Origin of the sequence: Morococcus cerebrosus (assembly GCF_022749515.1) — a bacterium.
In the GTDB taxonomy this organism is placed as follows: Bacteria; Pseudomonadota; Gammaproteobacteria; order Burkholderiales; family Neisseriaceae; genus Neisseria; species Neisseria cerebrosa.
Map to the genome: position 1 here is coordinate 1,958,775 of NZ_CP094242.1, position 57,671 is coordinate 2,016,445.

Genomic DNA, 57,671 nt, shown 5'->3' on the forward strand with positions numbered 1-57,671 from the left:
GGGTTTCTTTTGCCAGCGGCGGCAGGATTTCCGGATTCGGGTTTGCCATGGCGAACACGATAGGCTTGGCGTTCATGGTGTTCAGCATTTCAGGCGTCAGCAGGTTCGCGCCGGAGAGGCCCAAGAAGATGTCTTTGCCTTTGACGGCATCGGCAAGCACACGTTGACCGTTGTCTTCAATGGCGTAGAACTGTTTGGACTCGTCCATACGGTCTTTGTCTTCGCGGGTTTTGTAAATCACGCCTTTGGAGTCGCAAACGGTAACGTTTTCGCGTTTCAAACCCAAATCGAGCAGTTGGTTCAAGCAGGCAATCGCAGCCGCACCCGCGCCGGAGCAAACCAAGGTCGCTTCTTCGATTTTACGGCCGGTATAGCGCAGGGCATTCAATACGGCAGCAGCGGTGATGATGGCGGTACCGTGTTGGTCGTCGTGGAATACCGGGATTTTGCAGCGTTTGCGCAATTCGCGTTCGATGTAGAAGCATTCAGGCGCTTTAATGTCTTCGAGGTTGATGCCGCCGAAAGTCGGTTCCAACGCGGCGATGATGTCCACCAGTTTTTGCGGGTCTTTTTCATCGATTTCGATGTCGAATACGTCCACACCAGCGAATTTTTTAAACAATACGCCTTTGCCTTCCATCACAGGTTTGCCCGCCAACGCGCCGATGTTTCCCAAGCCCAAAACGGCGGTACCGTTGGAAATCACGGCAACCAAGTTGCCTTTGGCGGTATATTTGTACGCATTTTGCGGATCGGCATGGATTTCCATACAAGGAGCCGCAACGCCCGGCGAGTACGCCAAAGCCAAGTCTTTGGACGTGGCCAGCGATTTGGTGGGGGTAACGGAGACTTTACCCGGCACGGGGAATTCGTGAAATTTCAGTGCGGCTTCTTTTAATGAGTTTTCCATTTTTCGATCCTGTTGCGAGAGAGATGTTGAGACGAGGTCGTCTGAAACGTTGGTTTCGGGACGTTTGGCATTACAAAGCGGCTTATTTATTAACAAATAAACCTATTTTGTAATAGCGTGTAATTTTACCATGTTCCCAATGCGGCGCATACCGCTATTTTCATCTGAAACAAACAACCTCAAAGCAAAAACGTATGCTTTCAGACGACCTTCATTCGGTTTTAAACATCCATACCGAAACTGCGCGCCAGCGCATGTTCGATATCCGCCCTCACCTCCTCCAAACTCCGGTTGCCGTCGATAAGCGCGTAGCGTTCGGGATGCGCGGCGGCGCGTTCGAGATAAACAGCACGCACGCGGGTGAAAAAATCCGCCTGCTCCTGCTCGAAACGGTCCTTCTCGCGCGTCTGTCCGATACGCGCCATCGACACTTCCAGCGGCACGTCCAGCAGCAAAGTCAAATCAGGACCAAACCCGCCCTGCACCCAATTCTCCAGCATTTCAATATCTTGAAGAGGCACGCCGCGCCCGCCGCCCTGATACGCAAAAGTCGCATCGGTAAAACGGTCGGAAACGACATGAATGCCGTCTGCCAGCGCAGGCAGGATAACGTCTTCAAGATGCTGCTGCCGCGCCGCAAACATCATCAACGTCTCCGCGCGCAATCCCGCCTTGGTTTCAGGGTTCAACAAAATTTCGCGCAAAGCCTCGCCGACAGGCGTACCGCCCGGCTCGCGGGTAAACAATACAGGAAGATTATGGGATTCGAACCATTGGCGGATAACGGCAAGATTGGTAGATTTACCCGCGCCGTCTATGCCGTCCAGAGTGATGAATTTGGGTTTCATAAGGTCAATTTGATTGAGAGAACGGATGTTCAAAAGGTCGTCTGAAAGCGGGATTATAAATGCTTTCAGACGACCTTGCCTTTCGATGCGGCGTTTCCCGCATACAATTCTGACATTTCCAGGTTTTCAAATCAATGTGATTTGAAAACCCCGCAAACCTTGAATACCGCCTTCAGACGACCTTTTATCCTTTTAATCAACCGATTAAGCCTTTCACTTTGCAAAAAAAACAACAAAAATAATACAAAAATTTACAAAAAACACAGGAACTTATAAATAAAAAACAATAACGATTGCAACAATAAATGCAAATCATAATAATGTCATATATACCGTTCAAGCACAAAAGCCTGACGTATAAGCGTTACACAGAAAGAGACCTTTGCAAAATTCCCCAAAATCCCCTAAATTCACACCAAGACATTTAGGGGATTTTCCATGAGCACCTTCTTCCGGCAAACCGCACAAGCCATGATCGCCAAACACATCGACCGCTTCCCATTATTGAAGTTGGATCAGGTGATTGATTGGCAACCGATCGAACAATACCTGAATCGTCAAAGAGCCCGTTACCTTCGAGACCACCGCGGCCGTCCCGCCTATCCACTGTTGTCCATGTTCAAAGCCGTCCTGCTCGGACAATGGCACAGCCTCTCCGATCCCGAACTCGAACACAGTCTCATCACCCGCATCGATTTCAACCTATTTTGCCGTTTTGACGAACTGAGCATCCCCGATTACAGCACCTTATGCCGCTACCGCAACTGGCTGGCGCAAGACGACACCCTGTCCGAATTGCTGGAACTGATTAACCGCCAACTGACCGAAAAAAACCTAAAAGTAGAGAAAGCATCCGCCGCCGTCATTGACGCCACCATTATTCAGACCGCCGGCAGCAAACAGCGTCAGGCCATAGAAGTCGATGAAGAAGGACAAGTCAGCGGCCAAACCACACCGAGTAAAGACAAAGATGCCCGCTGGACAAAGAAAAACGGTCTCTACAAACTCGGTTACAAACAACATACCCGTACCGATGAGGAAGGCTATATCGAGAAACTGCACATCACCCCCGCCAATACCCATGAGTGCAACCACCTGTCGCCTTTGCTGGAAGGCATTGCCGAAGGTACGACCGTCTATGCCGATAAAGGCTACGACAGTGCGGAAAACCGGCAACATCTGAAAGAACATCGGTTGCTGGACGGCATTATGCGCAAAGCCCACCGCAACCGTCCGCTGACGGAAGCGCAAACCAAACGCAACCGATATTTGTCGAAGACCCGTTATGTGGTCGAGCAAAGCTTTGGTACGCTGCACCGTAAATTCCGCTACGCCCGGGCAGCCTATTTTGGTCTGCTCAAAGTGAGTGCGCAAAGCCATCTGAAGGCGATGTGTTTAAACCTGTTGAAAGCGGCTAACAGGCTAAGTGTGCCTGTTGCCGCCTAAAAGGCGGCCCGGATGCCTGATTATCGGGTATTCGGGGAGGATTAAGGGGATATTTGGGTAAAATCAGGAGCAATTAGGGGCGGAAATAGACGAAAACCTGTGTTTGGGTTTCGGCTGTCGGGGGGAAGGGCTTTTTTGCAAAGGTCTCAGAAAATATTACGGAGACTGTGTCAATACACATCTAAACTCACATACTAAGAACGTGTTCATTGTCTCAGCCTCTGCTGTAAACTATCGGCATGAACAGAAAAACCTACCCAAGCGATATCAGTCGCGAGCAATTTGCGCCTCTCCTTCCCCTGCTGGAAAGTGCCCGTAAACGCACAGCGCCACGCCAGGTGGACTTGTACGATGTCTTTTGTGCCATTCTCTACCTGCAACGCACTGGCTGCTCCTGGCGCGCTTTGCCGGGCGACTTCCCCAAATGGCGCACCGTGCATTCCTACTTCCAGAGATGGACCGAACCACGCGAGAGTGGCATCAGCATCCTTGAGGAAGCATTAAAAAAATCAGGTAGTTGCGGAGCACCGCAAGCAGGGGCGCCATGAAGCAACTACTTTCCTGATTATTGATGCGCAGAGTGTGAAGAACACGGATACCGCCATGGAAAAAGGCTACGATGCGGGCAAGAAGGTTAGCGGTATCAAGCGACATATAGCGGTTGACACGCAAGGTTTGCCGCATGCCCTTGCGGTAACGACGGCGGATGTTACGGATAGAAAAGGCTGCCTGGTGGCATTGGAACGTGGGCGGGATAATCTTGGTGCGATACAAAAAATCCTTGCTGACGGTGGTTACACGGGTAAGGCATTTGCTTCGTCGGTACAGGAGTTGATTGGTGCGGAGGTAGAGATTGCCAAACGAAACGAATTGCACCGTTTTGCAGTATTGCCGAAGCGATGGGTAGTAGAGCGCAGCTTTTCCTGGTTGGAAAAGAACAGGCGGCTTTGGAAAAACTGCGAGCGTAAGTTGAGTACCAGTCTGCAAATGGTAGCTTTGGCTTTCTTGGGAGTCCTGCTACGAAGACTATGAACACGCTCTAAGGATAAATCCGATGAAAACACGTTTTACTTTAACTTCTCTGGCTTTGGCTTCCCTCATGATGATGGGCAATGCTGCAATGGCCGAAACTAAAGAAGGCCATTTCAACGTACACCTGAAATTGACCGGCACTTGCGAAGTTCTAACAACAAACAGCGCATTGAACAGTACAAAAATTACTACTGAAAGTCCAAGTCTAGCTGGGGCAGACATTGATTTTAGCACACATGTCGCATCATCAAACTCAACTGCTATTACCGAAAAAAACATTGGCGGTATAGCTACTGGTCTGAATATCCGTTGCAGTAAAAACACACTTTTCACAGTAGGTTTGGGACCTCAAAACGTACCAAGCAACAATGGTGAAGGCACAATGTGGGGCATCTCTCGTACATCAAAACAAAATAATGACACCGTTAACTATCAACTTCAAAAACCTGTCGTAAGCGGCTCAGGCATAAATGAAACAGTCCAAGAAACCAACAGCAACAATCCTTGGGGCAATTCAGGTGCCGACCTTCTTTCATTGACAGGACAGGGTTTAAGTGATGCCCAAGCAGTCAAACTCCCTGTATTTGCAACTGTCAAAGCAGGTGAATTAAACAAATTTATCGATACCTACCAAGACCAAGTCAAAGTAACCCGGTCCTACTAATCTAGGTTACTCCCTCAAAACAAAACAACTAAAAAATTCTCATGCAAAAAGCAATCAGCACACTGGTCGGTATGCTGACGGCGGTAGCGGTTTTACCAAGCCATGCCGCCGGCTTGCAAGTCAGTCCGACATCGCTTTCCCTGCCCGCCAAACAGCGGGCGGGTATTTTTACTTTGGGAAACAAGGGCGCAGAGCCGTTGACGGCACAAGTGCGCGTATTCCGTTGGACGCAGGACGCAAACGGCGGTGAAGTGCTCGAACCTACCGATGCCGTCATTGCCAGCCCGCCCATGGTCAAACTGGAAGCGGGTGCGCAGCAGCAGTTCCGCGTGATGCGCGTCAAACCGTCTGACAAACAGGCTGAAGAAGCCTACCGCCTGATTGTGGACGAGCTGCCCGCTCCCGATGCGAAACCACGAAAAGGCATTCAGTTGGTGATGCGCTATTCGCTGCCGCTGTTTGTCAACGTTCAAAACAATGCCGAACCGAAACTGCAATGGCGCGCGGAAAAAACCGCGAACGGCAAAGCGGTTTTGGTTGCCGAAAACACGGGCAATGCCCATGCACAACTGAGCAATATTACTTTTCAGACGACCTCCGCCAAAGACCCATTGACGCTGGCAAGCGGTCTGGCGGGCTACGTCCTGCCGGGCAACACTTGGAAACGCGAATTGGAAGTTTCCCCCGCCTCTCTGAACCAAGGTCGTCTGAATGCCACGGTAAACGGTATGCCGATCCAAACGGAGGTACGGTTTGCCGCCCCATGACCTAAGGACACGGCTCACCCGGCTGAGTGCCGCGTTGATGCTGTGTTTCTACGCCCTGCCCTCCCCTGCTCAAGACATCCTGACGCAGGCGGCGCCTGCTGCCTACGAGCAGGCATGGCTGACCGTTTACCCTCAGGTCAAAGTCAACGGCAGCATACGCGACGGTATCGAACCCTTCATGTCGCGTAACGGCGTGCTGTATGCGCGTCCCGAATCTCTGCGCGCCTACGGCATTGCCCTGCCCGACGCAGAAGCTGCCGAGGCGGGTAAAAACGGCATTGTGCCTGAAATTCAGGACGGCGCATCCACACCTGGCGCAGGCGTATGGTTCGAACTCTCCGCCATCCCCGGCTTGCAGGCGAAATACGATGCCTCCGCGCAAACCCTTGACCTCACCGCCCCCCTCGAATGGCAGCCCGACCTGAAAACCGCCCGAATCGGCGCACCGCAGGAAAACCGCTACGCCATCGCCAAACCCGGCTTTGCCGCCGTTCTGAACTATGACGCCAATATCTCGCGCAACCGCTCCGGCAACGGCACACAGGGCGTTTTCGGCGAAATACGCCTGAGTACGCCTTGGGGCTATCTGAACCACACCCAATTTGCCAACCGTAGCCGCAACAAAGAAAGCGGCGCCCACGGCAACACCGCCCGCCTGGATACCTACTGGCGCACCGTCTGGCCCGAACAAGGCATATCGCTGACCGTCGGCGACACCCTGACCGGACAAATCGGCTCATGGGGCGGCACACGCATCGGCGGTATCAAAATCTCCCGCACTTACAACACCCGCCCGTGGAAACAAACCGCCCCACTGCGCTCCTACCTCGGTAAAAGCACCCTGCCCGGCACGGTCGACCTCTACCTCGACGGCGTCAAACAAATGAGCCGCGACATCGAAGCGGGCGAATACGAACTCATCCTGCCGCCGTCCATCAGCGGCCGCAGCAACGCCCAAGTCGTCGCCACCGACGTACTGGGACGCACCGTCGTCGTCGATATGCCGCTTTACGGCGGCAGCGGACTTTTGGCAAAAGGCTTGAACGAATGGTCGTTTGAAGCAGGCTACGTCCGCCGCGATTACGGCATCCGTTCCGCCAAATACCAATCCGACCCCGCCGCCTCCGGCACGCTGCGTTACGGCGTCAGCAATACCCTGACCGCCCAAATCCACGGCGAAGCCGCGCGCGGCTACCGTCAGGCGGGCATTGCCGCCGATACCGTATTAGGTTCGCTCGGACAACTCAATCTTACCTATGCCGAAAGCCGCTTTGCGGGCAAAACAGGACGGCGCGGCAGCGCGTTTTTCAGCACCCAATGGGACAGGCTCTCCTTCAGCGCGGGCGCAAGCCGTACCAACGGGCAATTTGCCGAACTGGGCGACACTGCATACGGCGCAGACTTTTTCAAAGCCACCCGCCACCCCGCCACATCCGCCTCCGCATCCGCAGGCTGGAGCAGCGACAAACTCGGCTCATTCAGCCTATCCTACGTCCATTCCCACACCGAAGGCAGCCCCGCCGACGGCGTAGGCTCGTTCGGCTGGAGCCGCAGCTTCAAAAACCGTACTTCGCTCTACGCCGGCGCCAATAAAAACTTCCGCAACAGGCGCGAACTGAGTTTCCACGCGGGCCTCTCCGTCAGCCTCGACAACGGCTATTCAACCTCCGCAGGCATCAGCAGAAACAAACACAACAACAGCTATCAGGCAACCCTGAACAAAACCAGCAGCGGCATGGGCAGCACCAGCTGGGGCATAGGCTGGCAGCAAAACGACAATGCAAACGGCAGCCGCAGCAATACCTTCAACGGTAACATCCGCCATCAAAACACCTACGGCGACGGCTGGGCAAACGTTTACAGCCAAAGCGGCAACAGCAACTGGAACGCAGGCTGGAGGGGCGGCCTCGTCCTCATGGGCGGCAGCCTCTTCACCACCCGCCAAGTCAACGACAGTTTCGCCGTCGTCAGCACCGGCGATATGGCGGACGTCCCCATCCGCGCAGGCGGTATGCCCGTAGGCAAAACCAACCGCGAAGGGCTGGCACTGATCCCCAGCCTCTCCGCCTACCAAAAAAACACCGTCAGCGTCGATATTGCCGAATTGCCGCTGGACGTCCAGCTCGAACACACCGTTGCCGAAATCGCCCCGCCCGAACGCTCGGGTATGCGCGTCGAATTCAAAATCCAGCGCACCCGCGCCGCCACCATGACGCTGAAAGACGCACAAAACCAATTACTCCCGAGCGGCGGCAGCATTACTGCCGAAGACGGCACACCTGCCGCTGTAACCGGCTTCGACGGCAAAACATATATTGAAAACATGAAAGAAGGTAGAAACCGCTTCACCGTCATCCTCCCCGAAAACGGCGGCACTTGCACCTTCGAAGCGGACTACCCTGAAACACACAATCCGGATTCCATCCCGGAACTGGGAGACATCATATGCAGATAATCCACGCTCATTCAGCAAAAGGTCGTCTGAAAATAAACACGGCAGATTTCATTCAACCTTTGCGACTACTCCCGAAAACCATATTCGCCGCAGCCTTGTGGCTGATGTTTTCGCCTGCCCAAGCATGGGCGCACAATGGCATAGTGGGCGACTATATGAAATGTACCGCCTCTGTCAGCAGCATCTCAGGCGCAGGTGGCAACGTCTTGTCCTTTGGTACTCCTACCCAAGGCATCAATCTGCTCGAAGGACAGATTCCTGAAGTCCAAGCTACCATTACCTATGAATGCCTCAACCTTAGAGCGTGTTCATAGTCTTCGTAGCAGGACTCCCAAGAAAGCCAAAGCTACCATTTGCAGACTGGTACTCAACTTACGCTCGCAGTTTTTCCAAAGCCGCCTGTTCTTTTCCAACCAGGAAAAGCTGCGCTCTACTACCCATCGCTTCGGCAATACTGCAAAACGGTGCAATTCGTTTCGTTTGGCAATCTCTACCTCCGCACCAATCAACTCCTGTACCGACGAAGCAAATGCCTTACCCGTGTAACCACCGTCAGCAAGGATTTTTTGTATCGCACCAAGATTATCCCGCCCACGTTCCAATGCCACCAGGCAGCCTTTTCTATCCGTAACATCCGCCGTCGTTACCGCAAGGGCATGCGGCAAACCTTGCGTGTCAACCGCTATATGTCGCTTGATACCGCTAACCTTCTTGCCCGCATCGTAGCCTTTTTCCATGGCGGTATCCGTGTTCTTCACACTCTGCGCATCAATAATCAGGAAAGTAGTTGCTTCATGGCGCCCCTGCTTGCGGTGCTCCGCAACTACCTGATTTTTTTAATGCTTCCTCAAGGATGCTGATGCCACTCTCGCGTGGTTCGGTCCATCTCTGGAAGTAGGAATGCACGGTGCGCCATTTGGGGAAGTCGCCCGGCAAAGCGCGCCAGGAGCAGCCAGTGCGTTGCAGGTAGAGAATGGCACAAAAGACATCGTACAAGTCCACCTGGCGTGGCGCTGTGCGTTTACGGGCACTTTCCAGCAGGGGAAGGAGAGGCGCAAATTGCTCGCGACTGATATCGCTTGGGTAGGTTTTTCTGTTCATGCCGATAGTTTACAGCAGAGGCTGAGACAATGAACACGTTCTTAGACCCTATACTACCTACACACGCCTGTGCTTCAACATCGACGGAAGCAATCGTTCCCCATCTCAAAACAACCCTAGATTGCTTGCGCATCCGAAACGTCCCACCAATACCTTACAATTCCAGCTCTACAAACCCGACGGCACCGTCTGGGGCAGTAACGCGCCCAACAGCAACGCCAAGCCCTATATGACCGAGATGTTGGTTATCGGCCCAAACAGTACTAAATCAGGGCAAGTTACTCTCACTGCGAAGCTTCTCAACCATCAGGAAACCGCCGCACCTTACGCTGACGGAAGCCCGTATGAAGCTATCTTTAATGGTATATCTGCCTCACTCAACTGGAACTCAACTTTTTGGCAAGACCGTCCTACCAACTGCGGTACATATTACTCATCCAACGACAGTTTCCCCTTTACGGTACAGGCACACGCCAGCCCCGTCTGCGAATTCATCTCCGCCGACGACATCGACTTCGGCACACACACCGCAGGCAGTACCAACCTGAGACAGTCAGGCAACCTCACCATCCGCTGCACCAACGGTACGCCCTACACCGTCGGTCTGATTCCTTCCAACGGTAATCAGGAAGGCAAGGGCGAGATGAAATCCGCCAATCCCGCCAACACCGACAAAGTCCCCTACGTTCTCAAAAAAGGGAACAGTTCAGAGCTCTGGGGCAACCAATCTTCGGGCTCAGGCAGCGCGCAAAGATTTACCGGCGACAGCAGTAATCAGACGCACACCATTTCGGCAGAAGTCCAAAACACCGACTATACGCCGGGCGAGTATAAAGATAAGGTAACCGTCGATATCCGATACTGATCCGAAAGGTCGTCTGAAAAGAAAAAACAGCATAGTTATAGAAAACACCAATCCGCCGCTATTCCTGTTTGCAAAGGAATAACGGCGGATGTTCTCATTTGGACTTCGCCAAAAAGCGGTCTGAAAACCTTCAAAACTTTTCAGACGACCGCCAAACCGATATGATGGCAAATCAAACCAACAAAGGAGCAAACACCATGTCAAACAATGAATACACTCAAATCGGCTGGATCGGCCTGGGGCAGATGGGCAACCCGATGGTAACGCGCCTGCTCGATGCGGGCATCGAAGTCGGCGTTTACAACCGCTCGCCCGATAAAACCGCCGACCTGCAAACCAAAGGCGCGAAAGTTTACCCCAGCCGCGCCGAACTTATCCGCGCGTATCCCGTTATTTTCCTGATGGTTTCCGACTACGCCGCCATCCTCGACATCCTCGACGAAGAAACCCGCAAAGAGCTTGACGGCAAAATCATCGTCAACATGAGCACCATCGCCCCGTCCGAAAACCTCGCCGTCAAAGCCATCGTCGAGGCAGCGGGCGGACAGTTCGCTGAAGCCCCCGTCTCCGGCTCGGTTGTCCCCGCCACCAACGGCACGCTGCTGATTCTCTTCGGCGGCGAAGAAAATGTTTTAAATCCGCTGCAAAAAGTGTTTGGCATCCTCGGCAAAAAAACCTTCCACTTCGGTAACGTCGGCAAAGGCTCCGGCGCGAAACTCGTGCTCAATTCGCTCTTGGGCATTTTCGGCGAGGCATACAGCGAAGCCATGCTGATGGCGCGTCAATTCGGCATCGATACCGACACCATCATCGAAGCCGTCGGCGGCTCTGCCATGGATTCGCCCATGTTCCAAACCAAAAAATCCCTGTGGGCAAACCGCGAATTCCCGCCCGCCTTCGCCCTCAAACACGCCTCAAAAGACCTCAACCTCGCCGTCAACGAATTGAAACAGGCGGGCAATTCGCTGCCTGCCGTTGAAACCGTTGCCGAGAGCTACCGTCAAGCCGTCGCAGCAGGTTACGGCGAACAAGACGTTGCCGGCGTTTACCTGAAACTGGCGGAACATCAGAAATAGAGTGGTCGAATCCGACAGATAAAGGTCGTCTGAAAACTCATATCCCTTTTCAGACGACCTTGCTTGTCGGCTTGGCGTATTGCAACCATTCAAAGATAGTGGATTAACAAAAATCAGGACAAGGCAACGAAGCCGCAGACAGTACAGATAGTACGGAACCGATTCACTTGGTGCTTCAGCACCTTAGAGAATCGTTCTCTTTGAGCTAAGGCGAGGCAACGCCGTACTGGTTTAAAGTTAATCCACTATACATTGCACATCATCCCGTTGCCCGCATCTTTCAGAGGAAATTTCATGCGCCCATTCCTTTCCCTCCTTGCCGCAGGCTTTACCCTCCTTACCCTGACCGCCTGCCAACCCGAGGCAGAACATACTGCTTCCGATGAAAAAATCAAAACCGCCTCCGCTCCGTCTATCGACTGGTCGGTACCGCAACTGTCCAGCAACGTTTGGAAAATCAGTAAGGCAGGTCAGCCCGACTCTTACCTTGCCGGCACCATCCACATCGGCAAGAAAGAAGCCGTCCTATCGAAAGAAGCCGAAAACCTGCTTGCCTCCGTCGAACAACTGACCACGGAAACCGACGTATTACCGGAAGAAAATCCGGAGACGCAACAACAATACCAACAGTTTTTCAGCCAAGCCGCCGACACCAAATCCCTAAAAACCAAGCTCGGCGATAAAGCTTTCCAAGCCTTGCAAGAAGCCTTCCGTCAAAATCCCGAGACCGCGCCTATGGCGGATGCCGCCGACGGTATGAAACCTTGGGCAGCATTTCTATTTATCCAAAGCGTTTATCCTGCCGAATACAGCTCGATGACCGGAGTCGATATGTTACTTTCCAAGTCAGCCCAAAAAACAGGCAAAGCTCGCCGCTTCCTCGAAACCATGCCCGAAATGGCGGCATTTTTTTCAAACCTGCCTGAAGACACCCTCGTCCGCATCTTGAAAATCTCAGACGACAAAAAAGCCTTTTCAGAACAAATTAATGAAATGTACCACCTTTACGAAGTAGGCAACTTTGAAGGCTTCGCCGACATCCAGCAAAAATACGACAGGGACACCCTGAAAAAATACCCTGAACTTGCCCCTTTTATGTTGAACTGGCTTGAGAAAGACATGCTAGTCGGCCGCAATTTGAAATGGCTGCCTGAAATCAAAGCCCAATCCGCCGAAAAAAGCACGCTGTTCGCCGTCGGCATCATGCACCTGATGTCCGAACAAGGCTTGATCGAATTGCTGCGCAAAGACGGTTACGAAGTAACGCCCATGCCCAAAATATTGATGTGGTAACACAAACCACACAACAAAAGGTCGTCTAAAACCCGAATCCCCAGTTTTCAGACGACGTCTTGCAGGCAACACATATTCCCATACCCAAACACCCCCCAAGGAAACCTCCCATGCAAAAACCCGACATCATCCAAATCGCAGGCCCCGCAGGGCTGCTCGAAACCATCTATCTTCCAGCCGCGCAAACACCTGCACGCGGCGTGGCAGTCATCAACCATCCCAACCCGCTGCAAGGCGGCACGAACACCAACAAAGTCATCCAAACCGCCGCCAAAGCCTTATCGCAACTCGGCTTCCACTGCTACCTGCCGAACCTGCGCGGCGTAGGCAACAGCGAAGGTGTTCACGACTACGGGCGTGGCGAAACGCAAGACTGTATCGCCGTCATCGACTATGCCCGCGCACAACACCCCGAAGCCGAACTGTTCGCATTGGCAGGTTTCTCCTTCGGCGGCTATGTCGCCACCTTCGCCGCCCAAGAGCGCAAACCGGATTTGCTGCTGCTCATCGGCGCGGCAGTACACCACTACACTGACCGTCCTGAGCCTGCCTCCGTCCCCGATGTATCCAAAACCCTGATGATTCATGGCGCGGAGGACGAAGTTGTCGAAATCAATAAAGCCCTGACTTGGGCGGAACCGCAAGGTTTGCCCGTCATCACCATTGCCGGCTCATCCCACTTCTTCCACGGCAAACTCATCGTCCTGCGCGATACCATCGCCCGATTCGTGCCGTCGGTTTTGGGTTAAGCAGATAATATAAAAAGGTCGTCTGAAAACCTAAATCCGTTTTCAGACGACCTTTTTATTCAACTTTTTTGCTGCCACACCACATCCCTCACGTTTTGCACCATGAAACTCTATGTTGTCGGTCATATTCATATATAATACCGACCTTCAAAAATAATTCCCTCAATAATTACATTACGGAAATAACAAATGGAAAATACCCAAACTCCCTCCCGTTGGCGTTTTGCCCTCAAAAACGCGGGCTGGCATCTTGTCGTCAGCCTGATTCTTGCAGGCCTCGCGGCACTTTTGGTCTTCGCTGTCTGGTATCCCTACCCCTATTCAGAACTGACGGGCGGATTGAATTTGTACACTCTCGTCGTCTCGGTCGATATTGTCTGCGGCCCCCTTCTAACACTGATTCTCGCCAGCCCTAAGAAAAAACTGCGCGAACGCATTACTGATTTTTCTTTGGTCGGTATCATCCAGCTCGCCGCGCTGGTTTACGGCTTGCACAGCGTTTCCTTAGCGCGCCCCGTCGTTGCAGCCTTTGAAAAAGACCGCATCAACATTGTTACCGCCGCTGAAATCGACGAAGCGGATTTAGCCAAAGCTCCTGAAGAAATGCATCAACTGCCGTGGTTCGGCATCGAACGCGTCGCCCTGCGCGATCCTGCAACCGTCGAAGAAGCCAACGAAAGCCTCAGCCTTTCCCTCAAAGGCATAGAACCGAGTATGCGCCCGAATTGGTGGCAGCCCGACAGTCCTGCCGAACGTGCGAAAATCCGCAGTGCGATGAAACCTTTGGCAGAACTTGCCATCGCCCGAAACATGAGCGAAGCGGACATCCTCAAAGCCACCTCCGTCAAACAAGCCGACAAACCTCTATTTTTCCTGCCGCTTACCAGCGGGAAAATCAAAAACTGGATTGTCGTCATGGATGAAAACGCCGACTTCCTCGGCTATGCGCCGATTGACGGCTTTATCGACAAAAAGCCAGAATTTAAAGAAAAAGTTATCTGATAGACAATTAGGTCGTCTGAAAATAGATTCCGCCCAATACCGCCGATAAAATTTCAGATAATCTCTCACCGTCAAAATGGCCGAACCCGAAGTCAGGGATTCGGCCTTTTCCGTTTAAAGCAATCCTATCCGGTGGTATGATGGGAAACATTCGCATCATCGGATGGATATAATATGGGGACGTCAAATAGTATCTCTCCCATCCCCCATAAGATCGGATTTTGATTCAGAAAGGAAAAACATGAGCGGCAACGCATGGCTTTTTTGGGCATTGGCTTCCGCAGGTTTCGCTTCGTTGACGGCGATTTTCGCCAAAATGGGTTTGCAGGGCATCGATTCAGATTTTGCCACTTTCATCCGCACGCTGGTCATCCTTGCCGCGCTGGTCTTGTTCCTGACCTATACCGGCAAATGGCAGGGTGTGAACGGGTTTACAGGAAGAAATTGGACTTTCCTGATTCTCTCCGGCCTCGCCACCGGCGCATCTTGGCTCGCCTACTTCAAAGCCCTACAACTGGGCAACGCTTCGCAAGTCGCCCCCGTCGATAAATTCAGCTTGGTATTGGTTGCGCTGATGGCGGTGGTCTTTTTGGATGAACGCCCCAGCACTCAGGAATGGATTGGGCTGGGGCTGGTTACGGCGGGCGTATTGACATTGGCTTTGAAACGCTAGAAATATAGTGGCTTAACTTTAAACCAGTACGGCGTTGCCTCGCCTTGCCGTACTATCTGTACTGTCTGCGGCTTCGTCGCCTTGTCCTGATTTAAATTTAATCCACTATATTTTTCCAATGAGAAAGGTCGTCTGAAAACCAAAATTCAGGTTTTCAGACGACCTTTTTACTTCCTTAACAACTTTACCTGACGCGTTTTACCTGCCCGACTGTGCCCACACGTTTTGCAGGTAGGCGTAGGTCAGCTCGGCGGTGCCGGACACCAGCGCGATGTCGCTGCCCAAGTCTTCGGCTTTGCCCACGCCGATGGGCAAGGCGCCGGAAGCTTTGATGGCGGCGACACCTGCGGCGGCGTCTTCGATGCCGATGCAGTGGCGGATGTCCGCGCCCACGCCCTCGGCGGCGGCGAGGAAGATGTCGGGGGCGGGTTTGGAATGCGCGACGGCGGCAGGGTCGGCGACGGCGTCGAAGAAGTGGGTCAGCCCCATGCGTTCCAGCAGGAACGGACCGTTTTTACTGGCGGACGCAAGGGCGATTTTTTTGCCGTTTGCCCTCAATGCTTCCAGCAGGGGCAAAATGCCGGGATACACGTCTTCGGGTTTGACCGCCTGAATCATTTCGACGTAGTTGTCGTTTTTGCGGCGGGTCAGTTCGGCGAACTCGGCTTCGCTGACGGTTTTGCCGCCGTGCGCGAGGATGCGTTTGAGCGAATCGTCGCGCGACACGCCTTTGAGCTGCTCGTTAAACTTGCGGTCGATGCTGATGCCCAGTTCTTCGGCAAGCTTTTTCCATGCGCGGTAGTGGTATTCGGCGGTATCGGTGATGACGCCGTCGAGGTCAAAGAGGACTGCGGTAAAAGTCATTTTGCGCCCTCCTTATTTTTCCAACGCGACGGTGTGGCTGCCGTTGAGCGTGATGTCTTTGCCGTACACCTGCAATTCGAGCGGTTCGCCTTTGAGCAGGGTGAAGACCACGTTTTCTTTACCGACGGCGACTTTAATCAGACGGCCTCGGTAGTTGATGTGGAAGGCGTAGCCTGTCCACGCACTCGGCAGGAACGGGGCGAAGCTGAGTTTGCCGCCCCAAGTTTTCATTTGGGCGAAACCTTGGACGATGGCGAGCCACGAGCCGGTCATGGAAGTAATGTGCAGGCCGTCTTCGGTGTCGTTGTTGTAGTTGTCCAAGTCCAGGCGGGCGGTGCGCTGGTACATTTCCACGGCTTTTTCTTCTTTGCCCAGTTCGGCGGCAAGGATGGCGTGGATACAAGGCGACAGCGAGCTTTCATGCACGGTCATCGGTTCGTAGAAGTCGAAGTTGCGGCGTTTTTCGTCGATATTGAAACGGTCGCCGAAGAAATAGATGCCTTGCAATACGTCCGCCTGTTTGATGAAGGGCGAACGCAGGATTTTGTCCCACGACCATTTCTGGTTGAGCGGCAAATCGTCGGGCGAAAGCGCGGACACGGGGCGGATGTCTTTGTCGAGGAAGCCGTCGTGCTGCACGAATACGCCGAGTTCTCCGTCATGCGGACGGTACATATTCGCACTGATGTCCGCCCATTTTTCCAGCTCGGCGGCACTCACGTTCAAATCCGGACGCGGGTATTTCGCCAAGGCTTCGCGGGTGTAGTCCAATACCCATGCGGCGAGGGTGTTGGTGTACCAGTTGTTGTTGATGTTGTTTTCGTATTCGTTCGGGCCGGTTACGCCGTGAATCATGTATTTGCCGTTGCGTTTGGAGAAGTGGACGCGGTCCGCCCAGAAGCGGGACACTTCGACCAAGACTTCCAAACCTTCTTTGGCAAGATAGCTTTCGTCGCCGGTGTAGTTGGTGTAGTTGTAGATGGCGTAAGGAATCGCACCGTTGCGGTGGATTTCCTCGAAGGTGATTTCCCATTCGTTGTGGCACTCGATGCCCGTAAACGTTACCATCGGATAGAGTGCACCCGCCAAGCCCTGTTCGCGCGCGTTGTGCTGCGCCTGCGGCAGTTGGTTGCGGCGGTATTGCAGCAGGTTGCGGGTAACTTCCGGTTCCGCCAGTGCGAGGTAGAGCGGCACGGCGTAGGCTTCGGTGTCCCAATAGGTCGCGCCGCCGTATTTTTCGCCGGTAAAGCCTTTGGGGCCGATGTTCAGGCGTGCGTCTTCGCCGTAGTAGGTGGAGAACAGTTGGAACAGGTTGAAGCGGATGCCTTGTTGCGCTTCGTCGCTGCCTTCGATGACCACGTCGGCGATTTCCCAACGGTGCAGCCAGCCTGCTTTGTGCGCCTCCAGCAAGGTTTCAAACGCAACGCCTGCGATTTTTTCCGACAAGGCGCGGCCTGCGGCTTTCACCGCTTCCAAGCCCTGATAATCGCGACTGGTGGTAACAATCACGCGTTTTTCAAAGGTTTCGGGCGTACTGCCGACTTCGGCTTCGAAAGAGTTGGAGACCTGCCAGTCGGTTTGGCTGCCGCCGAGGGCTTTGAAGCTGCCGGCGAAGGTTTGCTCGGCGTTGACGATGAATTGTTCCACGCCGAAGGGATTGGCGACGGTTTGGGTGGCAATGTAGGAGCGGTCGTCTGAAACGCCTTTGTCCAATACCTGCCAGAATTTTTCTTCGTAGTTGGAATCTTCGTTTTTCACATCGGCGTCGATGATGGAATCAATGCGGACTTGGTGGGTTTTGCCGTCAACGGACACAGCTTCCCAGCGGATAACCGCCAGCTCTTTTTGCGCGACGGACAGGAATTTGCACACATCGAAACGCACGCCGAATACGGTGAACGAGCGGCGCAACACGCCGTGCTGCATATCGAGTTCGACGGAGAAGCCGGCAACGTCGTTTTTCGCCAAATCCACTTCCTGCCCGTCGACAAAGATTTTGACTTTGCTGAAATTGAGCGCGTTGATGGCTTTGCCGAAATATTTGGGGTAGCCGTTTTTCCACCAGCCGACGCGGGTTTTGTCGGGGAACCACACGCCGGCGATGTAGGTGCCCAAGTGGCTGTCGGCAGAATAGGTTTCCTCAAAGCTGCCGCGCATACCCATATAGCCGTTGCCCAAGCTGGTCAGGCTCTCTTGCAGCCGTTTGTGTTCTTTTTCCAGTTTTGCCGAACGCAGCGTCCAAGGGCTGACTTCCATGATTCTTGTATACATCGTAAAGCTCCTGTTTTGATGGTTTTATGGCAAACCGTTTTGAAATACGGTTCGTCTTACTTAAATCAAATAAAGCGTCGGCAGAAGTTTCAGACGACCCTCCTGCCGATAAATGAAGAAAATTATGCGCCGCCGTGTGTTTCTTTAATCAGGAACACGGAAAACGCGCCCAGCAGCAGGACGACGCCCCCTACCAAGAACATATTGGCCTGCAAACCGCCCATCATCGGGAACAACATGAAGCTCAACAGCGAAGCAACAATCTGAGGCATACAGATGGAGCCATTGAACAAGCCCAAATAAGTGCCCATATGCTTGCCCGACAAGGCGTTGGTTACAATCGTCAGCGGATAAGTGATGATGCCCGCCCAAGCAATACCGATTAAGATGTAAGACAACACCAGCGCGTATTGGTTGCTGATGAAGAATACGGAGAAAAAGCCGAGCGCGCCCAAAGCCAGGCAGCTGAAATAACCCGCCTTAAGGTATCGATTGGGGATTTTCGCCAATACAAACGAACAAATCACCGCCGCAACCGACTGCACCGCCGCCAATACACCGTACCAGTTGCCCGCTTCCTGATAGCCTACGGAAGACGCATCGGTCGTGTGCCAGACGTTTTCCGCAATCGCGCCAGCGGAATAAGTCCACATATATTGGAAAGCGAACCAGCAGAAAAACTGCACCAGAGTGACCGTCCAAAACGCTTTAGGCGCGGTTTTCAAGAGTTCGAACCAGTTGGCTTTTTCCTGATTTGCCGCCACATCGATGCCGTGATAGCGGGCGTAGGTTTCCGGGTCGTATTCCTTCACTTTGAAAATCGTGAACGCGCTGGTAATCACCAACAACGCCGCGCCCACATAAAACGCCACGACCACGGTCTGCGGTACGACGCCTTTCTCGGCAGTATTCGCCAAACCGATATACGCAAACACAAACGGCAGAATCGCCGCCACAACCGCGCCCGTATTCGCCAAGAAGCTCTGAATCCCGTAGGCGTAGCTTTTTTGCTCCTCATTGACCATGTCGCCGACCATCATTTTAAACGGCTGCATCGCCATATTCGACGACACGTCCAACAGCGCAATCATCAGCGCGCCGAACGACAAAGCCGCCAGCGACGCATAACCGAAACCGAAGCTGCCCGAGTTCGGCATCAGAATCATCACAATGACCGCAATCAGCGTGCCGTAAAGCAGATACGGTAGACGGCGGCCGCCCAAGCGCGGGTTCCATGTGCGGTCGGAGTAATAACCGACAATCGGCTGCACCAGCATCCCCGCCAACGGCGGCAGGATAAAGAACCAGCCGAGGCTGTGCGGGTCGGCGCCGAGCGTCTGGAAGATGCGGCTCATCTGCGAGCTTTGCAGGGTAAAGGCCGTCTGAACGCCGAGAAAACCGAAACTGAGCATCCAAATCGTGCTTTTCGGCAGCGAGGGCAAGCCCTGCCGCGTAGGTTGCGTATTGTCCGACATGAGGTAGTCCTTTCGTTTTTTTTGTAAAGAAAGCAATAAAACCATTTAAGCATTGACCCAAACCAGCCCTATTCGTTCATTTATCTTTACAATCGGGCGTTCGAAAAATTAAGGAAGGGGTCGTCTGAAAGCGTAGTTCTGATAAGCACGGGAAAGCGTCATGTTGCCCGTACGCAAAATTTCCCCATTCTATCCACGACGGCGGCAAACAGACAACCGTTGCACGTCCCAAACCTGTCTTACATCAAACATAACAGCAAACTTTCTTTTCCCCTATTTACAGAATACATTCCCTGCCTTTTGCCCGAAAAAGAGAAAAATCCCCACAGACAGTTTTCAGACGACCTTTTTCAATTCACCGTTTAAAATAGTAAACCGCCCTAAAACAGGGTAAAATACGCTCCGTTTCCAACACGACGCCTGAATCAGCAGGCTTTTATTATGGACCTTCCCAGTTCGTTTTTACTGAACTTCCCTTCCGGTTTATCCCGAAATACACGATAACCATCCCGCCGAAATGCCCTCCCGCATCCGGCGGGCGGAGCATTTATGAGCATCGAACAAACCCCTCCGAACCTTGAAAACGACGGTATCGAAAGCGACGTAGAGCGCGTTTCCGCCGATTTCGACCGTATCCACGCGCTGTGCGAAATCCTCTCGCCCGCCTTCCCGCAGATTGAGGAAGGCGTGCCGATTGAGGACGAGGCGTTGCGCGACAAATTTACCGAGCTGACCGTCCTTTTGAACGAGCTGCACCCTGCCGACGTGGCGGCGGTGTTGGAATCGTTGCCGCCGCGCGAGCGTAATATCGTCTGGCTTCTGGTTACGCCTGAAGACGACGGCGAAGTGTTGCTGGAAGTCTCCGACGCGGTGCGCGAAACGCTGATCGAGTCGATGGACAAAGACGAGCTGTTGGCGGCAGTCGATGACTTGGACGCGGACGAACTGGCGGAGCTGGCGGGCGATTTGCCGCACCAAGTGGTCTATGAAGCCTTGCAGACGCGCGATGAGGAAGAGCGCGCCCAAGTCAAGGCGGCGATGTCGTATGAAGACAACCAAGTCGGTGCGATTATGGACTTCGAGTTGGTCAGTATCCGCGCCGACGTTGCCTGCGAAGTGGTGCTGCGTTACCTGCGCCGCTTCGAGAGCCTGCCCGATCATACCGACAAGATTTTCGTGGTCGATGAGAACGACATCCTGCAAGGCGTGTTGCCCATTCGTAAACTTTTGGTTGCCGATCCTGAAGACTTGGTGGCGGATGTGATGGCGACCGAAGTCGTGCGCTTCCGTCCTGAAGACGACGTGGAAGAGGCGGCGCAGGCGTTCGAACGTTATGACTTGGTTACCGCGCCCGTGGTCGATGAAAACAAAAAGCTCATCGGCAGGATTACCATCGACGAGATGGTGGACGTTATCCGTGAAGAATCGGAAGCGGACATGTTGAATATGGCGGGTTTGCAGGAAGAGGAAGATTTGTTTGCGCCTGTGTGGGATTCGGTGAAAAACCGCTGGATGTGGCTTGCCGTCAACCTCTGCACCGCCTTTCTCGCCAGCCGCGTTATCGGCGCGTTTGAAGGCAGTATCGAGAAAATCGTCGCACTCGCCGCGCTGATGCCCATCGTCGCCGGTATCGGCGGCAACTCCGGCAACCAAACCATCACCATGATTGTCCGCGCGATGGCGATGGGGCAGTTGACGGGAATGCAGGCGGGACGCTTGTTGAAAAAAGAAGTCGGCGTCGCTCTGGTCAACGGCATCATCTGGGGAACGGTCATGGGCGTGGTGTCATGGCTGCTGTACGGCAGCATCGGCATCGGCTTGGTGATGGTCGCCGCGATGACACTGAACCTCTTGCTCGCCGCCTCGGTCGGCGTACTCATCCCAGTCATCATGGATAAATTCGGACGCGACCCTGCCTTGGGCAGCTCGGTACTGATTACGGCGGTAACGGATTCCGGCGGTTTTCTGATTTTCTTGGGGCTGGCAACGATGTTTTTGCTGTGAGGTCGTCTGAAAAGCGGACGGGAAAGATAAAAGGTCGTCTGAAACCCATGTGATTACGGGTTTCAGACGACCTTTTTAACTTTTATGGTGGATGAGCGTGAATTGAAAATAAACAAAAAACTTCCCCATTAATACAAAAAACTTCCTTGACAGGTAAATTCGGCGGGGTGGCGGGTAGAGCACTGCGATACCTGCCGCGGATCGTAGCGTGGGCTTTGCCCATGAAATCGATGGCTTGGTTTCCGAGTCGGGCGATAAATAGTATTGTTTTTTTCGTGGGCGAAGCCCACGCTACGGCTGGGTGTGGATAGGTCGTCTGAAACCCTATCTTTAAGTATTTCAGACGACCTTTTATAGTGTATGAACCTAAAAATCACCCATTCCGTTATTGCCGTGCAGGCACGGTTCGAATCCTTCTGCCTTCATGAAATATTCAAAGACGGCCTTCATTTTAATACCGCCCTCGCTTTATCTGCCGTACATTTCCCACAAGCTTTCTTGCAGGCTGAATGCGGGTTCGCCGTTTTCGGGGCGGGCGCGGAGGTAGCTGCCGTCGGGCTGCATCAGCCAGGCGCGGGTGTTGTCTTGCAGCGCCATTTCGATGCCTTCGTGGATGACGCGGGCTTTGAGTTCGGGTGTGAAAATCGGGGTGGCGACTTCGATGCGGCGGAAGAAGTTGCGCCCCATCCAGTCGGCGCTGGAGATGAAGGTGTCGTCCGCGCCGTTGTTGTGGAAGCAGTACACGCGCGAGTGTTCGAGCTGTCTGCCGATGATGGAGCGGACGCGGATGTTTTCGGACAGGCCTTTGACACCGGGGCGCAGGGTACACATGCCGCGCACGATGAGGTCGATTTGCACGCCTGCGCTGCTGGCGCGGTAGAGGGCGTCGATGACGCTCGGCTCGATCAATGAATTCATTTTGGCTCGGATGCGGGCGGGTTTGCCTGCTTTGGCGTGTTGGATTTCGCGCTCGATGCGGTCGATGACCATTTTGTGCAGGGTGAACGGGCTTTGGTAGAGCTTGTTCAGACGACCCGGTTTGCCCAAGCCTGTAATTTCCATAAAGAGGGTGTTCACGTCGGCGGTGATTTGGTCGTCGGCGGTGATGATGCCGAAGTCGGTGTAAATCCGCGAGGTGCCTTGGTGGTAGTTGCCGGTGCCGAGGTGGGCGTAGCGTTTAAGCGCACCGTTTTCGCGGCGGATGACGAGTGCCATTTTGGCGTGGATTTTGTAGCCGAATACGCCGTAAACGACGTGTGCGCCTGCGTTTTCAAGCTGTTGCGCCCAGTTGACGTTGTTGGCTTCGTCAAAACGCGCCATGAGTTCGACGACGACGGTTACTTGTTTGCCGGCAAGGGCGGCTTTCATCAGGGCGCGGACGAGTTCGGAATTGCTGCCGGTGCGGTAAATGGTCATTTTGACGGCGAGGACGGCGGGGTCGGCGGCGGCTTCGCGTATCATGTGGACGACGGGGTCGAAGGACTGATACGGATGGTGCAGCAGGATGGGCGATTGTTTCGCCAGTTTGAAAATAGAGCCGTTCTTGCGCAATGCTTTCAGACGACCTGCTCCGCGCGCGGGAAACTTGAGGTCGGGACGGTCAACCAAATCGGGAACGGCATTAAGGCGCACGAGGTTGACCGGGCCTTTGACTTGGTAAAGCTCGGCGGGGGTGAGTTTGAACTGGGCGAGCAGGAAGTCGTGGATGTGGGGCGGGCAGGTGTCGGCGACTTCGAGGCGCACGCCGTCGCCGTATTCGCGGTCGTGCAATTCGTTTTGAATGGCGGCGCGCAGGTTTTTGAGGTCTTCTTCATCGACGGTCAGGTCGCTGTCGCGGGTGAGGCGGAACTGGTGGCAGTCTTTGACGGTCATGCCGGGGAAGAGTTTGCCGACGTGGGCGTGCAGGATGGAGGAGAGGAAGACGAAGCCGCTGCCGCCTTCGCACAATTCTACGGGTAAGGGGACGACGCGCGGCAGGATGCGCGGGGCTTGTACAATCGCCATGCCGGAGGGGCGGCCGAATGCGTCCGTACCTTCAAGCTCGACAGCGAAGTTGAGCGATTTGTTTAAGGGGCGCGGGAAGGGGTGCGACGGGTCGAGTCCGATGGGGGTGAGGATGGGCAACAGTTCGGCGTCAAAATACTGCTCGATCCATTTTTGCTGTCCTTCCGTCCAGTTGCGGCGGCGGTAGAAGTGGATGCCTTGTTTGCTCAATTCGGGCTGCAAAACTTCGTTGAACAGGCGATATTGTTCCTGTATCAATGCTTGTGCCTCGGCGGAGACGGCGGCAATGGTTTCAGACGGCGTGGTGCCGTTGTCTAGACGCTCGTGCGGATTCATTTTTTGCGCGCGTTTGAGCCACGCCATGCGTACCTCGAAAAATTCGTCGAGGTTGGAAGATACTATACACAAAAACCGCAGACGTTCCAAAAGCGGCACGTTTTCATCCTGCGCCTGCGCCAAAACGCGGCGATTGAAAGCGAGCAGGCTCAGTTCGCGGCAAAGGATGCGGTTTTGTTCGGGCATGGTGTTCTCCTGAAGCGGGTTGGGCGGATAGTTAATTTGGGAGTATAGCGCGTTTCGGACGGGTGGGGCAGTAGTGCGGGATGGGCGGGCGGTTGGTAGGGCGGGAGGTCGTCTGAAAAGGTAGATTCACTATAAAAACAAACGCATTTATAGTGGATTAAATTTAAACCAGTACGGCGTTGTCTCGCCTTGCCGTACTATTTGTACTGTCTGCGGCTTCGTCGCCTTGTCCTGATTTAAATTTAATCCACTATACAAAAGCAGGGCTAAGATGAAAACCATAAAAAGAGTCGTCTGAAAACGAATGTGCGAGTTTGCTTTATTGTTTCAGACGACCTTTCCATCAGAGAGATTCGCGGGCGAAGCCCACGCTACGGGTTTGTCGCGGTTGAGTTTAAACCGCTTCAAAATAATATAAGGTCGTCTGAAAACCGTTTTCAGACGACCTTTTCGCTGTTTTATTTCACTGTCGATTCAAATCAGAACAAGCCGTGAATCACGCCGTCTGCGTCCACGTCGATTTTCTCGGCGGCGGGGACTTTGGGCAGGCCGGGCATTTTCATCATGTTGCCGCACAGGGCGACGATGAAGCCTGCGCCGGCGGAGACGGTGATGCCGCGCACGGTGATGCGGAAGCCTTCGGGGCAGCCCAAGAGTTTGGCGTTGTCGCTGAGGGAATATTGGGTTTTCGCCATGCAGACGGGCATTTTGTCCAAGCCCAGTTTTTCCAGCGAGGCGATTTCGGCGGCGGCTTCCGCGCTGAAATCGACGTCTTCCGCGCCGTACACTTTTTGGGCGATGGCGCGGATTTTGTCTTTGATGCTCAACTCGACATCGTAGGCGAAGCGGAATTCGTTGGGTTGGTTGTCGATGGCGTTGACGACTTTGCGCGCCAAATCTGCGCCGCCCGCGCCGCCTTTGCCCCACACTTCGGCCAGGGAAACTTCGACGCCGTGTTCGGCGCAGGCTTTTTCAATCATTGCCAACTCGGCCTCGGAGTCGGACACGAAGCGGTTGATGGCGACGACGACGGGCAGCCCGAAGACGTTTTTCAGGTTGGAAATGTGTTTCAGCAGGTTGGGCAGACCTTTTGCCAAGGCTTCGAGGTTTTCTTCGCCGAGGTTGGCGCGTTCTACGCCGCCGTTGTATTTCAAGGCGCGGACGGTGGCGACGACGACGGCTGCGTCGGGTTTCAAACCGGCAAGGCGGCATTTGATGTCGCAGAATTTTTCCGCGCCCAAATCCGCGCCGAAGCCTGCTTCAGTTACGGCGTAATCGGCAAGGTGTTTCGCCAGTCGGGTGGCGGTAACGGAGTTGCAGCCGTGAGCGATGTTGGCGAACGGGCCGCCGTGTACGAAGGCGGGCGTGCCTTCAATGGTTTGTACCAAGTTAGGCTTAATCGCATCTTTGAGCAATGCCGCCATCGCGCCATTCGCTTTCAAATCTTTGGCGTAAACAGGGCTGCCGTCTTTGGCATAGGCGACAAGGATGTTGCCCAAACGCTCTTTCAAATCGCTGATGTCTTTGGCAAGACAGAATACCGCCATCACTTCGGAGGCAACGGTAATGTCGAAACCGTCAGGACGCATCACGCCGTCAACAGGTTTGCCCATACCGTCGATGATGTTGCGCAACTGACGGTCGTTCATGTCAACCACGCGACGCCACAGCACACGTTTCGGATCGATGTTCAACTCATTGCCTTGGTAGATATGGTTGTCGAGCATGGCGGCGAGCAAGTTATTCGCCGCACCGATGGCGTGAAAGTCGCCGGTAAAGTGTAGGTTGATGTCTTCCATAGGCAGAACTTGGGCATAGCCGCCGCCTGCCGCACCGCCTTTAACACCAAACACCGGACCCAAAGAAGGCTCGCGCAGGGCGATAACCGAGTCTTTACCGATGTGGCGCAACGCATCCGCCAAACCGATGGTTACAGTGGTTTTACCCTCACCCGCAGGAGTCGGATTAATGGCGGTAACCAAAATCAGACGGCCTTGTTTTTGCGGCAGCTTGAATGCCTCGGCAGGATTGATTTTGGCTTTGTAATGGCCGTAGGGTTCGATATTGTCCACGTTCAAACCCAGCTTGGCAGCAATTTCGCCAATCGGACGCATGGTGGAGGATTGGGCGATTTCGGCATCGGTTTTGAAGCTCATGATTTTCCTTTACTGAATGGGGAAGAAAAAGAGGAGGGTCGTCTGAAAGCCCATCGGAAAGACAAACGCTGATGGATTCAAAAGAATATTAGGCATATTATAGCGTTATCTGAGAATGAATCGCAGTGAAAAATTCGATAATTCAACAAAAATACGGTTCATATTGTTGACAATCCATAATCAAAGGTCGTCTGAAAATGTCTGCCCCAAAAGATTTGCACACCCACGCCATACCCGCCGTCTATTTCTCCGACACCGCAACCGAAAACGTCCGCCGTTTGGCGCAGCAATTCGACCTCCCTACCCTGCCCTGCCCGCCCGACAGCGGCGAATACCTGTTTGCCGATGCGGAGGGCGTCAGCTTGTGCCGCGCGGGGGAAAAAGGGCGCGTGCGCATCGATTTCGGCGGCGGTGCAGCCCAATACCGGCGCACTAAAGGCGGCGGCGAGTTGATTGCCAAAGCGGTCAACCACACGGCCAAACCGACCGTCTGGGACTGCACCGGCGGACTCGGGCGCGACAGCTTCGTCCTCGCCTCGCTCGGTTTGAACGTCCACACTTTCGAGCAGCATCCCGCCGTCGCCTGCCTGCTTGCCGACGGTCTCGAACGCGCGCTGCAAGAGCCTGAAATCCAAGACATCGCCCGCCGCATTACCTTTCATTATGGCAACGCCGTCGAATTGGTGCGGGAACTCGCCCCCCAATCGCGCCCCGACATCGTGTATCTCGACCCCATGTACCCCGAACGCCAAAAATCCGCCGCCGTCAAAAAAGAAATGGCGTATTTTCACAGCGTCGTCGGTGCCGCCCAAGAAGAAGCCGAGCTGCTTGCTGCCGCCCGCGCCGTTGCGAAAAAACGCGTCGTCGTCAAACGCCCGCGCCTCGGCGAGTTTCTCAACGGCGAAAAACCCGCCTACCAATACACGGGCAAAAGCACCCGCTTCGACGTGTACTTGCCCGTTCATCAGGTTAAAGACGGGGAATAATTCAAAATGCAAAGGTCGTCTGAAAATCAGTTTTCAGACGACCTTTTACCACCGCAACCATAAATCTCTTACAGCACAAACTGTCGCCATTCATTTCCGCACAAGCCAAAAACCGGAAGATCAGTTAGGTTATCACCCAATCCGTTCCTCCCCTTCGATAAGAAATTCTCCTCCTTAAATCCCCATTAATATCAGAAGGTCGTCTGAAAGCAGGCAAAATGGTTTATCGGCATCCCGGCCTGAATTTTCAGACGACCTTTTTCCCTTCATAAACCAATAAATTAGAATAAACACTCGTCAGGAAAACGTACATTTTGACGAAATCTCCGAATCTGCCCGTTTCGTTCAAAAACCGCCTTTTTTCGAGATTTTGCTAGACATTTGTCGGCAAGTTCGGGAAAATAGTCAAATTCATTTACGGGGTTTCTGCTCCTGAGAATGCCCCTTTATGCAACAAAATACTGTCCGGTTTGCGCCGTTGCCGCAGGCCGGTTGTTTTCTGAAATATCCCGCAACAAACACGGCCGCTTCACAACATTTTGGCCGTATCGTAAAGGAACGAAAATGGATTTGCGCAAGTTAAAAAAACTGATTGATTTAGTAGAAGAATCAGGTATCGCCGAAATCGAAGTTACCGAAGGCGAGGAAAAAGTCCGTATTACCCGCGCCACCGCCGCTCCGGCTTCCGTTTATGCTGCGCCCGCCCATGTAGCCGCGCCTGCTCCTGCACCCGCCGCGCCTGCTGCCGCAGCAGCCCCCGCTCCCGCAGCGCCTGCCGCCCGCGACCTGTCCAACGCGCAAAAATCGCCTATGGTCGGTACGTTCTACCGCGCGCCCGGCCCGAATGCCGCGGCTTTCGTCGAAGTCGGTCAGCAAGTCAAAGCCGGCGATACGCTGTGTATCATCGAAGCGATGAAGTTGATGAACGAAATCGAAGCCGAGAAATCCGGCACGGTTAAAGAAATTCTGGTGGAAAACGGTACGCCTGTGGAATTTGGCGAGCCGCTCTTCATTATCGAATAATTCGTTTTCAGACGACCTTCCAGATTGCGGGAGGTCGTCTGAAATGCTTTCCAACTCAGGATTTCCACCATGCGCCTGCTGTTAGCCATCTTCCTGCCCTTCGCCGTATTCTTCACCATCGGCCGTCCGAGTGAGCGGTGTACGCGTTGAGCCAATACAAGACCGATGAAAAAATCCGCAATGCGTTGGGCAAAAGGTAACAAACAGGTCGTCTGAAACCACAGGAAAGGTCATCATGCTGAAAAAAGTATTAATCGCCAACCGAGGCGAAATCGCGCTGCGCGTCCTGCGAGCCTGCCGTGAAATGGGCATCGCTACTGTCGCTGTGCATTCCGAAGCCGACAAAGACAGTCTGCACGTCAAACTTGCCGATGAATCCGTGTGCATCGGCCCTGCCGCTTCCGCACAAAGCTATCTCAATATTCCCGCCCTCATCGCCGCCGCAGAAGTAACCGGCGCGGATGCCATCCACCCGGGCTACGGCTTCCTTGCCGAAAACGCCAATTTTGCCGAACAGGTCGAGCAATCCGGCTTCATCTTCATCGGCCCACGCGCCGAAACCATCCGCCTGATGGGCGACAAAGTTTCCGCGAAACACGCGATGATTGAAGCGGGTGTACCTTGCGTTCCCGGTTCGGACGGCGCTCTGTCGGACGATCCCGCCGAAATCCTCAAAACTGCCGATAAAGTCGGTTATCCCGTGATTATCAAAGCATCGGGCGGCGGCGGCGGTCGCGGTATGCGCGTGGTCGAGAAAAAAGAAGACCTCATCAAATCCGTCGAAATGACCAAAGCCGAAGCAGGCGCGGCGTTCGGCAACCCGATGGTCTATATGGAACGCTACCTGCAACGCCCGCGCCACGTCGAAATCCAAGTGCTCGCCGACGAACACGGCAACGCCATCTACCTTGCCGAGCGCGATTGCTCCATGCAGCGCCGCCACCAAAAAGTCATTGAAGAAGCACCCGCTCCCTTCATCGACGAAAAAGCCCGCGAAAAAATCGGCAAAGCCTGTACCGACGCCTGCAAACGCATCGGCTACCGTGGCGCAGGTACGTTTGAATTCCTGTATGAAAACGGCGAGTTCTTCTTCATCGAAATGAACACCCGCGTCCAAGTCGAACACCCCGTTACCGAGCTGATTACCGGCGTGGACATCGTGCAGGAACAAATCCGCATTGCCGGCGGCCTGCCTTTGCAATACAAGCAAAAAGACATCCAAATCGAAGGCCATGCTTTCGAGTGTCGCATCAACGCCGAAGACCCGTACAACTTTATCCCCAGTCCGGGTTTGATCGAAAGCTGTCACCTGCCCGGCGGCTTCGGCATCCGCGTGGACAGCCATATTTACCAAGGCTACCGCATCCCGCCGTACTACGACAGCCTGATTGGTAAAGTCTGCGTCATCGGCAAAACCCGCGAGCAGGCAATGGCAAAAATGCGCGTCGCCCTCGCCGAGCTTGCCGTAACCGGCATCAAAACCAATACCCCGCTGCACCGCGATTTGTTCAGCGACCCCGGTTTTGAAAAAGGCGGCGTCAGCATCCACTATCTGGAACACTGGCTGGAAGAGCGTAAAGTCAAACAGGACAAATAAAACCGTCCCGCTTGGATAGTCGAAGGTCGTCTGAAAAACCGTATGGCTTTCAGACGACCTTTTTTCAGACAGATTGAAGCCTGATTTCGGGCGTACATCAGCGATTGCTGACAAGCCTAGAATATAGCTAAATGACTTTATTTTCGATACGCAACTTACCGATTGTCATCATTACCGCGTAGGCGGGAATCCATTTTTGAAATTCAGAAACTGTTTTTCAAATCAAGGTTTCTCAAGTTTTGCGATGGGTTCCCGCCTGTGTGGGAATGACGGAATTTGATAACATGCCGTATTTAAAGTTAAATATGTTTGCTATATTATTGAGCCAACCTATCCGCCACCATTTCAGCGCAATAAAGAATCCGTGTTCAGGCAGAAAAACAATTCAAGCACACTGTTACGCCAATAGCCGAAATATCCCGAAAACAACCAAAATCGCGTATTTGACCGCCACTTCCTAATTTCAGACGACCCCACCGAGAAAGCCCACCATGTCCTATCAACAAATCACCATCAACGTCAACGACGCCGTCGCCGAACGCCTCGCCGACGCCCTGATGGAACACGGCGCACTCTCCGCCGCCATCGAAGACGCCTACGCAGGCACCGAAAACGAACAAGCCATCTTCGGCGAACCCGGCATGCCGACCGAACAAATCTGGCAGCAAAGCAAAGTCATCGCCCTGTTTGGCGAGCACGACGATGCCGCAGCCATGATTCAAGCCGCCAGCCAAGAATGCGGACTGAAAGATTTGGCATACACCAGCGAAATCCTCGCCGACCAAGACTGGGTGCGTCTGACCCAAGCACAGTTCGACCCCATTCAGATTTCCGAACGCCTGTGGATTACCCCCTCTTGGCACGAAGCACCCAACAGTAACGCCGTCAACCTCCAGCTCGACCCCGGCCTAGCCTTCGGTACAGGCAGTCATCCGACCACACGCCTCTGCCTCAAGTGGCTGGACACACAACTCAAAGGCGGCGAAAGCGTCCTCGACTACGGCTGCGGCTCCGGCATCTTGACCATAGCCGCCCTCAAGCTCGGCGCAGGTTCTGCCGTCGGCGTCGATATTGACGAACAGGCTATCCGCGCCAGTAAGGACAACGCCGCACAAAACAATGTCGATGCACAGTTCTACCTGCCCGACGGCCTGCCGCAAGGACAATTTGACATCGTCGTCGCCAACATCCTCGCTAATCCCCTGCGCATGCTCGGCGAAATGCTCGCCGCCCGCACCAAACAAGGCGGCCGCATCGTATTGTCCGGTTTGCTGGACGAACAAGTCGAAGAACTCAGCGGCATTTACCGCCAATGGTTCGACATCGAACCTGCCGAAATCGACGAAGGCTGGGCAAGGCTCAGTGGCGTCAAACACTGATAACGACACGCTCAAACAAAAGGTCGTCTGAAAACCGACTCAGGTTTCAGACGACCTTTTGTGTTCAACCGATAATTTCAAAAAACTGCTGCATCACCTACAAATTTTTTTAGCCTACTTCATTAAGCGTGTGATCGAGAACCATTTTGACCAAACACGTTATCAAATTCATTGCTCTCTAAAATTTCTTTGATCTCCGCAACCTTGTCGTCATTCAAAACGACTTCACAGTATTGAGCAATGTATTCATTGAATTCAGCAGATTCAATGACATTATCCGGCATCATGGTTTGAAATTGGCAATTTCCCGCAAATACGACAATCGAATAAAACAAGCGCGGGCTTAAATCAAGCTGCCGCACCAATGCTTGAATATAACGTTGGTTCTGTGCTAAAGGATTAGGGAAAAGCATCTTGGTTCTATGGAATTTCTGCGTCCACATCCCGTCCCCGTTATCCCCCCAAATACGGCCTTGATAATTCGGCGTCGATACGATAAAAATACCGAATCGTGAAACGTAAACATAATCAATTTGTTCATGCGTTCCTGAAATACGTATATCAAGATGGCGGAAAACATGATATGAATTTTCATCCAAGTAGCATTGAGCACGCACATTAACGGCAAAACGACTGATAAACCGTTTTACTGAATCTCGCTTACTGGCAAGCGCAGCCAAAATCAGTATCAGGCTATATCCCGCCATACCTGATACACCATCCCCAAATATGAAATCAAAGTTCATGACAAATTATCCGCAATATAAAATATTTATTTTTTCGTAATAGGTTACACATCAATTTATGATAATGTATTTTAAAATTATAACCCAAATGGCATTTTTTACAATAAAAATACCGCTTATGCAAAATAAAAACCTTTTGTCTCTAAAATTTGTTGTTTTTTAATTTCAGATATAATGGCAATCTTCCCAAATAGCCAAACTTTATTCATTATTAGAATAGGCAAATAGGTGTCCTTAAAAACAAAAAAGTCGTCTTAAATATAGTCAATTAAAATCAAAATAGGACAGTAACGCATCGTCAAATCGGGCGTAATCAGACAATACGGTTCGCAGATACCGCTTAATATTCGCCCACACCTTCTCAATCGGGTTGAGCTCAGGTGAATAAGGTGCAAGAGGCAATACCTTATGTCCCCATTTTTCCGCCATTTCCCGTAAGACACCCATACGGTGAAATCGCGCATTATCTAAAATAATCACCGATTTTTGAGTCAATGCGGGCAGTAGGCATTGCTGAAACCACGCTTCAAAAAAGACTCCGGTCATCGTATTTTGATAAACCATCGGAGCAATCAGCCGGTTGCCGACTTGTGCGGACACCAGAGATAAGCGTCGGTATCTTTTTCCACTTATCTGCGCTTTCACTATTTGCCCTTTCGGGCTGCGGGCATAGGGACGGAACAGGTAGCGGTCAAATCCTGTTTCATCCAAATAAACACGTTGGTAGTCGGAAAATTCGGCCAGCTGTGTCAAATAATGCGTTACTTTGGCCGGGTCTTGTTCTTTGTAAGTGGTGGTCTTTTTTTGCGCGTCATCCCCATCTGTTTGAGTGCATAGCAAACGGCGGCTGGCGTACAATCAAAATGTTTGGCGATTTCATGCAGATAGGCATCCTGGTGCTGCTCAACATATTGAGCCAGTTTTTGCCTATCCAATTTTACGGCATTTAGACCGGTAACTTGATGTTTTAGGCTGCCTGTTTGTTTTTTAAGGCGAATCCACAGGTAAAGCGCGTTTCTTGACAAATTAAACGTTGCTGCGGTTTGGCTGATGTTTTTGCATTGTTCGTAATAGTTTAAAGCTTTGTTTCTTAAGTCCGCAGAGTATGCCATGGTTAGACCTTCAAAGTTGAGTATTGTACCATTTTGTTTTTAATTGACTATACATTCAGACGACATTAACACCACTTTAAAATACGATAGATCCTTACCAAAAGATTTGCTTTATCCTATAAAAACCGTATTCAGTAAACAACCTTTATCGCTGACTTAGAAAAGCAAAATTATGCGCAATAAAAAAATCATTTAAAACTTTTCTATAGCATTTGTTACCTAAAGATTCCGTTCTTCTCAAAATCATCCATCATGAAAAAATAAAAAGCACGGTAATCAACCGTGCTTTTTGTAAAGCAAAACTGCTTATTTGTTTTTGTGCGAACGAAGATAATCCAAGGTTTTGAGCTGGGCAATCGCTGCGGCCAAGGCTTTATGCGCTTCAGCCAACGATTTATCGTCTTTCGCTTGAGAAATGCCGGTTTCCGCCGCTTTTTTGGCAGCTTCCGCGCGCTCGCGATCCATCTCGGAACTGCGTACAGCAACATCCGCCAACACAGTAAGTTGGTTGGGCTGTACTTCCAGCACCCCACCAGAAACGGCAACCATCACTTCTTCAGCTTCACCGGGCACGGTCAAACGCAACGCTCCGGGACGTACCAAACTCATAATCGGCTCGTGTCGCGGATAAATACCAAGCTCACCTTGCATAGTCGGAACCACTACAAAACTGGCTTCGCCTGAATAGATGTTCTGCTCGCTACTTACCACTTCAACTCGCATGACGCTCATGCCGACCTCCTTAGTTTAAGGTTTTCGCTTTCTCGACCGCTTCTTCGATACCGCCTACCATGTAGAAAGCTTGTTCAGGCAGATGGTCGTATTCACCGTTCAAGATAGCTTTAAAGCCGGCAATGGTGTCACGCAGCGATACATATTTGCCGGGAGAGCCGGTAAATACTTCGGCAACGTGGAACGGTTGCGACAGGAAGCGTTGAATCTTACGTGCACGCATCACGGTCAGTTTATCTTCGTCTGACAATTCGTCCATACCCAGAATGGCAATAATATCGCGCAATTCTTTGTATTTTTGCAGGGTAGATTGTACGCCGCGGGCTACATCATAGTGTTCTTGACCCAATACCATCGGATCCAGTTGGCGCGAAGTGGAATCGAGCGGGTCAACTGCGGGGTAAATACCCAAAGAGGCGATATCACGGCTCAATACGACAGTGGCGTCCAAGTGGGCAAATGTCGTTGCAGGAGACGGGTCAGTCAAGTCATCCGCAGGTACATATACGGCTTGAATGGAAGTAATGGAGCCTGTTTGGGTAGAGGTAATACGCTCTTGCAAACGACCCATTTCTTCAGCCAATGTCGGTTGGTAACCTACTGCTGAAGGCATACGACCCAACAATGCGGATACTTCGGTACCGGCTAGGGTGTAACGGTAAATATTGTCCACGAAGAACAATACGTCACGGCCTTTGCCGCTTTCGTCTTTTTCATCACGGAAGTATTCGGCCATCGTCAAACCGGTCAAGGCTACACGCAGACGGTTACCCGGGGGTTCGTTCATCTGACCGTAAACCATCGCTACTTTGTCCAATACGTTGGAATCTTTCATCTCGTGGTAGAAGTCATTACCTTCACGGGTACGCTCACCCACACCTGCGAACACGGACAAACCGCTATGCGCTTTGGCGATGTTGTTAATTAATTCCATCATGTTGACGGTTTTGCCTACACCGGCACCACCGAACAGACCTACTTTACCGCCTTTGGCAAACGGACACAGCAAGTCAATCACTTTAATGCCGGTTTCCAGCAGCTCAGTAGTCGCAGACAGTTCATCAAATTTCGGAGCTGTCTGATGGATGGCACGGTGTTTGTCGGTATCAATCGGACCTGCTTCATCAACAGGCGTACCCAATACATCGACAATACGTCCCAAAGTACCTTTACCTACCGGTACTGTAATCGGCGCACCTGTATTGCTTACAGTCATGCCGCGTTTCAAACCATCCGAACTACCCATTGCAATAGTACGAACTACGCCGTCACCCAGAAGCTGTTGCACTTCCAAAGTCAGGCCGTTTGCATCCAATTTCAGGGCGTCGTAAACACGCGGAATGGCATCACGCGGGAACTCCACGTCAACTACCGCACCAATAATTTGTACGATTTTGCCTTGGCTCATTATCGTATCCTAATTTCCTGTTCAGGTTTCAGACGACATCAAACTGCCGCTGCACCTGCTACAATTTCTGACAATTCCGTGGTAATCGCAGCTTGACGCGATTTGTTATATACCAAACGCAACTCTTTAATGGCATTGCCTGCATTGTCGGTGGCCGCTTTCATTGCCACCATACGCGCAGCTTGCTCAGATGCCATATTGTCACTCAATGCTTGGTAAACCACAGACTCTAAATAGCGGCGAACCAGATATTCCAACACTGCGACAGGACTTGGCTCATAACGGTATTCCCAACTGAATGAAGAATAACTCTCCTCGTCTTCTATCACATTTTCGCCGATAGGCAGCAGAACCTCCAATCGTGGTTCTTGACGCATGGTATTCACAAAACACGAATATACTAAATGTATTTTATCTAACTCATGCTTCTCGTAACGTTGGAAGATTTCAGTCAATGGACCAAGCAGCAATTCCATTTTTGGGGTATCACCCAAATTAATCGCACTGGCAATAACGTTCAAACCGATATTTTGACAAGCTGCCAAACCTTTACTACCTAAACAGACGACATCAACTTCAATGCCTTGTTCTTGGTATTCTTGGACTTGCGCTAAGAATTTCTTCAAAACATTCGCGTTCAAACCACCGCAAAGACCTTTATCAGAGGTGATTAAAATGAAACCTACCCGACGTGTTTCACGATGAGGTGCCAATAATTTAATACCGTGATCTTCATGGGTTCGCGCCAAATGACTCATAACTGTCCGTACTTTTTCGGCATACGGACGCGCCAAGCGCATCCGTTCCTGAGTCTTCCGCATTTTAGAGGTTGACACCATCTGCATCGCTTTAGTGATCTTTTGGGTATTTTGAACACTACGGATTTTGGTGAGAATCTCTTTTCCGACTGCCATTTCAGACTCCTTTCATTTCAGCTCTTAGGCCTGGTAAGCATAAGAAGATTTGAAAGAATTCATGGCTTCGGTCAATGTTTTTTCACTTTCATCGGACATCGCACCTGATGCGTTGATTGCTTCTAAAACACCAGGATGCTGAGTGCGTACAAAGCTCAAAAATTCCGCTTCGAAAGCCAATGCCTTGGATACCGGTACATCTTCGTAAGAACCATTATTAATGGCCCACAAGGTCAAAGCCATTTCGGCTGTATCCAAAGTGCTGAATTGTTTTTGCTTCATCAATTCAGTAACCACTTCACCGTGTTGCAGCTGTTTGCGTGTAGCTTCATCCAAATCGGAAGCAAATTGCGAGAAGGCTGCCAACTCACGATATTGGGCAAGTGCCAAACGGATACCGCCACCCAGTTTTTTAATTACTTTGGTTTGCGCAGCACCACCTACGCGCGATACCGAAATACCGGCATTAATCGCAGGACGGATACCGGCGTTAAACAAGTCGGTTTCCAAGAAAATCTGACCGTCGGTAATCGAAATCACGTTTGTCGGTACGAATGCAGAGACGTCGCCGGCTTGCGTTTCAATAATCGGCAATGCAGTCAGAGAGCCTGTTTTGCCCTTCACTTCGCCATTGGTCAGTTTTTCAACTTCGTGTTCATTTACACGGGCAGCACGCTCCAACAAACGGGAGTGCAGATAGAAAACGTCGCCAGGATATGCTTCACGACCGGGAGGACGGCGCAGCAACAGGGAAATTTGACGGTAAGCAACAGCTTGTTTGGACAAGTCATCATATACAATCAATGCGTCTTCACCGCGGTCGCGGAAAAACTCGCCCATCGTACAACCTGCATAAGGTGCGATATATTGCAAAGCCGCAGCTTCAGAAGCAGTCGCCGCAACCACAATAGTGTGCTCCATTGCGCCATGCTCTTCCAATTTGCGTACTACGTTGGCAATAGAAGATGCTTTTTGACCGATTGCAACATAAATACAGATAACGCCCGTACCTTTTTGGTTGACAATAGCATCCAATGCTACGGCTGTTTTACCTGTTTGACGGTCACCAATGATCAGCTCACGTTGACCGCGACCAATCGGAACCATTGAGTCAATGGCCTTCAGACCGGTTTGCATAGGTTGGTCAACTGATTTACGGGCAATTACACCCGGTGCAATTTTTTCGATTGGCGCTGTGGAAGATGTGTTGATCGGGCCTTTGCCATCAATCGGGCGACCCAATGCATCTACAACGCGACCAACCAATTCACGACCGACAGGTACTTCCAAAATACGGCCGGTACAAGTAACTGTGTCGCCTTCTTTAATATGTTCGTATTCACCCAACACTACGGCGCCGACGGAGTCGCGCTCCAAGTTCATCGCCAAACCGAAAGTGTTACCCGGGAATTCGAGCATCTCACCTTGCATTGCGTCTGACAAGCCATGAATACGAACAATACCGTCTGTTACAGAAATAACCGTACCACGGGTACGTACTTCTGTATTTCCAGACAGATTTTCAATTTTAGCTTTAATCAAATCGCTAATTTCAGCAGGATTAAGCTGCATGAAAACTCTCCTAATTTGTCATAGTCGCATACAGGACATTCAATTTACCCCGCACCGACAAATCCAAGACCTGGTCACCCACTTCAACTTTGACACCGCCAATTAATTCAGGCGCGACTTCAGTTGTAATCTGCAACTTACTGTCGAAGCGTTTTTTCAATATTTCAGCCAACTCAGCCAATTGATCTTCAGTCAATGGATAAGCACTGTAAATCACAGCGGACTTAGTATGATTGAATGACAAGGTTAAAGCTTGATATTGAGCATAGACTTCAGGCAATACAGGCAAACGTTTTTGCTCTGCCAGAACAGTAATGAAATTCTTCAATTCATCACTTTTTAATTCAACGAGTTCGGCAAGTACATTTACCTTTTCAGAAGTATTGATTTCAGGTTGCTCAAGAAAAGAAATTACTTTCTGATTTTGAACAACCGCGGCTAATTCTTCCAGTCCGCCCAACCAAGACTCAATTTGGTTTTTTTCCTGCGCCAGATTAAACAATGCTTTCGCATAAGGTCTGGCAATCGTTGCGAACTCAGCCATAAGATTACAGCTCCTGTTTTAAAGCACTGAGCAGCTGCGCATGTTTTGAAGTATCTACTTCACTGCGCAAAATAGACTCTGCACCTTTAACCGCCAACGCAGCAACTTGTTCACGCAAAACTTCGCGTGCACGGTTCATTTCTTGCTGAGCATCAGCTTTAGCTTGTGCTGTAATCCGCACTGCCTCAACAGTAGCTTGCTCTTTCGCTTCTTCTACGATTTTGGCGGCACGTTTTTCGGCGTTTGCTACCATTTCGGAAACTTGGTTACGCCCTTCAGCCAAGAGTTCTGCAACTTTCTTCTCTGCCTGTTCAAAATCGCTCTTACCGCGCTCGGCAGCAGCCAAGCCTTCGGCAATTTTTGCGGCACGCTCATCCAATGCTTTTGCGATTGGCGGCCACACGAATTTCATGGTAAACCAAACCAAACCGAAAAAGACGATGATTTGAGCGAATAAGGTTGCATTAATATTCACGTTAGTTAACCTTCGTACTAGTGTTAATCAAACAGACCGAAGTCTGTACCTAGACGGATCACGCCGTTTGATTATGCACCAAATGGTTTAACGAAGGCGAACAACAGTGCAATAGCCACACCAATCAGGAATGCGGCATCAATCAGACCAGCAATCAGGAACAATTTAGTTTGCAGCGGACCAATCAATTCAGGTTGACGAGCAGAAGACTCCAGATATTTGGAACCGACCATTGCGATACCGATAGAGGCACCCAATGCACCCAATGCTACGATCAAACCACATGCAATTGCTACCAAACCCATTTTTTACTCCTTGAGAAAACAAAGAAAGTTAATGAAAAACTACCTAATAAATTAATGTGCATCATGAGCTTGTCCGATATAGACAAACGCCAAGGCCATAAAGATAAATGCCTGCAGGGTAATCACCAAGATATGGAAAATCGCCCATGCCAATCCGGCAAGGATGTGGAAACCAAACAGAATCGGATCCAACACTTCAACGCTTCCAGATGTCGCCCAAGCGCCACCCAGCAAAGCAATCAGAAGGAACACCAGCTCGCCGGCATACATGTTACCGAACAACCGCATACCGTGAGAAACTGTTTTAGAAAGGAATTCGACCAGATTCAAAAGGAAGTTGGCGGGAGCAAGCTTGGCGCCGAACGGAGCGCTGAACAACTCATGAATCCAACCACGGATACCTTTGATTTTGATATTGTAATAAATACAAATCACCAAGACACCGATAGCCAACGCTAATGTGGTATTCAAATCTGCGGTCGGTACAATACGCAACAATGCATGATGGTTACCGGTAATGTTTTGCCATAGCCACGGGAACAAATCGACCGGCAGCATATCCATGGCATTCATCAGGAAAATCCATACAAACAGCGTCAAGCCTAACGGGGCAATGGCTTTTCGAGATTGCTCGTTGTGAATAATGCTTTTACACATATCATCCACAAACTCAAACAGAATCTCGACGGCAGCCTGAAAACGTCCGGGCACACCCGCCGTCGCCTTCCTGGCCCCACGCAAAAGTAGGAAACTTCCGATTACACCCAACAATACAGAGAAAAATATTGCATCAATATTAATAAAAGAAAAATCAGCAATATTATCCAAGCCTTGTCCCTTAGCGACATCGGAAAGGCTGGTCAAACTTTGCAAGTGGTGCGTGATGTAATCAGTAGCAGTAATTTTGTCACCTGCCATAATGCTTCACTCTCAACAATACTAAAAAAACGAAATGGCTGACACCGAGCAATCCGAACAAGAACGGAAAGAATATCAAAGACTGATGCCAAACTGCGAATACGGCAAGCATCATCACCAGCGACAGCACTACTTTTAAAATTTCCCCGATAATGAACGCTTTACCATGATACAAAGGGTTGCGCTTGGAAAATTTTAAAAGTAAAACTGCGATAGAAGACGGGACTAAATAACAAACTCCCCCTGCGACAGAAGACCAAAATCCATCCACACCCGCAAAAACAGCATTTAATACAGAAATAATTAATAAAACAATGATTTGATAAACTAAAATCTGATTCATGCAAAATTAGGGGGTACAACGGAAATGGTCAAGCGATGCTAGAATATAATGAAGAAGCCTGCACACGTCAAGAGATAGTTAACCTTTGTGAAATAACACCAGCCACATTTAACAACGTATGTAATTTTTTATTCTATCACAAATTACATTAAATTACAGCCATTATCCAGTAATTCTATTTCAATAAAAAAGTCATCTGAAAACTGGAGAAGACGTTTTCAGATGGCCTTAATTTTAAATTTTCCGCACAACCTAATTCACATCTGATAATCGATGCCCAACTGTTTCAGCAGATATTCAAATGTTTCCGGCGTATCAAAGTGGAGGACGATTTTGCCTTTTTTGTGATTGGTGGTTTTGACTTCCGCGTTAACGCCCAGCCTTTCGGTCAACACGTCGTTCAGACGACGTATATCGGGGCTGATGGTTTTTTTAATTTCCTGTTTGGTTTGATGGGCGATTTGGCTGCGGCGTTCGACTTCGCGCACCGACCAACCGTTTTTTACTGCTTTTTGCGCCAACTCAAGCTGCTCGACCACGGGCAGGGTCAGCAGGGCGCGGGCGTGCCCCATCTCAAGATGGCGGTGGTAGAGCATTTCTTGGACCGGCTCGGGCAGGCTCAACAGGCGCAGGCTGTTGGAAATGGCACTGCGGCTTTTGCCGACTGCCTTAGCGATGGTTTCATGAGTCAGTCCGAACTCGTCGGCGAGGCGTTTCAAACCTTGCGCTTCTTCAATCGGGTTTAAGTTTTCGCGTTGCAGGTTTTCAATCAAACCCATTGCCAGCGCGGTTTCGTCGCTGATGGTTTTGATGACGACCGGAATCTCGGTCAGTCCGGCGAGTTGGGATGCGCGCCAGCGGCGTTCGCCGGCAATCAATTCGTATTGGGAAAGGCCGTGTTCGCGCACGATGACCGGCTGGATAACGCCTTGCGCTTTAATCGAATCCGCCAGCTCCTGCAAGGCTTCGTCGTCCATCTGTACCCGCGCCTGATAACGGCCGGGTTGGATGTCGTTGATGGCGACGGTAGTCAGGCGGTCGCTGCTGCTGTTGTCCACGCCGTTGGAAATCAGGGAATCTAAACCGCGGCCCAAACCGCCTTTTGCTTTTGCCATATTGAATCCTTTTCAGACGACCTTCCATAAAGCGCGTATTCTAGCGGATATTCGCAGGTGGCGACAATTCATATCACATCGTCTGTATTTATCAGACCGTATATTTTCAGCTAAAATCCAGCCTTCTATTTTTTATCGAACCACTCGTCATTCAATGCTTTATTCTTTTCTTACCGATATGTGGGATATTCTGCGTCTGCGCTATAAAAATCCTGCTGATTATTTCTATACGCTGCCTGTCATTTTGGCGATTTTGCTGCTGTTGGGCATGATTAATGCGGCAGATATGTCGACCTTGCTCGGCGTCAGCACTGCCGCCGCCGTCTTTGGCGTGTTGGTTACCGTTATAAAGTGGCTGATTTTGAGCCGCGTGATGCGTCATGTTTTGAGCAGAAACGGCGCGCCGCGCCTGCCTTTATGGGGATTCATCTTGGCATCGGAAGCTTTGATGATTCCAGCACTGCTTGTGTTTTATGTCCCACAGATTACGCCGCTGCTGATGTTTTGGAAGACTTGGGTGTTTTGGGTGCAGGCTGTCGGCTTGATGCAAATGGGTCAGGTTAAAGTTTGGACGATATTCAAAGGCTATCTTTTGTACTTCTGCTGCATGGTTCTGATTATAGGGATTTTTATACAGCTGTTTACACTGGCTGGCTGGTTCGATAAAGCAACGCTAATGCAAAACTTTAATGCGTTAACGGCTGCTATGGAGCAGGCGAGATAAGCTAGGGGTCGTCTGAAAATCCACCCTTCTCGTTTTCAGACGACCTTCTTCCAAAGAAAAAACCTGCACGGTTGTCCGTGCAGGTTTTTGTTTGCGCTCAGGTTTGGGCAACCTTACATCATGCCGCCCATACCACCCATGCCGCCCATGTCAGGCATAGCTGGTTTTTCTTCAGGGATTTCGGCAATCATGCAGTCGGTCGTCAGCATCAGGCCGGCGATAGACGCAGCGTGTTGCAGCGCGGAACGGGTTACTTTGGCAGGGTCGAGTACGCCCATTTCGATCATGTCGCCGTATTCGCCGGAGCCTGCGTTGTAACCATAGTTGCCTTTGCCTTCCAACACTTTGTTCACGACTACGCTGGGCTCGCCGCCTGCGTTGGCAACGATTTGGCGCAGCGGAGACTCAATAGCGCGCAAGACGATTTGTACGCCTGCGTCTTGGTCGGCATTGCCGGTATGCAGGTTTTCCAAAGCGGCACGGGCGCGCAACAGGGCTACGCCGCCGCCGGCAACCACGCCTTCTTCAACAGCTGCGCGGGTAGCGTGCAGCGCGTCTTCCACGCGGTCTTTTTTCTCTTTCATTTCGACTTCGGTAGCGGCACCGACTTTGATCACTGCTACGCCGCCCGCCAGTTTGGCAACGCGCTCTTGCAGTTTTTCTTTGTCGTAATCGCTGGTTGCGGTTTCGATTTGTTGGCGGATTTCGGCAACACGCGCTTCGATTTGGGTTGCGTCGCCGAAGCCGTCGATGATGGTGGTGTTTTCTTTACCGATTTCGATGCGTTTGGCTTGACCCAAGTCTTCCAGAGTGGCTTTTTCCAAAGACAGGCCGACTTCTTCGGCAATCACGGTGCCGCCGGTCAGGATGGCGATGTCTTGCAGCATGGCTTTGCGGCGGTCGCCGAAGCCCGGGGCTTTAACGGCAACGGTTTTCAGGATGCCGCGGATGTTGTTCACGACCAAAGTCGCCAAGGCTTCGCCTTCTACGTCTTCAGCGATAATCAAAAGCGGACGGCTGGCTTTTGCCACTTGTTCCAAAACAGGCAGCAGGTCGCGGATGTTGCTGATTTTTTTGTCGAACAGCAAAACAAACGGATTGTCCAGCGCAGCGATTTGTTTTTCCGCGTCGTTGATGAAATAAGGGGACAGGTAGCCGCGGTCGAACTGCATACCTTCGACGACATCCAATTCGTTTTCCAAAGATTTGCCGTCTTCAACGGTAATCACGCCTTCTTTGCCGACTTTTTCCATCGCTTCGGCAATAATCGCGCCGACTTGTTCGTCGGAGTTGGCGGAAATCGAGCCGACTTGGGCGATTTCTTTGGACGTATCGCAAGGTTTGGCGATGTTTTTCAGCTCTTCAACCAAAGCGGCAACGGCTTTGTCGATACCGCGTTTCAGGTCGGTCGGATTCATGCCGGCGGTAACGTATTTCATACCTTCGGCAACGATGGCTTGAGCCAGTACGGTGGCGGTAGTGGTACCGTCGCCCGCTACGTCGTTGGTTTTGGACGCTACTTCTTTCACCATTTGCGCGCCCATGTTTTCGAATTTGTCTTTCAGTTCGATTTCTTTAGCGACGGTAACGCCGTCTTTGGTGATGTGCGGGCCGCCGAATGCGCGGTCAACCACTACGTTGCGGCCTTTAGGACCCAAAGTTACGCGGACGGCGTTTGCCAGAGTGTTCACACCGCTGACCATTTTTTGGCGGACTTCGTTACCGAACTGTACGTCTTTTGCTGCCATTTTTTGATTCTCCAAAATTGTTTAATGTTGTTTGAGGTCGTCTGAAAACCTTGTACGCCTTTTCAGACGACCTGTCGTTCTGAATGCACGGAATGTTTATTCAACGATACCGAAGATGTCTTCTTCGCGCATAACCAACAGCTCTTCGCCGTCGGCTTTTACGGTTTGACCGCTGTATTTGCCGAAGATGATTTTGTCGCCGACTTTAACATCCAGCGGACGGCGGTTGCCGTCTTTACCGATTTTGCCTGCACCCACGGCGATAACTTCGCCCATGTCGGGTTTTTCAGCGGCTGCGCCCGGCAAGACGATGCCTGATGCGGTTTTCTCTTCAGCTTCCAAGCGTTTGACGACGACGCGGTCGTGTAAAGGACGGATGGTCATGTTTTATGCTCCGATAAATAGTTTGAAAACAATCATCTGCCTTCATTCGGCAGATGCGGTTTGAAAAAGAAGGCGGCAAGTTTGTCAAAAAACTTACCTTAACACAGCGGCAAATTAGGGTTTGTCCCGATAAATTCAAGGGAAGAAGCAAAAATTTTCTATGCGGGGTCGTCTGAAAACGGACATGGCAAGTTGTGCACCATCCCCACCCTACTTTCAATGCTGATCAAGCAGGCAGACATTTTCAGACGACCTTTTACAGACGGCGAGCTTCACATGCTTCAATCAACAAAAAACCAAACACTATTGGCGCAAAACTATGCACACCTTTACAAAATAATATCCCACCTTTAAAATAAATAAAAATTATTATTATTAATAAATAATTTATCGATTAACTGAAACTTATCCAACAGAAGGAAATTTCCATGACTTCACCCCTGTTCCGCTTCAGCCTGCTTTCAATGGCACTCGCCGCCGGTTTTGCCCACGCGGAAAACGAAGCGAAAGAAAGTGTTACCCTTGATACCGTTACCGTAAAAGGCGACCGCCAAGGCAGCAAGGTCAAAACTAATATCGTCACCCTTCGTCAAAAAGACGAAAGCACATCAACCGATTTGCGCGAATTGTTAAAAGAAGAACCTGCCATCGATTTCGGCGGCGGTAACGGCACATCCCAACACATGACCTTGCGCGGCATGGGTCAGAACTCTGTCGACATCAAGGTGGACAACGCCTATTCCGACAGCCAAATCCTTTACCACCAAGGCAGATTTATTGTCGATCCCGCTTTGGTTAAAGTCGTTTCCGTACAAAAAGGCGCGGGTTCCGCCTCTGCCGGTATCGGCGCAACCAACGGCGCGATCATCGCCAAAACCGTCGATGCCCAAGACCTGCTCAAAGGCTTGGATAAAAACTGGGGCGTGCGCCTCAGCAGCGGCTATGCCTCTAATGACGGCGTAAACTACGGCGCAAGCGTATTCGGAAAAGAGGGCAACTTCGACGGTTTGTTCTCTTACAACCGCAACGATGAAAAAGATTACGAAGCAGGTAAAGGCTACAAAAGTCCCAACGGCGGCAAAACCGTACCTTACAGCGCACTGGACAAACGCAGCTACCTGGCCAAAATCGGAACAACCTTCGGCGACGGCGACCACCGCATCGTGTTGAGCCACATGAAAGACCAGCACCGGGGCATCCGTACTGTGCGTGAAGAGTTTACAATCTTCGAGTCCGACCCTGCAAAAGACAGGCAGAAACCCTCATACCGTGAAACTACCCAATCCAACACCAACTTGGAGTACACGGGTAAAAACCTGGGCTTTGTCGAAAAACTGAACGCCAACGCCTATGTGTTGGAAAACGAACGCTATTCCGCCGATGACAGCGGCAGCGGTTACGCAGGCAATGTGGTCGGCCCTAACCATACCCGAATCGCCACTCGTGGTGCGAACTTCAACTTCGACAGCCGCCTTGCCGAACAAACCCTGTTGAAATACGGTATCAACTACCGCCATCAGGAAATCGAGCCGCAAGCGTTTTTGAACAACGAATTTAAGATCTCCGGTAAGAAACCAGACCCCAAAGATCCTAAAAAAGAAATAGATAAGACCGATGAAGAAAAAGCGAAAGACAAGAAAGTTATGGATCTTGTCCATTCCTACAAACTGTCCAACCCGACCAAAACCGATACCGGCGCGTATATCGAAGCCATTCACGAAATTAACGGCTTTACCCTGACCGGCGGACTGCGTTACGACCGCTTCAAGGTGAAAACCCATGACGGCAAAACCGTTTCAAGCAGCAGCCTTAACCCGAGTTTCGGCGTGATTTGGCAGCCGCACGAACACTGGAGCTTCAGCGCAAGCCACAACTACGCCAGCCGCAGCCCGCGCCTGTATGACGCGCTGCAAACCCACGGCAAGCGCGGCATCATCTCGATTGCCGACGGCACCAAAGCCGAACGCGCGCGCAATACCGAAATCGGTTTCAACTACAACGACGGCACGTTTGCCGCAAACGGCAGCTACTTCTGGCAGACCATCAAAGACGCGCTTGCCAATCCGCAAAACCGCCACGACTCTGTCGCCATCCGTGAAGCCGTCAATGCCGGCTACATCAAAAACCACGGTTACGAATTGGGCGCGTCCTACCGCACCGGCGGCTTGACTGCCAAAGTCGGCGTAAGCCACAGCAAACCGCGTTTTTACGATACACACAAAGATAAATTGTTAAGCGCGAACCCCGAGTTTGGCGCACAAACCGGCCGCACTTGGACGGCTTCCCTTGCCTACCGCTTCCAAAATCCGAATCTGGAAATCGGCTGGCGCGGACGCTATGTTCAAAAAGCCGTGGGTTCGATATTGGTGGCAGGTCAAAAAGGTCGCGACGGCAAACTGGAAAACGTTGTACGCCAAGGTTTCGGTGTGAACGATGTCTTCGCCAACTGGAAACCATTGGGCAAAGACACGCTCAATATCAATCTTTCAGTTAACAACGTGTTCAACAAGTTCTACTATCCGCACAGTCAACGCTGGACCAATACCCTACCAGGTACCGGACGTGATGTACGCTTGGGCGTGAACTACCGCTTCTAAAAAGAGCGGGTAAAATACGGGCAGGTCGTCTGAAGCAGCGTCGGTTTTCAGACGACCTGCCCGTCAATCCGATTTCTCAATCTGGCATTTTCCAAACCTTTTTTTTGACAACGGCAGGATTGGAACAGGTGTTTGATGCGAGCATCCGCTTTGCGGATTTTCAGACGACCCGTCCATATTATCTGCCCCGAACCCGACAACGGAGAAATTATCCCATGTTACGTTTAACTGCTTTAGCCGTATGCTGCGCCCTTGCTTTGGGCGCGTGTTCGCCGAAAGATTCCGCTTCAAACCAAAACGCCCAAACCGCTTCCGCAGCCCAAACCGAAGGCGCGGGTTTGACCGTCAAAACGACGCGCGGCGATGCGAAAGTGCCGCAAAATCCCGAACGTATCGCCGTTTATGACTTGGGTATGCTCGATACTTTAAGCAAATTGGGCGTGAAAACCGGTTTGTCCGTCGATATAAAAAACCGGCTGCCTTATTTGGACGAATATTTCAAAACGACAAAACCTGCCGGTACGCTGTTCGAGCCGGATTACGAAGCGCTCAACGCCTACAAACCGCAGCTCATCATCATCGGCAGCCGCGCAGCCAAAGCGTTTGATAAGTTGAACGCCATTGCGCCGACCATCGAGATGACCGCCGATACCGCCAACCTCAAAGAAAGTGCCAAAGAGCGTATCGACGCGCTGGCACAAATCTTCGGCAAACAGGCGGAAGCCGACAAACTGAAAGCCGAAATCGACGCATCTTTTGAAGCCGCGAAAACTGCCGCGCAAGGTAAAGGCAAAGGTTTGGTGATTTTGGTCAACGGCGGGAAAATGTCCGCCTTCGGCCCGTCTTCACGACTGGGCGGCTGGCTGCACAAAGACATCGGCGTTCCGGCCGTTGACGAAGCCATCAAAGAAGGCAGCCACGGTCAGCCCGTCAGCTTCGAATACTTGAAAGAGAAAAATCCCGACTGGCTGTTTGTCCTTGACAGGGGCGCTGCCATCGGCGAAGAAGGACAGGCGGCGAAAGACGTGTTGAACAATCCGCTGGTCGCCGAAACAACCGCATGGAAAAAAGGACAAGTGGTTTACCTCGTTCCCGAAACCTACTTGGCGGCGGGCGGCGCGCAAGAATTGCTGAACGCTTCCAAACAGGTTACCGACGCGTTTAAGGCTGCGAAGTAATTTGATTTGATTAAAAAAAGGTCGTCTGAAACCACAAATCAGGGTTTCAGACGACCTTTTTCTATACGCCATCCCTCCATCCAAATATCCGCATTATAGTGGATTAACTTTAAACCAGTACGACGTTACCTCGCCTTGCCGTACTATCTGTACTGTCTGCGGCTTCGTCGCCTTGTCCTGATTTAAATTTAATCCACTATACAACAAGCCCCCTCTTCCTAAAACACAAGTTTCCCATCCCCGCCGTCCCTGCCCAAGCCATCAAACAACGCGACGTCGCAGCAAAAATATCGCCAGCCCTTCTGAAAATCCGGTTTCCGCCACATTCGGTTAAAGAGCATCAATAAATGTAGGCCTCTGAAAATATGATTAATATTCTCGGAGTAATGTATATTGTTTGCAAATCATTATCAAAAAATATTAGAATATACACTCTTGCTTTAACGCAACTCCCCTTAATCACCCATCTAGAGGAAGAACATGAAATCCCCCCATTCCCCCGCCTTCCGTTTCAGCATCATGGTGCTGGCACTGTCTTCAGGTTTTGCCCATGCAGACAACGTTCGCCCCGAAGCGACTGCCGAACTGAAAGAAGTCGTCGTTACCGGTACTGCCGTGCCGACCCGTGTCACCCGCAACCAGCTTGACCGCGAAACTTCGACCGATTTGAAACAAGTCATGAAAGACCAAATCGGTATGGATGTCGGCGGCGGCAACGGCGTGGCGCAGTTTTACAGCATCCGCGGCGTCGGCGAAGACAAGATTAATCTGGAAGTGGACGGCACCAGCCAATCCACCAAAATCTTCCACCACCAAAGCCGCTTCCAGCTTGACCCTGCTTTGGTGAAAAGCATCAACGTCGAAAAAGGCACGGGCGCGGCGAGCGCGGGTTTGGGCGCGGTCGGCGGTACCATCCGCGTGACGACGGTTGACGCGAAAGACCTGCTGACCGACGGCAAACCTTTCGGTTTCAAACTCGGCGCGGGCTTGAGCAGCAATAAAGGCTCAACCGGCAACGCGGCGGTTTACGGCTATCAAAACGGCTTCGATGCCCTGTTTGCAGGCAACTTCCTCAACAACCGCGACTACAAAGACGGCAACGGCAATGTCAACCGCGGAAGTCGTCTGAAACAGCACAGCTACCTCACCAAACTCGGTTACGACTTCAACGACGACCACGGCATCCGCCTGACCTACCGTCAGGAATACCAAAAAGGCAACCGTACCGACAAAGCCGAGTTCCAAAACGTTGACAGCTATGTCGGCGTGGACGGCACTTACCAAAAAGAGCAATCCTACAATCTGGAATACCGCGGCCGCAATGTCGGCTTCCTCGACAAAATCGACGCCAACGTCTTCCAAATCAACACCGACGACACCAAGCCGCCTAAAGGCGCGCCTTCCCCGAAAGCCCAAGCTTCCGGCACGGCGCAAGGCGGCGTTCCCATCGGTCAGCTTGAGTTGAGCAAAATCAAAGCGACCGGTGCCAACCTGAACCTTGCCAGCTCATTCGGCGACGGACACATGGTGAAATACGGCGTCAACTACCGCCACGAAACCTCCGAGCCGTCCGACAAAGGCGCATGGCTGAAGATTCTCGGCCTGTATGACCGCGACAAAGAGAAAAAAGCCGAATACGGCGTGTACGCGGAAGGCATTTGGAACCTGCACCCCGTTACCCTAACCACAGGCCTGCGTTACGACCATTTCAAATACAACGCCGCCAGCAAACAAAGCGCGTCGCACGGTCAGCTCAACCCCAGCATCGGCGCGATTTGGGACATCAACGACAACTTCTCCCTCTTGGCAAACCTCAATCAGGCAAGCCGCGCGCCCCGCCTGAACGAAGCCCTGTTGGCTAACGAACGCGCGGGCGCCGCCGCCGATTTGGACAGCAACCTCAAAGCCGAAACCGCCCGCCGCGCCGAACTGGGCTTCAAATGGCGCAACGACAACCTCAACGTCAGCGGCAGCGTGTTCCACCAACGCATCAAAGACCTCATCGTCTATCGTTGGGCAAAAATCAACAACAACACCGCCTCCATTACCGAACGCGGCAAGATTTACAACGGCGGCACGCTCAAAACCTACGGCTACGAACTTGACGCATCCTACCGCTGGGGCGGCCTGACCGCGCGCGCCGGTGTGTCCTACGTCAAACCGCGTCTGAACGGCGAAATGTACTACGGCGAAAGCCCGATTCAAGCGGAAGACCACGAAAGCTCGTTCACCTTCTGGAACACCGGCCGCCAATGGCTGACTGGCCTGTCTTATCAGTTTGAAAACCCCAAACTCGAAATCGGCTGGCGCGGCCGCTACGCCCAAAGCGTGAAATACACCGACGTCGCCCGCGGACAAGGCACGATACACGGCAAGAAATCAGGCTACGGCGTACACGACATCTACGCCAACTGGCAGCCGCTGAAAAAAGACAACCTGAACGTCAACTTCGCCGTCAACAACGTCGGCAACAAGCAATACCGTTCGCACAGCCAACGCTTCCCCGACGGCAACGGACGCATCCCCTTCTACGAGCGCGGCCGCGAGTTTGCCTTGGGCGTGAATTACCGCTTCTGATAAAAACGTTGACAAAAGGTCGTCTGAAACCTGATTTTTGGGTTTCAGACGACCTTTTTTAATGTATTAAGGTAAGAGCAGACATTTACCCTGCCGCCATTTCCACCCCATTACCTTTCCCTACATGGCACAATCAACCGCTCAATATCCTTAAACAGCCTTTTGTCGCAAAAATCAAACACAAACCGCCGCCAACTCACCCATCTCCCTGCAAAACACAAATAACATTTTGTTTTTGTCATGATTGTATCTATGATATTGGATTTATGCCGTTTGATAAAAACGCACCATTTCAACCAAAAAAAGGGGGACAATATGTCTGCAATCAACACCAAAATCAAAACCATCATCCTCACCGCCGTCAGCGCGGCAATCCTTTCAGCCTGCGGCGGTGGCGGCGGTGGCGATACCGCCGCACTTTCCACCGGCTCGACATCTACCGGCGGCAGCGGCAGTCCTGCCAAAAACGGCGGTACCGGCAACAATAACAACGCTAATACCGGCAATGCCAATAACGATAACAGCACAGCCCAGACTCCCGCTCTCAGCAACAAAGCCGACAAACTCCAAGAACTGAAGGACGAAGCCCCGCTTCCAGCCTTAAACCTTGACACCCCGCTGCACACCAGCTTTATTTCTTCAGCAAGCGCACAACAGGGCAATCCGAATGTTCAGTTGCGCCACAGCAATGAAAACGACAAACTGTTTTATACGGACAACCAAACAAATAATCAAAACGGTTTAGTTAGTTCTCTGAATTTTAAGAATAATGACGAAGTTAAATTAGATGCAATCGTACTGTATAACAAAACAGAAGAAGGAAACGCAACACAGGTTAAATTCACTACTACAGACTCCATCATTGCCAAAGCATTTTCAGGCGGTAAAACCAAAAGCGACGTCAGCGGACAGACGGGACAAGAACCGAATAATGAATTCAAAGTTGGACAATCAACGCTGGATCAAAAAATCGTTGAGTTGTATAAAAAACTTGAAAACGCAAAAAGTGCTTTAGCATCTGCCGAACAAAAACTGACAAATGACACAAATGCTTTTGCCAATGCGCTGCAAAACAAAAACCAAGCAGAACGACAAGCTTCTAAGGCATATAACTCAATGCTGGAGAAACTTGATACTCACTCTGGAGAAATTGAGTCCTTTGAAAAAGCAAAAAAAGAACTGGAAGAAGCCAAAGCCAACTTTAAAACTACTATAGAAAAAACGACGGGAGACAGTGTAGAAGAGTTGGAAAATGCCAATAAAGCCGTTAGTGCAGCACAGAATGAGCTGGATAAACAAATCTCAGCTTTAACAAAAAAATTGAATGAAGAGGATTTAGCTAAATTCGAGGAAGCCAAAAGCGTTTGGGAAAATGAGGAAAAAGCCCTACAATCAGCAAACCAAAACGCAACTTTGGCAAAAGCAACACGTGCTTCCAGCAAAAATGCAAAAGATGCTGCTGAAAAAGCTAAAGATGCTGCTGCCGAAATCTATGACTCAACAAGACAAATACGCCAAGATTTGACAAGATTGGCAGAAAACCATGCCAACCAGCTTGCATACCTTGGTAAAGATCAGGATGGAACTGTATTTGACAAACAATTCGACGGTATCTACGTCATCCGCTTTGTCGATGGTACACAAATCGTTATGCACGATCCTGCTTCTGCCGGTTGGACTTACCAAACTTTCGCCCACTATATTGATCCGAAATCCGGTGTAATTTACGGCTATCAAAGTTTGGGCGACGAAACCAAGTTTACCGCCCTCCCTGCCAGCGGCACAGCAACTTACAACGGCCTGACCACAGCCTACGTTGTGAAAAACGATCAAAGCCGTCAGCTGACCGCCAATGTCAAAGCCATTGTCGATTTCGGCTTGAAAGGCGTACGCTTTGAGACTGCCAATTCCCAATTCCATTCTCTCGACGCCAACGGACGCCGTGTAACCGTAAAAGGTACTGACTACGACATGAAAGGTACGGCAAAATGGGAAAACGGCAACCTCTTCCTCGGCAAGGTCGAAGCTGCCGCAGCCGGCTTGAAAGGTAATTTGAGCGGTAAATTCTTCGGTGCGTCCGCCGCAGAAATCGGCGGTACCTACGGTCTGCAAAAAGAAGACGGCAGCGAACACTTAATCGGCGGTTACGGCGCGAAACGTCAATAAACCATCCTTCAATCTGCCAAAAGGTCGTCTGAAAACTAGAAAACAGGTTTTCAGACGACCTTTTCTTTTATCGTCATTTAGACAGAAATTTCCTGCTTCGTTATTTCTATGCAAGCGGGAATGATGGTTGACGACTGAAACGGTATCAAAGATTCAGTATATTCCCCATACTTTCCGCAATCTCGTCTTATTTAAAACATAAAACAGCAAAAGACACCGATAATTAAGCATCCTTATCATGTTCAAAGGTCGTCTGAAAACCTGTTTCCCGGTTTTCAGACGACCTTTTTTCATTAAAGCGGATTACTCTTCGCTTTGCGCTTCTTCTTTTTCAACGGCAACTTCAACGGCAACGGATTCGTCGCTCAAAGTGCCTTTGGTGGACGGGGTTTGTCCTGCCATGCGCGGGTCGTATTCTGCTGCCATGCGCAGGGCGCGGCCGAAGGCTTTAAATACGGTTTCGGCTTGGTGGTGGGCGTTGCGACCGCTGAGGTTGTCGATGTGCAGGGTCATCATGCTGTGGTTGACGACGCCGTGGAAGAATTCTTCAAACAGGTCAACGTCAAAACGTCCGATAAGGGCACGGGTGAAGTCGATGTTGTACACGAGTCCGGGACGGCCGGAGAGGTCGATGACAACGCGGCTCAAGGCTTCGTCGAGCGGAACGTAGGCATGACCGTAGCGGCGGATGCCGGCTTTGCTGCCCAAGGCTTGTTTCAGGGCTTGTCCGAGTACGATGCCGATGTCTTCGACGGTGTGGTGGTCGTCGATGTGCAAATCGCCTTTGCAGGTGATGTCGAGGTCGATCATGCCGTGGCGGGCGACTTGGGCAAGCATATGCTCAAGGAAGGGTACGCCGGTGTCGAAACGGTATTGTCCGGTGCCGTCGAGGTTGAGGCTGAGGGTGATTTGGGTTTCGCTGGTGTTGCGGGTGATGCTGACTGCGCGGCCTTCTGCGGGCATATGGAATGCCGGTGCGGCGGCTGCGGCTGCTTGGGCGGCACGCTCTTGGCGGGCGGCTTCGGCGGCTGCGGCTTTTTCTTTGTCTTTGCTGTGGTCGCGGTTTAACCAGCCTTTGCGTTTGTGCATGCCGGCTTCGAGTTTGGCGGCAAGGCTGGGGCGGATGCCGCGCGCTTTTTCGTCTTCTGCCTGCTCTTCAAGGCGGCGTTTCAGTTGGGACAGGGATGCCGCGTTGTCGTAACCGCATTTGCGGGCAAGTTTGGTCAGCGAGCCTGCTTCTTCAACAAGCTGCAGGAAATTGGCAAGGTGGAGTTGAGTGATGGTCATAATTTTACTCTCTGTGAGGTTTTAAAAAATCAGGCATAAAGCTTGCGGATAATATCCAGTACGGCATCGTTTTGCTCGGGACTGCCGATGGTAATGCGGACGCATTGCGCCAAAAGCGGATGCGTGCCGTGGAGTTTCTTAATCAGGATGCGGTTTTCTTTAAGCGTGTTAAACAATGCGTCTGCATCGGGAACGCGCACGGTAATGAAATTCGCTTCGCTGGGGAAGGCTTTCAGACGACCTATGGCGGACAATTCGCTGAAAACGCGTTCGCGTTCGGCTTTTAAAATATCTATGGTCGTCTGAATCGCGTCGTGGTGTTGCAGGGCGAATTTGGCGGTCGCCAAGCTTAATTGGTTCATATTGTAGGGCGGCAGGATTTTTGCCAGTTCGCCCATTACGGCGGGGCTTCCTGTCGCATAGCCGATGCGCAGTCCGGCGAAACCGATTTTGCTGATGGTGCGCATCACGACCAGATTTTCAACGCTGCCTGCCTGCGGCAAAAAACTGTCGCGGCTGAATGCACCGTATGCTTCATCGACAACCACGATACCCTGCGCCGCGCGGATAATGGCTTCGACTTCTTCGCGGCGGAAACATACGCCTGTCGGATTGTTCGGATAGGCGATGAAAATCAACGCGGGCTGATGTTTTTCAATGGCGGATAAAACGGCGGGCAAATCAAGCGTGAAATCTTCATTGAGCGGCACGCCGACGTAATTCATGCCGTACAGCTCGGCATTGTGCCGATACATTACAAAACTCGGTTCAACCGCGAGCATGGTTGCGCCAGATTGGGCAACGAGCAGGGTCATGAATTGGATTAACTCGTCCGAGCCGTTTCCTAAAGCGATGGCGGCAGATTCAGGAATATCGAAGGCTTTTCTTAAAGTTTCCTGCAGCCCGCTGGCGGCGGGATTGGGGTAAAGATGAATCTGCGCTTGGGCAATCAGCCGCAGCCATTCGTTTGACAGCTCGGGAAAACGGGCAAACGGATGATACGGGCTTTCCATTGCATCCAGCTTGATGAAGCCTTCGGGCAAGTCGGCAATTCGGTAGGCGGACATGGATTTGATGTCGTCGCGGATGAAATTAGCTATATCTTTCATAATTCCCCTCCAGATTCTACTATCTCAAAATAATTCAACGATTCCTCCGCAATATAACACAACTTTTTTAAATAATCACTGAAGAAATCAATAAATAATTGACACCACCGATAAAAAAGACATATCCCTTATTTATTTTATTTGATACCAACTTAACCATATATTTTTAATAGATTTTAATTTTTAATATTATATCCCAAAAAATACCCGATATATATATTTGAAATTGAAAAATATCGTATTTTAGAGATCTATTTACCGTTTTATGCAATATTCAATACAACTATCCTTACACCTCCATTTATCTAACTTATCTTTTAAAATAGGTAAAGATTCTGTTTATTTATATAAATTCAAAAAATACCGGCTGATGCATTAGATAGCTTTTGTTTTAGAAGGTAATGAATCCAAAATAGGTATATTCAAGACATTGATGCATCTGATTTATTTTTTACCATCATGATACTTTGTCTTATAATTATGCTTTATGTATTTTCAGAAGTCTCAACAATATGAATTGGAAAAAAACGGTAGCGGCATGGTATTTGTGTTTAATGCCGTTCTCTGCCTACGCCTTGAATCTCGGCAATATCCCGCCGGACGAAATCGCCGTTTACGCTCAAGAATTGGACAGCGGCAAAGTTATCGAATCACACAGAGCAGATGCTTCAGTCAACCCGGCATCGACAATGAAGCTGCTAACAGCATTTTCCGCCTTTGAAGCTTTGGGTAAGGATTACCGCTGGAAAACGGAATTTAAAACCAACGGACATATTGAAGGCGATTCGTTGGAAGGCGATATTTATTGGGTAGGCAGTGGCGATCCTGTGTTTGACCAAGACGGACTGAAGGATGCCCTGCAACAACTGCAAAACAAAGGTATCAGGCATATTAAAGGTAGCCTAGTACTCGACCGCCATCTCTGGGGTACCGTCGGCAACCCGCCGGATTTCGAATCCGACGCAGGTTCACCGTTTATGACCGCCCCCGACCCGAATATGCTGGCTTACAAGGTTGTCTGGCTCAGGCCGGAGTCAGATGGCGCAGGCGGCATTACCGTCGAGACCTCGCCTCCCCTACCCGATATTCCTATTGAAAACAAAACCGTACTGTCAAACGCTTTAAAATGCGGCGCATTGCAAAATCATATGCGTGCCAACTATTCCGATGGGAAGCTACATATCGGCGGTAAGGTTCCGGAGAGTTGTTTAGGCAAAGAAATGCATATCAATATGCTCTCCTCCGTAGAATTTGCACACAAAAGCTTTGTAAATCAATGGCGCGCACTCGGCGGTACGATTTCAGACGACCTCAAAACCGCTCCTGCACCGAGTAACGCAAGAACGCTGGCAGTTTCGCGCTCCAAACCGTTGTCAGACATACTGACCGATATGAATAAACATTCCAACAACCTGATTGCACGGTCCGTATTCTTAAAACTTGGCGGCAACGGCGACAGCGAAACCGCACGCAGAAAAGCAGCGGAAGCGGTTTCCCTGGAATTGGCGACTGCAGGGGTAGATACGGAAAACTTGGTTTTGGAAAACGGTTCGGGCTTATCGAGAAGCGAGCGCGTTACCGCGCACATGATGGGGCAAATGCTGGAAAAAGCCTATTTCAGCCCGTTTAAACAAGAATTTATCGACACGCTGCCGATTGCCGGACAGGACGGAACATTGAAAAAACGCCTAAAGCAACCCGGCAGCCGACTGCGTCTGAAAACCGGCACGCTCAAAAACGTGCGGGCACTGGCAGGCTACTGGCTGGGCGACAAGCCGATGATTGTCGTCGTAATCATCAACAGCCCCAAAGCCTCAGCCTACCTTCACGACTTGGATGCGCTGGTTTCCCAAATAGTCTTACCCGGAGGAAACGATTGGATAGATGCAAAACTGACCTGCAAAGAGCGGATGGCAGTTTAAACCCTGCCAGAAATAATCCGACTTTGATTTTCCGTCATTAAAAAGGTCGTCTGAAAACTTTCAGACGACCTTTTATATTTTCAACATTTGCAAATCAAACATCTATAACTCAACAAACCTGTATCCGTACTCATCAACTTCCAATATAGAAGCATAGTCGCTACGCCAATCTCCCAGCACAATACGCGTATATGCGTTCTCTTCGTGGATATGTTCGCGGTGCGTATGTCCGTGAATCAGCAAGCTGACGCCGTAATTTTGGATGGTATCAGAGGTAAACTTGGGATTGACATCCATAATTTCAGCAGCCTTATATTGCTTGTCGTGCTTACTGGTATGGCGGATTTTACGCGCAATATTTAAACGCAGCTTGAGGGGCAACATGAGAAACAACCGTTGCAACCATTTTTGATGAACTGTTTTCCTGAATTTCTGATAACGCACATCATCGGTACACAAAGTATCACCGTGGCAAATCAAAGCCGGCGTACCGTATAAATCGACGACAGAATATTCCGGCAGCAGTACCATGCCCGCTTGCCTTGCGAACTTCCCACCTATCAGGAAATCACGGTTTCCGTGAACAAAAAAACATTCCACCCCGCCCTCTGCAACGTTACGGACGGCACGGGA

At 51.2% G+C, this 57,671-nt stretch carries 48 protein-coding genes and 2 pseudogenes (2 of these 50 cut by a window edge); 24 read left to right on the top strand and 26 right to left on the bottom strand.

Annotated features, from left to right (window positions below; translation table 11 throughout):
- Together MON37_RS09240 and tmk are read right to left on the bottom strand one after the other, a co-directional pair.
- Positions 1-910: the 5' portion of a malic enzyme-like NAD(P)-binding protein gene (locus tag MON37_RS09240; RefSeq protein WP_082013566.1), read on the bottom strand. 371 nt of this gene lie to the left of the window's left edge; only the first 910 of its 1,281 coding nucleotides appear in the window; it begins with the start codon at positions 908-910; the stop codon falls past the left edge of the window.
- Between the two features lie 221 nt (positions 911-1,131).
- A complete protein-coding gene (gene tmk / locus MON37_RS09245; RefSeq protein ID WP_009311821.1) occupies positions 1,132-1,758 on the bottom strand; it encodes a dTMP kinase in 627 nt (208 codons plus the stop codon).
- A 438-nt stretch (positions 1,759-2,196) separates the two neighbouring features.
- On the opposite strand from tmk, the gene MON37_RS09250 reads away from it, so the two are divergent.
- The 6 genes from MON37_RS09250 to MON37_RS09275 all read left to right on the top strand — a co-directional run bounded on the left by MON37_RS09250 (position 2,197) and on the right by MON37_RS09275 (position 8,436).
- Positions 2,197-3,204, top strand: coding sequence for an IS5 family transposase (locus MON37_RS09250; RefSeq protein WP_242883552.1), 1,008 nt, complete (start codon positions 2,197-2,199; stop codon positions 3,202-3,204).
- A gap of 239 nt (positions 3,205-3,443) precedes the next feature.
- Positions 3,444-4,236 (top strand): IS5 family transposase gene (locus MON37_RS09255; RefSeq protein WP_234403659.1). Its coding sequence is split into 2 segments (ribosomal slippage): positions 3,444-3,707 and positions 3,709-4,236, totalling 792 coding nucleotides; the frame shifts between segments, so codons are not numbered across the junction.
- Between the two features lie 22 nt (positions 4,237-4,258).
- Positions 4,259-4,900 (top strand): spore coat protein U domain-containing protein, encoded by a 642-nt coding sequence (locus tag MON37_RS09260; RefSeq protein WP_039407748.1) that lies wholly within the window; start codon positions 4,259-4,261, stop codon positions 4,898-4,900.
- Positions 4,901-4,941: 41 nt separating this feature from the next.
- Positions 4,942-5,667, top strand: a complete 726-nt coding sequence (locus tag MON37_RS09265; protein ID WP_039407746.1) for a fimbrial biogenesis chaperone — start codon at positions 4,942-4,944, stop codon at positions 5,665-5,667.
- Positions 5,668-5,704: 37 nt separating this feature from the next.
- The gene (locus tag MON37_RS09270) at positions 5,705-8,122 is read left to right on the top strand and encodes a fimbria/pilus outer membrane usher protein (protein WP_039407744.1); all 2,418 of its coding nucleotides are present in this window, start codon (positions 5,705-5,707) and stop codon (positions 8,120-8,122) included.
- On the top strand, positions 8,113-8,436 hold the full coding sequence (locus MON37_RS09275) for a hypothetical protein (RefSeq protein WP_039407742.1): 324 nt from the start codon (positions 8,113-8,115) through the stop codon (positions 8,434-8,436). The genes MON37_RS09270 and MON37_RS09275 overlap by 10 nt, the downstream gene beginning before the upstream one ends.
- Here MON37_RS09275 and MON37_RS09280 read toward each other — a convergent pair.
- Positions 8,431-9,223 (bottom strand): IS5 family transposase gene (locus MON37_RS09280; RefSeq protein ID WP_234403659.1). Its coding sequence is split into 2 segments (ribosomal slippage): positions 8,431-8,958 and positions 8,960-9,223, totalling 792 coding nucleotides; the frame shifts between segments, so codons are not numbered across the junction. The genes MON37_RS09275 and MON37_RS09280 overlap by 6 nt on opposite strands.
- Positions 9,224-9,344: 121 nt before the next feature.
- Between MON37_RS09280 and MON37_RS09285 the strand changes: the two genes are divergently transcribed.
- The 7 genes and pseudogenes from MON37_RS09285 (at position 9,345) to MON37_RS09310 (ending at position 14,881) form a co-directional block, all read left to right on the top strand.
- Entirely contained in the window at positions 9,345-10,088 is a 744-nt protein-coding gene (locus MON37_RS09285) for a Csu type fimbrial protein (protein ID WP_242883624.1), read from the top strand.
- 197 nt (positions 10,089-10,285) lie between these two features.
- Positions 10,286-11,164, top strand: coding sequence for an NAD(P)-dependent oxidoreductase (locus MON37_RS09290; protein ID WP_039409035.1), 879 nt, complete (start codon positions 10,286-10,288; stop codon positions 11,162-11,164).
- Between the two features lie 102 nt (positions 11,165-11,266).
- Positions 11,267-11,457: pseudogene (locus tag MON37_RS12520) on the top strand (hypothetical protein); the annotation flags it as partial.
- A gap of 1 nt (position 11,458) precedes the next feature.
- Positions 11,459-12,457 carry a TraB/GumN family protein gene (locus tag MON37_RS09295; protein ID WP_039409026.1) on the top strand — a complete coding sequence of 333 codons (999 nt, stop codon included), beginning with the start codon at positions 11,459-11,461 and terminating at the stop codon, positions 12,455-12,457.
- Positions 12,458-12,567: 110 nt separating this feature from the next.
- Entirely contained in the window at positions 12,568-13,206 is a 639-nt protein-coding gene (locus MON37_RS09300) for an alpha/beta hydrolase (protein WP_039409024.1), read from the top strand.
- A 189-nt stretch (positions 13,207-13,395) separates the two neighbouring features.
- Positions 13,396-14,208, top strand: a complete 813-nt coding sequence (locus MON37_RS09305) for a hypothetical protein (protein ID WP_039409021.1) — start codon at positions 13,396-13,398, stop codon at positions 14,206-14,208.
- 241 nt (positions 14,209-14,449) lie between these two features.
- On the top strand, positions 14,450-14,881 hold the full coding sequence (locus MON37_RS09310; protein ID WP_016687139.1) for an EamA family transporter: 432 nt from the start codon (positions 14,450-14,452) through the stop codon (positions 14,879-14,881).
- 2 nt (positions 14,882-14,883) lie between these two features.
- On the opposite strand, the pseudogene MON37_RS09315 reads toward MON37_RS09310, so the two are convergent.
- The 4 genes and pseudogenes from MON37_RS09315 to MON37_RS09330 form a co-directional block, all read right to left on the bottom strand.
- Positions 14,884-14,997: pseudogene (locus MON37_RS09315) on the bottom strand (IS5/IS1182 family transposase); the annotation flags it as partial.
- An 82-nt stretch (positions 14,998-15,079) separates the two neighbouring features.
- Positions 15,080-15,745, bottom strand: coding sequence for a beta-phosphoglucomutase (pgmB, locus tag MON37_RS09320; protein WP_039409017.1), 666 nt, complete (start codon positions 15,743-15,745; stop codon positions 15,080-15,082).
- A 12-nt stretch (positions 15,746-15,757) separates the two neighbouring features.
- Entirely contained in the window at positions 15,758-18,016 is a 2,259-nt protein-coding gene (locus MON37_RS09325; protein ID WP_039409015.1) for a glycoside hydrolase family 65 protein, read from the bottom strand.
- A 122-nt stretch (positions 18,017-18,138) separates the two neighbouring features.
- The gene (locus tag MON37_RS09330) at positions 18,139-19,491 is read right to left on the bottom strand and encodes an SLC45 family MFS transporter (RefSeq protein ID WP_039409012.1); all 1,353 of its coding nucleotides are present in this window, start codon (positions 19,489-19,491) and stop codon (positions 18,139-18,141) included.
- Positions 19,492-20,040: 549 nt separating this feature from the next.
- Here MON37_RS09330 and mgtE point away from each other — a divergent pair.
- Positions 20,041-21,495: a magnesium transporter gene (gene mgtE / locus MON37_RS09335; protein WP_003765020.1), complete on the top strand. Its 1,455-nt coding sequence runs from the start codon at positions 20,041-20,043 to the stop codon at positions 21,493-21,495.
- A 468-nt stretch (positions 21,496-21,963) separates the two neighbouring features.
- Here mgtE and ppk1 read toward each other — a convergent pair whose 3' ends face one another.
- Together ppk1 and MON37_RS09345 are read right to left on the bottom strand one after the other, a co-directional pair.
- Positions 21,964-24,021 carry a polyphosphate kinase 1 gene (ppk1, locus tag MON37_RS09340; RefSeq protein WP_039409010.1) on the bottom strand — a complete coding sequence of 686 codons (2,058 nt, stop codon included), beginning with the start codon at positions 24,019-24,021 and terminating at the stop codon, positions 21,964-21,966.
- Between the two features lie 479 nt (positions 24,022-24,500).
- The gene (locus MON37_RS09345; RefSeq protein WP_039409008.1) at positions 24,501-26,177 is read right to left on the bottom strand and encodes a formate--tetrahydrofolate ligase; all 1,677 of its coding nucleotides are present in this window, start codon (positions 26,175-26,177) and stop codon (positions 24,501-24,503) included.
- Between the two features lie 197 nt (positions 26,178-26,374).
- Between MON37_RS09345 and MON37_RS09350 the strand changes: the two genes are divergently transcribed.
- The 4 genes from MON37_RS09350 (at position 26,375) to prmA (ending at position 31,162) form a co-directional block, all read left to right on the top strand.
- A complete protein-coding gene (locus MON37_RS09350) occupies positions 26,375-27,163 on the top strand; it encodes a class I SAM-dependent methyltransferase (RefSeq protein ID WP_052242834.1) in 789 nt (262 codons plus the stop codon).
- Positions 27,164-27,727: 564 nt separating this feature from the next.
- Complete coding sequence (gene accB, locus MON37_RS09355; protein ID WP_039409006.1) at positions 27,728-28,186, top strand: acetyl-CoA carboxylase biotin carboxyl carrier protein; 459 nt, start codon at positions 27,728-27,730, stop codon at positions 28,184-28,186.
- A gap of 235 nt (positions 28,187-28,421) precedes the next feature.
- Positions 28,422-29,783 carry an acetyl-CoA carboxylase biotin carboxylase subunit gene (gene accC, locus MON37_RS09360; RefSeq protein ID WP_039409003.1) on the top strand — a complete coding sequence of 454 codons (1,362 nt, stop codon included), beginning with the start codon at positions 28,422-28,424 and terminating at the stop codon, positions 29,781-29,783.
- A 491-nt stretch (positions 29,784-30,274) separates the two neighbouring features.
- Positions 30,275-31,162, top strand: a complete 888-nt coding sequence (prmA, locus tag MON37_RS09365) for a 50S ribosomal protein L11 methyltransferase (RefSeq protein ID WP_039409000.1) — start codon at positions 30,275-30,277, stop codon at positions 31,160-31,162.
- Between the two features lie 122 nt (positions 31,163-31,284).
- Here the strand turns inward: prmA and MON37_RS09370 are convergent, their stop codons facing one another.
- The 12 genes from MON37_RS09370 to MON37_RS09425 form a co-directional block, all read right to left on the bottom strand.
- A complete protein-coding gene (locus tag MON37_RS09370; RefSeq protein WP_039408998.1) occupies positions 31,285-31,908 on the bottom strand; it encodes a nuclease-related domain-containing protein in 624 nt (207 codons plus the stop codon).
- A gap of 264 nt (positions 31,909-32,172) precedes the next feature.
- Positions 32,173-33,020, bottom strand: a protein-coding gene (locus MON37_RS09375; protein WP_242883626.1) for an IS630 family transposase whose coding sequence is annotated in 2 segments (ribosomal slippage) — positions 32,173-32,705 and positions 32,705-33,020 — 849 coding nt in all. Because the reading frame shifts where the segments join, the coding sequence is not laid out codon by codon here.
- A 306-nt stretch (positions 33,021-33,326) separates the two neighbouring features.
- A complete protein-coding gene (locus MON37_RS09380) occupies positions 33,327-33,752 on the bottom strand; it encodes a F0F1 ATP synthase subunit epsilon (protein ID WP_039409558.1) in 426 nt (141 codons plus the stop codon).
- 10 nt (positions 33,753-33,762) lie between these two features.
- Positions 33,763-35,160 (bottom strand): F0F1 ATP synthase subunit beta, encoded by a 1,398-nt coding sequence (atpD, locus tag MON37_RS09385; protein ID WP_003760432.1) that lies wholly within the window; start codon positions 35,158-35,160, stop codon positions 33,763-33,765.
- Positions 35,161-35,198: 38 nt separating this feature from the next.
- Entirely contained in the window at positions 35,199-36,074 is an 876-nt protein-coding gene (gene atpG, locus MON37_RS09390; RefSeq protein ID WP_003760435.1) for a F0F1 ATP synthase subunit gamma, read from the bottom strand.
- A 24-nt stretch (positions 36,075-36,098) separates the two neighbouring features.
- Positions 36,099-37,646, bottom strand: a complete 1,548-nt coding sequence (gene atpA, locus MON37_RS09395; protein WP_039409556.1) for a F0F1 ATP synthase subunit alpha — start codon at positions 37,644-37,646, stop codon at positions 36,099-36,101.
- Between the two features lie 10 nt (positions 37,647-37,656).
- Positions 37,657-38,190, bottom strand: coding sequence for a F0F1 ATP synthase subunit delta (locus MON37_RS09400; protein ID WP_039409554.1), 534 nt, complete (start codon positions 38,188-38,190; stop codon positions 37,657-37,659).
- 4 nt (positions 38,191-38,194) lie between these two features.
- Positions 38,195-38,665, bottom strand: coding sequence for a F0F1 ATP synthase subunit B (locus MON37_RS09405; RefSeq protein WP_003760441.1), 471 nt, complete (start codon positions 38,663-38,665; stop codon positions 38,195-38,197).
- Positions 38,666-38,736: 71 nt separating this feature from the next.
- Positions 38,737-38,970 carry a F0F1 ATP synthase subunit C gene (atpE, locus tag MON37_RS09410; protein WP_003760443.1) on the bottom strand — a complete coding sequence of 78 codons (234 nt, stop codon included), beginning with the start codon at positions 38,968-38,970 and terminating at the stop codon, positions 38,737-38,739.
- Positions 38,971-39,021: 51 nt separating this feature from the next.
- The gene (gene atpB, locus MON37_RS09415) at positions 39,022-39,888 is read right to left on the bottom strand and encodes a F0F1 ATP synthase subunit A (RefSeq protein ID WP_003768887.1); all 867 of its coding nucleotides are present in this window, start codon (positions 39,886-39,888) and stop codon (positions 39,022-39,024) included.
- Positions 39,878-40,231 (bottom strand): ATP synthase subunit I, encoded by a 354-nt coding sequence (locus MON37_RS09420; protein ID WP_039409551.1) that lies wholly within the window; start codon positions 40,229-40,231, stop codon positions 39,878-39,880. The genes atpB and MON37_RS09420 overlap by 11 nt, the downstream gene beginning before the upstream one ends.
- Before the next feature lie 257 nt (positions 40,232-40,488).
- Positions 40,489-41,346 carry a ParB/RepB/Spo0J family partition protein gene (locus MON37_RS09425; protein WP_039409549.1) on the bottom strand — a complete coding sequence of 286 codons (858 nt, stop codon included), beginning with the start codon at positions 41,344-41,346 and terminating at the stop codon, positions 40,489-40,491.
- Positions 41,347-41,500: 154 nt separating this feature from the next.
- Here MON37_RS09425 and MON37_RS09430 point away from each other — a divergent pair, with 154 nt between their 5' ends.
- Positions 41,501-42,070 carry a hypothetical protein gene (locus tag MON37_RS09430; RefSeq protein ID WP_039409545.1) on the top strand — a complete coding sequence of 190 codons (570 nt, stop codon included), beginning with the start codon at positions 41,501-41,503 and terminating at the stop codon, positions 42,068-42,070.
- Positions 42,071-42,183: 113 nt separating this feature from the next.
- Here the strand turns inward: MON37_RS09430 and groL are convergent, their stop codons facing one another.
- A complete protein-coding gene (groL, locus tag MON37_RS09435) occupies positions 42,184-43,818 on the bottom strand; it encodes a chaperonin GroEL (protein WP_039409542.1) in 1,635 nt (544 codons plus the stop codon).
- A 96-nt stretch (positions 43,819-43,914) separates the two neighbouring features.
- Positions 43,915-44,202: a co-chaperone GroES gene (gene groES / locus MON37_RS09440; RefSeq protein WP_003774857.1), complete on the bottom strand. Its 288-nt coding sequence runs from the start codon at positions 44,200-44,202 to the stop codon at positions 43,915-43,917.
- A 428-nt stretch (positions 44,203-44,630) separates the two neighbouring features.
- Between groES and fetA the strand changes: the two genes are divergently transcribed.
- From fetA to MON37_RS09465, 4 genes are all read left to right on the top strand, one after another.
- Complete coding sequence (fetA, locus tag MON37_RS09445) at positions 44,631-46,799, top strand: TonB-dependent siderophore receptor FetA/FrpB (protein ID WP_039409535.1); 2,169 nt, start codon at positions 44,631-44,633, stop codon at positions 46,797-46,799.
- Between the two features lie 215 nt (positions 46,800-47,014).
- Positions 47,015-47,977 carry a siderophore ABC transporter substrate-binding protein gene (locus tag MON37_RS09450; protein ID WP_039409533.1) on the top strand — a complete coding sequence of 321 codons (963 nt, stop codon included), beginning with the start codon at positions 47,015-47,017 and terminating at the stop codon, positions 47,975-47,977.
- A gap of 480 nt (positions 47,978-48,457) precedes the next feature.
- A complete protein-coding gene (locus tag MON37_RS09460; protein ID WP_039409531.1) occupies positions 48,458-50,554 on the top strand; it encodes a TonB-dependent receptor plug domain-containing protein in 2,097 nt (698 codons plus the stop codon).
- A 315-nt stretch (positions 50,555-50,869) separates the two neighbouring features.
- Positions 50,870-52,720: a transferrin-binding protein-like solute binding protein gene (locus tag MON37_RS09465; protein WP_242883628.1), complete on the top strand. Its 1,851-nt coding sequence runs from the start codon at positions 50,870-50,872 to the stop codon at positions 52,718-52,720.
- A 303-nt stretch (positions 52,721-53,023) separates the two neighbouring features.
- On the opposite strand, the gene hisB is transcribed toward MON37_RS09465, so the two are convergent.
- Together hisB and hisC are read right to left on the bottom strand one after the other, a co-directional pair.
- Positions 53,024-54,007 (bottom strand): imidazoleglycerol-phosphate dehydratase HisB, encoded by a 984-nt coding sequence (gene hisB, locus MON37_RS09470; RefSeq protein WP_039409529.1) that lies wholly within the window; start codon positions 54,005-54,007, stop codon positions 53,024-53,026.
- A gap of 29 nt (positions 54,008-54,036) precedes the next feature.
- A complete protein-coding gene (gene hisC / locus MON37_RS09475) occupies positions 54,037-55,116 on the bottom strand; it encodes a histidinol-phosphate transaminase (protein ID WP_039409527.1) in 1,080 nt (359 codons plus the stop codon).
- Positions 55,117-55,628: 512 nt separating this feature from the next.
- On the opposite strand from hisC, the gene dacB reads away from it, so the two are divergent.
- On the top strand, positions 55,629-57,038 hold the full coding sequence (dacB, locus tag MON37_RS09480) for a D-alanyl-D-alanine carboxypeptidase/D-alanyl-D-alanine endopeptidase (protein WP_039409525.1): 1,410 nt from the start codon (positions 55,629-55,631) through the stop codon (positions 57,036-57,038).
- Positions 57,039-57,140: 102 nt separating this feature from the next.
- On the opposite strand, the gene lpxH is transcribed toward dacB, so the two are convergent.
- Positions 57,141-57,671: the 3' portion of a UDP-2,3-diacylglucosamine diphosphatase gene (lpxH, locus tag MON37_RS09485; RefSeq protein ID WP_039409522.1), read on the bottom strand. The gene runs 177 nt beyond the window's last position; the window shows 531 of its 708 coding nt (coding positions 178-708); the start codon falls outside the window, past its right edge; it ends in the stop codon at positions 57,141-57,143.

Coding starts and splice junctions, on each gene's coding strand:
- tmk (WP_009311821.1), bottom strand. CDS start 1,758: ATGAAACCCAAATTCATCACTCTGGACGGCATAGACGGCGCGGGTAAA.
- MON37_RS09250 (WP_242883552.1), top strand. CDS start 2,197: ATGAGCACCTTCTTCCGGCAAACCGCACAAGCCATGATCGCCAAACAC.
- MON37_RS09260 (WP_039407748.1), top strand. CDS start 4,259: ATGAAAACACGTTTTACTTTAACTTCTCTGGCTTTGGCTTCCCTCATG.
- MON37_RS09265 (WP_039407746.1), top strand. CDS start 4,942: ATGCAAAAAGCAATCAGCACACTGGTCGGTATGCTGACGGCGGTAGCG.
- MON37_RS09270 (WP_039407744.1), top strand. CDS start 5,705: ATGCTGTGTTTCTACGCCCTGCCCTCCCCTGCTCAAGACATCCTGACG.
- MON37_RS09275 (WP_039407742.1), top strand. CDS start 8,113: ATGCAGATAATCCACGCTCATTCAGCAAAAGGTCGTCTGAAAATAAAC.
- MON37_RS09290 (WP_039409035.1), top strand. CDS start 10,286: ATGTCAAACAATGAATACACTCAAATCGGCTGGATCGGCCTGGGGCAG.
- MON37_RS09295 (WP_039409026.1), top strand. CDS start 11,459: ATGCGCCCATTCCTTTCCCTCCTTGCCGCAGGCTTTACCCTCCTTACC.
- MON37_RS09300 (WP_039409024.1), top strand. CDS start 12,568: ATGCAAAAACCCGACATCATCCAAATCGCAGGCCCCGCAGGGCTGCTC.
- MON37_RS09305 (WP_039409021.1), top strand. CDS start 13,396: ATGGAAAATACCCAAACTCCCTCCCGTTGGCGTTTTGCCCTCAAAAAC.
- MON37_RS09310 (WP_016687139.1), top strand. CDS start 14,450: ATGAGCGGCAACGCATGGCTTTTTTGGGCATTGGCTTCCGCAGGTTTC.
- pgmB (WP_039409017.1), bottom strand. CDS start 15,745: ATGACTTTTACCGCAGTCCTCTTTGACCTCGACGGCGTCATCACCGAT.
- MON37_RS09325 (WP_039409015.1), bottom strand. CDS start 18,016: ATGTATACAAGAATCATGGAAGTCAGCCCTTGGACGCTGCGTTCGGCA.
- MON37_RS09330 (WP_039409012.1), bottom strand. CDS start 19,491: ATGTCGGACAATACGCAACCTACGCGGCAGGGCTTGCCCTCGCTGCCG.
- mgtE (WP_003765020.1), top strand. CDS start 20,041: ATGAGCATCGAACAAACCCCTCCGAACCTTGAAAACGACGGTATCGAA.
- ppk1 (WP_039409010.1), bottom strand. CDS start 24,021: ATGCCCGAACAAAACCGCATCCTTTGCCGCGAACTGAGCCTGCTCGCT.
- MON37_RS09345 (WP_039409008.1), bottom strand. CDS start 26,177: ATGAGCTTCAAAACCGATGCCGAAATCGCCCAATCCTCCACCATGCGT.
- MON37_RS09350 (WP_052242834.1), top strand. CDS start 26,375: ATGTCTGCCCCAAAAGATTTGCACACCCACGCCATACCCGCCGTCTAT.
- accB (WP_039409006.1), top strand. CDS start 27,728: ATGGATTTGCGCAAGTTAAAAAAACTGATTGATTTAGTAGAAGAATCA.
- accC (WP_039409003.1), top strand. CDS start 28,422: ATGCTGAAAAAAGTATTAATCGCCAACCGAGGCGAAATCGCGCTGCGC.
- prmA (WP_039409000.1), top strand. CDS start 30,275: ATGTCCTATCAACAAATCACCATCAACGTCAACGACGCCGTCGCCGAA.
- MON37_RS09370 (WP_039408998.1), bottom strand. CDS start 31,908: ATGAACTTTGATTTCATATTTGGGGATGGTGTATCAGGTATGGCGGGA.
- MON37_RS09380 (WP_039409558.1), bottom strand. CDS start 33,752: ATGAGCGTCATGCGAGTTGAAGTGGTAAGTAGCGAGCAGAACATCTAT.
- atpD (WP_003760432.1), bottom strand. CDS start 35,160: ATGAGCCAAGGCAAAATCGTACAAATTATTGGTGCGGTAGTTGACGTG.
- atpG (WP_003760435.1), bottom strand. CDS start 36,074: ATGGCAGTCGGAAAAGAGATTCTCACCAAAATCCGTAGTGTTCAAAAT.
- atpA (WP_039409556.1), bottom strand. CDS start 37,646: ATGCAGCTTAATCCTGCTGAAATTAGCGATTTGATTAAAGCTAAAATT.
- MON37_RS09400 (WP_039409554.1), bottom strand. CDS start 38,190: ATGGCTGAGTTCGCAACGATTGCCAGACCTTATGCGAAAGCATTGTTT.
- atpE (WP_003760443.1), bottom strand. CDS start 38,970: ATGGGTTTGGTAGCAATTGCATGTGGTTTGATCGTAGCATTGGGTGCA.
- atpB (WP_003768887.1), bottom strand. CDS start 39,888: ATGGCAGGTGACAAAATTACTGCTACTGATTACATCACGCACCACTTG.
- MON37_RS09420 (WP_039409551.1), bottom strand. CDS start 40,231: ATGAATCAGATTTTAGTTTATCAAATCATTGTTTTATTAATTATTTCT.
- MON37_RS09425 (WP_039409549.1), bottom strand. CDS start 41,346: ATGGCAAAAGCAAAAGGCGGTTTGGGCCGCGGTTTAGATTCCCTGATT.
- MON37_RS09430 (WP_039409545.1), top strand. CDS start 41,501: ATGCTTTATTCTTTTCTTACCGATATGTGGGATATTCTGCGTCTGCGC.
- groL (WP_039409542.1), bottom strand. CDS start 43,818: ATGGCAGCAAAAGACGTACAGTTCGGTAACGAAGTCCGCCAAAAAATG.
- groES (WP_003774857.1), bottom strand. CDS start 44,202: ATGACCATCCGTCCTTTACACGACCGCGTCGTCGTCAAACGCTTGGAA.
- fetA (WP_039409535.1), top strand. CDS start 44,631: ATGACTTCACCCCTGTTCCGCTTCAGCCTGCTTTCAATGGCACTCGCC.
- MON37_RS09450 (WP_039409533.1), top strand. CDS start 47,015: ATGTTACGTTTAACTGCTTTAGCCGTATGCTGCGCCCTTGCTTTGGGC.
- MON37_RS09460 (WP_039409531.1), top strand. CDS start 48,458: ATGAAATCCCCCCATTCCCCCGCCTTCCGTTTCAGCATCATGGTGCTG.
- MON37_RS09465 (WP_242883628.1), top strand. CDS start 50,870: ATGTCTGCAATCAACACCAAAATCAAAACCATCATCCTCACCGCCGTC.
- hisB (WP_039409529.1), bottom strand. CDS start 54,007: ATGACCATCACTCAACTCCACCTTGCCAATTTCCTGCAGCTTGTTGAA.
- hisC (WP_039409527.1), bottom strand. CDS start 55,116: ATGAAAGATATAGCTAATTTCATCCGCGACGACATCAAATCCATGTCC.
- dacB (WP_039409525.1), top strand. CDS start 55,629: ATGAATTGGAAAAAAACGGTAGCGGCATGGTATTTGTGTTTAATGCCG.